This is a genomic window from Streptomyces sp. DSM 116793 (assembly GCF_057320905.1).
This window is the reverse complement of record NZ_CM170494.1, coordinates 7,248,583-7,304,420: the sequence shown is the minus strand read 5'-3', so window position 1 is coordinate 7,304,420 and position 55,838 is coordinate 7,248,583. Positions and strand designations below refer to the sequence as shown.

The following is a 55,838-nucleotide window of genomic DNA, read 5'->3' as shown; positions in this document are numbered from 1 at the left end:
GGTGACCACCTCGCCCAGAAGAAGCCCCGACAGAAATCTCGTACCCTGACGTCTGTCGCGGCGCAGCATGGGACCGGCGACCCCGGCCATGGACTGGCCTCAAGGGGCGAAGACTTGCAGTACCGCCGCGACCCCGGCGATCACGAGCCATGTCACCATCTCTCGATCACCCGTTGGTCAGTTGTACAGGCACTGGGCGGCGGACAGCGCGTTGTTCGCGGTCTCGCAGCACGCACAGTGGATGGAGCCGCTCTCGCAGTACCAGACGTACGCGGCGTGGGCCTTGCAGTAGGTATAGGTCGTGTTCTCGGGGTAGTTCGCGAGCGCGCAGCACTGGGGCGCGGCTGACGCTTCCTGCGAGGCCGCGAACACGCCGGCCGAGGCGGCCAGGCCCGTCGCCCCGATCCGGGTCAGGAGGCGGCGGCGCCCCAGCCCCGGCTTGGCGCCTGCGACGTCGGTGGTGCCCTTACGGAATCTCATTTCACTCCTTGTGGCGTGACGAGAGGGATCTTCTTCTGGACCGCGCGGAAGGTGCCGAAGGTGTATGCCTCCGTGAGCACGCCCTCCTCGAAGACCAGAGCGGCGGGGCTGCTGTTCACCCCGAGGGTTTCCGTGACCCACGTGCCGCCCTCGTCGACGTAGTGCGGCATGGTGTGCAGACGGTGGCGGGCAACGAACTCCTCACCCGCTTCACCGCTACCGGAGGACACGATCAGCCCGTATCGGGGATCGAGTTCGTCCGGAGCCAGGTGGGCCAGCTCTTCGCCGACCTTGTTGCAGGTTGTGCAGACGGGGCTGAGGACGAGAAGCACGCTCTTGGCCCGGCCGACGTGCTCCTCGATCGGGCCCGGCCAGTGAGCGGGCGCGGTACCGACACGCGCCCCGTCGAGAGGGGTGATGGAGCGTTCCTCGTCCCGTGCCGCGTCCGGGACGCGGGACGAGAGCTCTCCCAGCATCGCGAAGAGCAGGACGACAGCGGCGGTCAGGACGAGCAGCGCCACGGCGAGCAGAACGGTCATGCGGGGGACTCCGACTGGTTGAAGAGGATTCTGAGCAGCGTGCGCGCCTGCTTGCGGTACGAAACGATCAGCCAGGCGCCGGAGAGGATGACAGCGATCGGCGCGACGGCGGCCGAGGCGGCCCCGTGCGGGGAGCCCCAGCCGTGTACGCCCAGACCCCACGCTCCGGCGCCGGCGACGAACAGCCCCATCAGGACGTTGGGCATGCCCAGGGGGCGGGTGCTGTCGGCTCCGAAGCAGCCGCAGGGCTCGCTGCTGTCCTGCGCAAGGCCGAGGAACCCGGCGCCGGCGAACACCACACCGAGCAGGACGAGACACAGGTGCGCCTCGGTCTGTAGCGCAGGCACCGCCACCGCCAGCGCCACCAGGAACTCCGTGGCCGCCAACAGCCGGATGGCAAAGGCGCCAGGCGGCCGTCTGCTCCGGCGTAGTTCGCCGACGGCCGTCGCGCTGAGGGCCGGCGCGACTGCCTTCGCGGCACCCGCCCTCAGCAGCAGCGTGGCTGCGGCGGCGTCGGCGCATGCCGAAGCGGCCTCGATGAAACTCATGCTTCCCCCCTGAAGCTGCGGATGATCGGGCTCCGGTCTGTCAGCCCTGCCGGTACTCGACGTCGAGACTGTCCGTGTGGCCGGCCCAGGTCAGGGAGAACTGCCAGCACCCTGGCTTCGGCATGTCCACAAGCGAAGGACCGGGCCCACCAGCGATCGAGCGCGTCACCACCTGGTCGGTGCCCGCGAGCCTGGCCCTGATCCTCAGCTGCCCGCTCGGCCCGGGATCCGTCGCGGCCGAGTCGTCCTTGGCGACCCAGAGGATCTTGTTCTCGCGTCCCTTCGCGGCTGGAGCATGGTAGGGGTACCCGAAGAGAACCGCGGCGATCTCGCCCTTGTCACCGATGATGTGACGCGACGAGCCGCCGCTCGTGAACCCCTTGCGCGCCCATGTCGGCAACGCGCCCTGTTCGATCGCGGGGCGGCAGCCATCGCTCGGGCCCGGCGATGACGCCGCCTTGGCGGATTGGGTCTCCTTCTGCGCACCGGTGCAGCCTGCCGCAAGAAGAACCAGCGCCGCCGCAGCCAAGGCGCGACGAGGACCGTTTGCGCGTGAACGGCTCTTGCATTGAGGCATCCGCAACTCCATGACGTCGTCATGCCAGCCAGTCGACGGAGTGACGGGATGGCCCATTGAATCGTTTGAGTAGCGGATGAGTACTTTTACATGAATCCCGATCCGGGATAGCTACGCTTCCGGACAATCATTTTCGGCCCCCGGGTTGCCATACTGAAGTGAATCCTTTATTCCGCTTGCGGGCGGCCCCGCTGCCGCCCGACCGCCGCCTACCTGTGCGATGTCTTGAATCATGCAGCTCAGGTGCGTGGCACCGGGGTATTTCCCGCGCTGAAAACCCCGGTCACGATGTCGGCCGGCCCCGGTGGACCGATCGGGGGCTCGCGGACGGTGGCGGGTGACTTGAAATGAGTGGTATCCATCGGAGAGGTCCACACCAAATGAGCAGAGGTGACGTGGACTGCTTCAGTCCGCTTCCGGTGTGCCCGCCTTCGCGAACAGGTAGCCGAGCTCTGCCCGGCTACGGGCCCCGAACTGCTCGGACGCCCGCCTGATGTGGGTGCCGATGGTGCGGACGCTGAGGCCGAGCCGCTTCGCGATGGCCGCGTCGGTCATCCCTCTGACTGCCAGTTCCAGCACGGTTCGCTGCACCGGGTTCATCGGCTGCGTGGCGCGAGGCGGCCGGACCGTGGTGGACAGGGGCTCCGCGCGCTCCCACAGCCCGTCGAACTCCCTGACGAAGTGGTCGATCAGGCCCGGCTCCCGGACGGCGAGGGCACGCGCCGGAAGCCGTGCCGGAGCGGCCATGGGGATGAACGCGACGCCCCGGTCGCACACGATGATCGGCTCGAACGGCGCGTCGGTGGTCCGGACCTCACCGCCCGCACGGGCTACCCGGTTCACACGGGAGACGGTCGGACCGTGGGTCCGCGTCACGCCACCGACCAGGCTCCGCTGCCGCACCTTGTGCCGGGGTACCGCCAGGTCGTACGGCAGAAGGCGCCGCGATCCGTCACCGGCGGCGGCCTGCCTGTGCGGCTGCGCGGTTAACAGTTCCGTACCGCAGGCGGCCACGGCCGCTCGCACCGCGCTGTCGATGGCGTCCGCTCCGGTCAAGTGCTGCACATGGGCCTCTTGCTGCCGAACGGTGTGCTGGTAGACCGCCTCCAAGGGCGCGAACGCCGCGGTCAGCGACGCCAACTCCCTGCGCCGCACCTCGATGGCCGCCTCGATGGGCCGGGCCATGTGCGCCGTGGCGACGGCCGGCGGCACCGGCATATAACGGGCGGCCTCTTCCCGGGATTCGATCGCGCCGTCCACCAGTCGCTGAACCAGCCCCAGCTTCAGCAGGCATTTGGGTACATCTCCCATGATCTCCCCGGCACGCAGCGCCGAGCGGTACCGGTCAAAGCCCTTGCTGCAGATCTCGGTACAGGGTCCCTTGTCCCGATTTACTCCCATGGCTTTCCTTCGTCCCCACTTCCGGTGTCGGCACTGCAAGATCAGGATGCCTCCGAGGGTTGATGGGCCGGAAGAGGTGAGTCAGGATCATTGCGCTTTCATGAATCCGAAGTTGCCGGACATCACTGATGGTGAGAGCGGTGACCCATGAATCGCACCAACGTGGAATGCGGCTGCTTTACGGAGGGCCGCATTGGGATCTGAATCCGTTCCGCAACGACCGCTGCGCGAGGCACTCGACTTGCTGGGGCGCGCTCGTGAACTCCTGGGCGAGGAGGGCGGCGAGGGCGACCTCGTCGCGCGCAGTGCCCTGCACCTGATCGATTGCGCCATCGACGTCTCGACCCTCCTGACCACGCCGGGCGGACTGGAGGAGGCGCGGAAGGCGCTCGGCTCGGCCCGCTCCGCCGTGGTCGCCGCGACCTGCGCGGTGCGGCACACGCACGACCGCACGAGAACCAGGACTCCGTGACCCGGGCCGCCCGGGTGAAAGGACAGGCATGCTGACTGCGGGTCTCAAACTGACGCAGAGCGGAGGCGTCGCTCTGCTGGACGGCGACAAGCTCGTGTTCAACATCGAGATGCAGAAGCTGAACAACGGTCGCCGGTACAGCAACGTCGACGAGCTCGACGATGTGTCAGCGATCCTCGACCAGTACGGGTACCGCGTGGGCGACATCGGACAGTGGGTGGTCGACGGCTGGGACGGCGCGGTCAACGGCCATGTCTCCACGCTGTCGGCGGGCGCTCCGTTGGACCTGCTGGTCGCGCCCTACCGCGAGACCGGCAAGGTACCCGACCCCGCCCTGCCCGGATACTCCGGGAAGCTGTCCATCGGCGGCCGCAGTGTGGAGTACCAGAGCTATGTGCACGTGGCCAGTCACATGGCGGCGGCCTACTGCACCAGCCCGTTCGCCCGCCGCGGCGAGCCCTCGATGGTCATGGTCTGGGACGGCGGCTGCTTCCCCCGTCTGTACTGCGTGGACGCCGACGGCAGGGTCGAGCCCGGCGGCGAGGTGTTCCCGCTGATCGGTCACACCTACTCCATGGCGTCCCAGCACTGGGGCCCGTACGCGCGCAAGAACAAGTCCACGAACGTGGACGACCTCGCCGTGGCGGGCAAGATGATGGCGTACATCGCGCTCGGCACGCCGCGCCCGGAAATCGAGGCCGTCTTCCGTGAGTTGTTCCACGAGCACTTCGAGGCCGACTCGCCGCGGGTGCGCGAGTACCGCGAGAGGATCACCGGCTGCGGGTCCACCGGAGAGCCTTCTCACGGATACGTGCACGCCTTCCTCCGCGACGTCGCCCAGCGCACCGGACAACTCGGCGTCAGCGACGAGGACGTGCTGGCCAGCGTGCACACCTTCATCGAGGCGCTGCTGCTGGAGCGCGTGACCGCGAAGATCCGCTCCTGGAAGGGCGAGGGGCCCTGGAACCTGTGCTTCGCCGGTGGCTGCGCGCTCAACATCAAGTGGAACAGCGCGCTGCGCGGGCACCCGATGATCAAGGAGATGTGGGTCCCGCCGTTCCCCGACGACTCCGGGTCCGCGATCGGCACGGCCTGTCTGCGCGCCGCCGACGGGCAGGGACTGCGCGCGGTGGAATGGGGCATCCGCCAGGGCCCGTCCCTGGTCCGCACACCCCATGTGCCGCAGGGCTGGAGCATCGCACCCTGCCGCCCCGAGGAACTCGCACGGATCATCCACCGTACCGGCGAGCCGGTCGTGGTGCTCAACGGCCCTGCGGAACTCGGCCCACGGGCGCTCGGTGGACGCAGCATCATCGCTGCGGCCACCGACCCGGCGATGAAGACGCGGCTCAACGACGCCAAGAAGCGCGAGCACTTCCGCCCCGTCGCGCCGATCTGCCTCGTCGACCAGGCGCCCGGGATCTTCGATCCCGGCACCCCCGACCCCTACATGCTGTTCGAGCACCAGGTGCGTCCGGAATGGGTCGACCGGATCCCCGCGGTCATGCACCTGGACGGCACGGCGCGTCTGCAGACCGTCAGTGCCGAGGACGACCCGACGCTCCACCAGATCCTGCGCGAGTACCACAAGTGGAGCGGCATCCCGGTGCTGTGCAACACGAGCGCGAACTACAACGGGCGCAGCTTCTTCCCCGACGTGGCCTCGGCGGTCGAGTGGGGGCAGGTCGACATGGTGTGGTCCGAGGGCGTCCTGTACCGCCGGGCCCTGAACAGCGAGAAGTAGGAGAGGGAGACACACAGCCATGCCCCAGGCACCCCGCGCCATGGTGATATCCCTGCAGAAGGCCGGAACCCACCTCATGCAGGGGCTCATGGTCAAGCTCGGCTACAAGATGGCCGGCGTCCCCCGCCCCGTTCCGGACAACGTGCCGGAGTTCGACGACGCGCAGCTGCTGCAGATCGCGTCCGTGACACGATCGCGCGATGAGTACGAGGAACTGCTCGCGCTCCCCCCGGAGCAACTGCGCAAGGCGACCGAGGACGACTGGGCGGCCCTCGGCTGGCATTGGCAGCGCCGCCTCGGCCAGCGGGTCGTCAACCGCTACGGGCAGACCCGGTTCGACTTCGCGTCCGAGGTCATCAGCAACCCGCACATCTCGTACTCGAAGTTCGCCGACACCCCGCCGGGTCTGTGCTGGATCTTCCACGAGCTCGACATCGACAAGGTCGACGGCACCTTCCTGAACGAGTGGGTGGGCGACGGCACGCCGCCGCTGGTCTTCAACTACCGCGACCCGCGCGACACGATCGTCTCTATGATCAACTTCCTGGAGGGGCGCACCGCGGCCGGGTACGGGAACTTCTACGAGTTCGACATCTTCCACAAGATCCTGGCGTCCCTGCCCACATGGGAGGAGAAGATCGACTACGCGCTCCGGGACCCGTCGTTCCTCGGCCGTGACCAGTTCGAACGGTCCATGTGGCTGCTGCGGCACCCGGATGTGTGCAAGGTCCGCTTCGAGGACCTGATCGGCCCCAAGGGCGGTGGCAGCAGGGAGCGGCAAGTCGCCGCCCTGGAACGGCTGCTGGCCCACATCGGCTCGCCCGAGGACCCTGAGCAGATCGCGGACAAGATCTACAATGAGAACTCGTGGAGCTTCTTCAAGGGTCGCTCGGGAGCCTGGCGCGAGTACTTCACCGACAACAACATCAGCCGGTTCGACGAACAGTTCGGTGACCTCCTCACGCAGTACGGATACGAATGATGGACACGGTCCGCCACGGTGGGAACCGGCCGCGCGCGTTCGTCCTGCTCGGCGGCCTCAAGGTCATCCTGCGCAACTGGCGCTACCTGAGTGAACTCGACGAGCGCGGCATCGTCGCCCTGGTGGTGACCTCCGACCAGTGGCGCGACGAGTGCCTGCGGCAGATGGGCTCGGGTGTGCGCCCGGGTTCGCTCATCGGCGACGCCCGGTTCGTCACGGGCACGGTCGGGACGGAAGGCGGCTTCACGGCCGGGGTCGTCGCCGCGGTGACGGACTGGCGTGCACGCTACGACATCGTCGGGGTGTTCGCGGCGGGCGAGATGCTGGTCGAGCAGACCGGCATCGTCGCCGACCTCCTCGGGCTGCCCTCCCCCGGCCTGCGCGCCACACGGGTGTGCCGGAACAAGTATCTCCAGCGCGCCTACCTGGCTGAGTGGAGCCCGCGCGCGCTGGTGGTTCCGCCGGGCGGGCGCGATGCCGTGCCGTACGAGAGCGTCGCCTTCCCGGCCGTGCTCAAGCCGTCCGGCCGCAGGGAGAGTTCCGGGGTGCGCGTGGTCGGAAGTCGCCGGCAGGCTGAGGACCTGATCTCCTCGGACGCGTATCTGCCCGGTGAGACCCTGCTGCTGGAGGAGCTCGTTCGGGGGCAGGAGTACTCGGTGGAGGCGCTCGTCCAGGACGGCGAGATCATCTTCGAGTCGGTGACCCACAAGCGCACCAACGAGGCGTCGGGCTCCCACTTCGTGGAGGTGGCCCACACCGTGCCGGCGCCTGACTCGCCCGCCCACGACCGGTGTCTGAGCGCGGGCCGGGACATCGTGGAGCGGCTCGGGGTGGAGAACGCCATCGTCCACACGGAACTCCGCATCACCGAGCACGACCGCCCGGTGCTGATGGAAGTGGCGGTCCGCACTCCGGGTGACGGACTGTTGCCGCTGTATCACCTGGCCACGGGCAGTCCCATGGAACCGGACATCCTGCGACTGGCCCTCGGCGAGCGGATCACCCGCCCCGAGCCGGTCCGCTACGCCCGGCAGGTCTACCTGGAGACGGAACAGGGCGTGCTGCGCGGCGTCACCGTGGACCACCCGCACGTGGCGGGTGCGGTCTGGGTGGGCCACGGCGAGCCGTGGCCAGAGCTGCCGCCGGGACACGCGGGCGACCCGGCCACGTTGCGCGCCGTCCTGGTACTCAAACCCCGTGGCACCCGGATCGGTCCGCTGACCGAGTCCGGGGACCGGGCCGTCACGTTCCTCCTCGACGCGCCGTCACCGGCCGAGCTCGACCGGCTGGAAGCCGAGGTCCGGGCAGCCGTCCACGTGACGATCACCGCAGACTGAACGGACCGCGGCCCGGACGGGCCGCGGAACCGGCGGAACACTCAGCACTACCGAAAGGCACAACCACCATGTGGATCGTCGAACTCTCCTTCGGTGACGCGCCGGAGAGACTGGCCGCCCGCCCCGCCCACCGCGACAAGCTCGCGGACCTGCACGAGAGGGGACTCGTACGGATGGCCGGCCCGCTGGCCGACGACTCGGGTGCCGTCCTCGTCTTCGACGTGCCGGACCGTGCCGCACTCGACCGGCTGATCGCGGACGACCCGTACTTCAGCTCCAAGGGTGTAACGGTCGAGCTGGTCCGGGAGTGGCGTCCGTTCATCGTCTGAGGACCGGTGACCGACAGCCGACCGGTCGCCGGCGTGAGAGAGGGGTGTCCATGGGCGGGCGTCCGGCGGACGCTGACATGACGGGGGGACAGGAGCATCGCTCCTTGCTGCGTGCGGGGGTGTTCCGCCGCCTGTGGTTCGGCGACGCGCTCTCCCGACTCGGCTACCAGACGGCCCTGTTCCTGTTCCCCCTGCTCGCCGTCGTGGAACTGCACAGCAGCGGAGCACAGACCGGCCTGGTGAGCGCCACGCAGTTCCTGCCGGTGGTCGTCCTCTCCCTCGTCGCGGGGGTCTTCGCGGACCGCGCCCGCGTCCGCGTCCTCATCGTGGTGTGCGCGGTGGTGCGCGGTGCGGCCCTCGCCGTGCTGGGTGTCGGCTATGCGCTGTTCGGTCTGAGCCTGTGGATGCTGCTCGTCATCGCCTTCGTGGTCGGCTCGGCCACCGTGTTCTACGACATCGGCTATCAGTCGGCCGTACCGAGGGTGCTGCGGCCGTACGAGCTCGCCCACGGCAACGGCATCCTGCAGGCGAGCAACTCCGCGACCCAGATGGCCGGCCCGGCACTGGCCGGCGTCTTCGTTCAGCTCGCGGGTCTGCCCTTCGCCGTGACCGTGACGTTCGCCCTGTTCGCCGGCGCGGTGATCGCCTTCTGGCAGTTGCGCCTCGACGCCGGCACCGAGCCGACACCGACCAGGCGTCCAGGCGGCAGGGCGCTGCTCGACGGACTGAGGTTCACCTGGACCTGCCGCCCCATCAGGGACCTGTGTATCCACTCGGGGCTCTTCAACTTCCACGAGCAGGCCTTCCTCACGGCCTTCATGCTCTACGGTGTGCGCCTGGCAGGCATGTCCTCGGGCACTGTGGGGCTGCTCATCGGCGTGGCGAGCGTGGGCGCGCTGGTCGGCTCGATCGGCGCGGGGCGCCTCGCCACCCGGCTGTCCGCCGGCCCCATCGTGGCGGCCGGCCTGCTGATCGCGTGCACGGCCCTGCTCCTGGGACCACTGCTCGCCCTTCTGCTGCCGCCCCTCCTCGCGTACGGGCTCGCCTTCCTCGGCAACGGCCTGGCGCTCGGCGCGTACAACGTGTACGTCATGAGCCTGCGCCAGACGATCCCGCCGCGCGAGTACCTGGGCTCGGTCACCGCGAGCTACCGGCTGGTCGCCCTGGGGCCCAACCCGCTGGGCGCCCTGATCGGCGGCACGCTCGCCGACGCCTGCGGTGCCGACAACGCGTTGCTGATCATCGGGGCGTCGCTGACGGTCTCGGCGCTGCCCTTGCTGGCGTCTCCGGTCAGACGAGTGCGGCGCGTCGAGAACGCCGGCGATGACCTGCGGGCTTTCGTACCGGTGCGGCAGGAGGGCTGACGCGTGGAGACACAACTGCACGACGGCGTCTCGGGGTTGGCGCCCGCGCGCTGGGACGAGCTGTTCGCGGCCGGCCGTTGTGACCTCGGTCATGGCTATGCCCGGTTCCGTGAGCACATGGAACCGGGCACCCCGATTCTGCTGACCGCCGCGGACGGATCCGGCTGGTGCGCAGCCCTGCACGGCACGTGGACCACACCGGCGTCCGGGCTGTTCAGCCACCCTTGGAAGCTCCTCACCGCCGAACAGTTCCGGCGCCCCGAGGAAGGCGGCGCGCACCAGGCAGCCGAGGACCACACCCGGCTCCTGCGCGCGGCCATCGGCGAGCGGGGCGGCGGCGTCCCGGATGTGACCGCGCTGACCGCGGCGCTCGGAGAAGTCATCGTCTTCCGCGGCTTCGACTCGTCCGAGGCCGCGCTACGCCCCGGCCTGGACGCGGCAACCGCAGAACACGCCGTTCGCGAACTGCTGACGCATGCCCAGCGACTTGCACGAGAGGGTGCCGCCGGCGCCGTCTGCCTGCCCTATGTCAGACAGGACGACGAGATGCTGCGCGCCGCGCTCCGTCACCTCGGGTTCACGTCCGCGGTGTTGACCTCGACGACGGAGTTCCGCCTGGCGGGGGCGGTGTCGTACGAGGAGTACCTGGCGGCTCTGCCCAGCAGGCGACGCCGTATCCATCGCAAGGAGACCCGGTCCCTGGCCGACTCCCCGCTGGGCACCGACGTCTGGTCGCTGGCCGGAAGCGTGGAACGGGTCGTGGAGCTGGAAGCGAACAACCTCACCAAGCATGGCGGACGGCCGGACCGGCAGGCACTGATCGCGGCCCGCACCGCCATGGCCGATCTCCTGAACGACCGGATCCGCGTCCCCGTCGCCCTCACCGCCGGCGGCCGACTCGCAGCCTGCGGCATCCATATGGCCGACGGACACGGCTACTGCGTCCTCATGTACGGAGCGGACGAGACGGCTGCTGAGGGTGTCCCCGTGTATCCGAACCTGACCTTCTACGAGCCTCTGAGGTACGCGGCACGGCACGGCCTGACCACCGTGCGGCTCGGATTCGAGGCGTTCAGCGCCAAACTGCGGCGTGGGGCGCACCTTTCCGGCCGGGAGACCTGGCTGTGGACCCCCGACGCCGCACGGCTCGACGCCCTCCACCACGTCATGCGGTTCCTCGCCGCCCGGACCGCCACGCAACTCGAACGTCTCACCGGTGAAACGCCCTGACGGAGAGAGAGGTCGACCCGAGCATGCTGCACCACTCCCGACCATGCGACTGCGGCGTGACCGTCTGGCTCACCGGTCTGCCGAGCGCCGGCAAGACCACGATCGCGCGCCGGCTCGCCGAGCGGCTGCGCGGTGACGGCCATCGGGTGGAAGTCCTCGACGGCGACGTCCTTCGCCAGACCCTCTCGGCCGGGCTGGGCTTCAGCCGCGGGGACCGGCACGAGAACGTGCAGCGGATCGGTGTGATGGCCGAAGCGCTGGCGCGTAACGGTGTGTTCGTCCTCGTGCCGGTGATCGCACCGTTCAGGGCGAGCCGGGACGCCGTGCGCAGCCGCCACCACACGAGTGGCACCACCTTCCTCGAAGTCCACGTGGCCACGCCCGTCGACGTCTGCGCCCAGCGTGATGTGAAGGGCCTCTACGCCAAGCAGGCGGCGGGCGAGATCTCCGGTCTGACCGGCATCGACGACCCCTACGAGCCCCCGTCCCGCCCTGACCTCGTCATCCCGGCCCACACACAGTCGGTCGCCGAATCGGCGTCGATGGTGTGGAAGCTGCTCGCCGAGAAGCGATTCGTCGCATGACACCGGTCGATCCGGGACTGTCCCATGCCCGTGCGAACCATCTGGGCCACCTGGACGCTCTGGAGTCCGAGGCGGTGCACATCTTCCGCGAGGTTGCGGGCGAGTTCGAGCGGCCGGTGCTGCTCTTCTCCGGCGGCAAGGACTCGATCGTCATGCTGCACCTGGCGCTGAAGGCGTTCACGCCCGCGCCGATACCGTTCCCGCTGCTGCACGTCGACACCGGTCACAACTTCCCGGAGGTCATCGCGTACCGGGACCGCACGGTCGCCAAGCACGGCCTGCGGCTTGAGGTCGCCTCCGTGCAGGAGTACATCGACTGCGGTGTGCTGAAGGAGCGTCCGGACGGGACCCGCAATCCACTGCAGACAGTGCCGCTGACCGAGAAGATCCAGTCGGAGAGGTTCGACGCGGTCTTCGGCGGCGGTCGCCGTGACGAGGAGAAGGCGCGCGCCAAGGAGCGGGTGTTCTCGCTGCGGGACGAGTTCTCGCAGTGGGACCCGCGCCGTCAGCGTCCCGAGCTGTGGCAGCTGTACAACGGCCGCCACGCGCCCGGCGAGCACGTGCGTGTCTTCCCGCTGTCCAACTGGACCGAGCTGGACGTGTGGCAGTACGTCGCCCGTGAGGACATCGAGCTGCCGGAGATCTACTACGCGCACGAGCGGCCGGTGTTCCAGCGCAACGGCATGTGGCTGACCGCCGGCGAGTGGGGCGGCCCCAAGGACGGCGAGACGGTCGAGACACGGCTGATCCGCTACCGCACCGTCGGCGACATGTCCTGCACCGGCGCCGTCGACTCGGACGCCACGACCATCGAGAAGGTCATCGCGGAGATCGCCGCGTCCCGGCTCACCGAGCGGGGCGCCACCCGCGCCGACGACAAGCTGTCCGAGGCCGCGATGGAAGACCGTAAGCGCGAAGGGTACTTCTAGTGCCGCATCAGGCAACGTTCGCCCTGTTGTGACACCCGTCCGGATACGGGTCCGGGCGGCGCGCATCCGCCATGCCGTCGTCGTGGCTGAGCGTGTGCGAGTGCGGGAGATTCATGGTTACGAGGGGCAGTGACCGCTGTTGATCACGGGCTGGGGCACCGGGCCGTGGGACGTGGCGGCGGGGCGCCAGTCAGTTGAACGTACGGGGGCAGTTATGTGCGAGAACCTCCCCCTAGGACCGCCAATGGGGTCCACCTGCTCCGAGCCGTCATCCTTACGCCGGGAATTCCGGGGCCGGCTGGTTACGCTCGCGACATGGCCCGCACCCGGCTGTACCGCAACGGCACCCTGGTCCTGGAGAACTTTCCGACCGCCGACATCTCCGAGCACCTGACCGATCCGGCGTCGGTGGTGTGGCTGGACCTTTACCGGCCAGGCCCGGATGATTTCGCTATGATCGGTGAGGAGTTCGGTATCCACGAGCTGGCTCTGGAAGACGCCGCGCACCAGGGGCAGCGGCCGAAACTCGACCGCTACAGAACCCACGAGTTTCTCAGCGCCCATGCCGTCTCCATTGCCCCGGACAGCGCCGACCTGTCCATCAGCGAGATCTCCGGGTTCCTCACCGGCCAGGCGCTGATCACCATTCGCAAGGACGACGGGTTTCCCATCGAGGACGTCGTCGCCCGCTGGGACCAGAGCCCGGACCTGGCTGGGCACGGGGTTGGATTCCTGCTGCACGGCTTGCTGGATCACATCGTGGACGGACAGTTCGACGCGGTACGGCAACTCGACGACCGGATCGAGGAGTTGGAGGAGTTGCTCTTCGCAGAAGATCGTCGGCAGCTGCGGACCGTGAACCGTCGCTTGTACGCATTGCACAGATCCCTGGTCCGGTTGCGCCGCGTGGTGCTTCCGATGCGCGAGGTGGTCAACTCGCTTGTGAGTCCTGGCCGGGTCACCGACCCTCTTGGGCCCTACTACCAGGACGTCTACGACCACGTGCTGCGTACCATCGAATGGACCGAGTCCGTGCGGGACATGGTGGCCTCGGCCATGGAGACCAATCTGTCGGTCCAGTCCAATCGGATGAATCTGATCATGAAGAAGGTGACCAGCTGGGCTGCAATCATCGCCGTGCCCACTGCCATTACCGGCTTCTACGGTCAGAACCTTCCTTACCCGGGCTTCGACCGCGAGATGGGATTCATCTCCTCCACCACCGCCATCGTGGTCCTCTCGGTGCTGCTTTATGTCGTCTTCAAGCGCAAGGACTGGCTCTGACCCGCAGATGATCGGCGGCCGGCCTCCTCGAGCGGCCCGGCAGGCCAAGTGCGGTGCTGAAACCGATTTGCTCACGGCACCGAGTCGCTCCCGGTAATTACCAATCTTCCGGACACGCTCAGCCACGACGACAGCACGGCGGATGCGCGCCGCCCGGACCCGTATCCGGACGGGCGTCACAACAGGGCGAACGTTGCCTGATGCGGCACTAGACACGGGCACCGCCCCTGGTGAGGAGCCGGCCGGGCGCACGGCCACCACCCGGCTGCGGCTCGCCACGGCCGGCTCCGGCGACGACGGCACGTCCACGCCGGTGGGCCGGCTCGTCGTACGACATCCTCGGCTGCGGCGGCAGCACGTCGGCACGTGTTCGACGGCGACCGGCACGGCGCCGTCGAACAACGGCAGCGCGTCTTCCGCCGACTGGCCGCACACGGCCACCTGGTGCTGTCGTACCACGCGCACGGGCAAGCCGGGCGATCGCCCGCCCGAGCCCGTTGGTGCCACCGACAGCCACCAGCCCGTCCAGCAAGGAACGGTCGCGCGCTCGCGCCAGGTCCAGCAGCAGCTCGTCGCCGAGGCCCAGCGCCATGGCGCCGGATTCACCGATCGAGCGGTCACCACACCGCAGCCGGCCCTCAGCACCCGGAAGATGACGCAGATCATCGAGTCCAGCCCCACCGCCCGGCCCGCCAAGCGGTTCTGACGTCCGTCCGGTCGATGTCGGCCCGGCGTGAACGGACTGAACAGGTCATGCGGCACGGCCTTCGTGCGGCCGGTGAGGTGATCGGCGCGGACCCGGTGCCGGGCTTGGCCGCCACGAACCGGCCGCCGTAGTCACGTCGAACCAGACCTTCGGGGGCCTGGCGCTCCAGCCCGGCGGCCACCATCCGTCGGCGCGATCGCGTCGCCCGGTCCGGTCGATCGGCAGCCGGACGATGCCGACGTCGGCCCGCGCGTCCCGGAGCACCTCTGTCTGGTCATGCCACCCGGTCCGCAGCATTCGCACGTCCAGGCCGGGGTGCCGGGCCCGCAGGAGCCGGACGACCGGTGTCAGCGTGACCCCTGGCATGAACCCGATGGTGAGGCGGCGGGCGCCCTCGGCTGCGGCGCGCACCCGGCGCACCAACGCCTCCGCCGAGACCAGCAGGTCAGCGGCGCCGGCGAGCAGCTCTTCGCCGGCCTGGGTGAGCATGGTGCCGCGCCGGTCCCGGGAGAACAGCTCCGCCCGCAGCTCCCCCTCCAGAACCCGGATCTGCCGGGACAGCACCGGCTGGGCGATGTGCAGCCGGTCTGCCGCGCGGCCGAAGTGCAGTTCCTCGGCCACCGCGACGAAGTAACGCAGCTTCCGCAGATCGACGACCACGGTTCCCACCTCCTCCGGCCGGCGGCAGCACGCCGCTCAGTTCGACGCGAGAACCGCGAGCGGGTCGGTGTGGCGCGGCTTCCAGCCCAGTTCGCGGCGGGCCTTGGCCGGGGTGAGCCGCTGGTCTAGGGCGAACGCGTCCGCGACCGGACCCATCTCCGCCCGGGCCTGCTCGAGCGTGATCGAGACGGTCTTGCCGTCGAGCCCCGCACCGTGCGACAGGGCCTCGGCGACCTCCTTCGCCGTCGGGTTCACGCCACCCACCCCCAGGTAGACCGATCCGGCGTTCGCCGACAGCGCGGCGACGTAGAGCGGGGCGAGGTCGTCGATGTGCACCATCGCCCAGTGGGCGCCGCCGTCGCCGAGGTAGGGGATGGCGCCGTTCTTCACGCCCGGCTGGACGAAGAAGATGTCGATCAGGCGGTTGTCGCCGCCGTAGAGCAGTCCCGGCTGCACGATCACCGGACGGCCACCGTCGGCGGCTCGCGCCAGCACGGCGTCCTCGACAGCCTTGCGCCACGCCACCAGGGCCGGCGGGTTCCACGGCGCGGTCTCGTCCTGGACGCCGTCGGTGTCGCCGTAGACCCAGCTGCCGCCGGTGTGCACATAGGTGCCGGCGCCCACGCCGTCCTGCATCGCGGTGGCCGCGGCGAGGTCCTCCTCGCCCGTGCTCGCCTGCGCGAGGTGGATCACGGCCTCCGCGCGGGCGGCGGCGTGGTTCAAGACCTCCAAGTCCGCCAGACCGCCGCGGACCGGCGTGGCCCCGGCCGCCACGACAGCCTCCTCGGCGCGCTCGCTGCGGGCCAGCGCCTCCACCGTGTGGCCCTGCCGGCGCAGTTCCGCGATCGTGGCCCGGCCGATGTAGCCGGAGCCGCCTGTCAGGAAGACCTTCATCGTTGCTCCTTCGTTCGTGTGGTGCCCGTCCAGAGTGCGGCGCAGCCGGCCACCGCGTCCAAGACCTGTTGCGCTCGCTGTGATACCCGGAAGGCATCAGAGGCTTTCCGCGCCACACACCGTTGACAGTCACACGTGACTGTCAACCGATCGGAGGCGACGTCGGCGATGAAGAGAGACGACCAACGGCGTGAGACCCGTGGCCGCATCGTCGACGCGGCCGTGCGGTCCCTTGTCGAGAACGGCTACGCCGCAACCACCGCGCTCGGCGTCCAGCGCGACGCGGGGGGTCAGCCGCGGCGCGTTGCTGCATATGGTCGAGCTGACCGTGCAGCTGATGCGCGGGCTGACCGTCAGCCGCTCCCTCGGCCAGGACGGCCAGCAGCGCTCCGTCCGGACGTGGGCTGACGTCATGCGCGGCCTGCTCACCGACACCGCGCCCTGAACGCCGTTTCCGTTCTCAGACGACGATCACCGGAGGTGGACCGTGCCCGCCACGCACACCGTTCTCAACCAGGTGTGTGGACCGCGCCTCCCGCGGCGACACCGCCGAAGCGGCCTTCCGCCGGTTCGGACTCGCGGTGACCAAGTACTGGCTGTGCAAGCGCTGGGCGACGCACAGCGCGGAAGCACTGGAATGCCTGGGCGGCAACGGCTACATCGAGGAGTCGGGCATGCCGCGCCTGTACCGCGAAGCACCACTGGTCTCGATCTGGGAAGGCTCCGGCAACGTCGCGGCGCTCGATGCCCTGCGTGCCATGCGCCGGGAACCGGAAGCGGTGGAGGCGTTCTTCGCCGAACTCGAGCTCACCGCCGGCTGCGACAGCCGTTTACGACGAGCAGCGCGCCCTGCTCGTCAAGGACTTCTCCGACGACGCCGACCTCGAATACCGCGCCCGCCGTCTGGTCGAGCGCGCGGCGATCCTGTTGCAGGCAGCGCAACTGCTGCGGCACGGCGCCCCGGCCGTCGCCGAGGCCTTTCTCACACCGTCCGTGTCACTCGGCCACCATTGAAGTAGGCGGCCGGATCAAGGGCATTGAGCGCGATCCAGCGCTGCGGTGTCGCCTTGGCGGACGCCTGGGTGCTGTCCGCCGAAGCGCGGAAGAAGCCCTGCACATCGAGCGCGATGCGCGGGTCGTCGTCGATACGTCGCGCCATGTCGTAGTAGACGGCCAGCTCATGGATGCACCGTGCGGTGTCAGCCGGGCAGGAGCAGTCAACGCGGACGAGGACCGGCGCGGGCCGGTGGCCGGCGCCGGCGATCGCGCGATACAGGTCGTCGGTGAGGACGGGCTGGATGCCGCTCAGCTGACGGGAGATCTCGGCTATCGCCCCCTGGGACATCGGTGCGACCTCGATCGTGACCACCGCGGTGCTGCGGCCGCGGTGTACGACGGCGCGCACGGTCCGGCCGTCGATCGTGATCTGCACTTTCCCGTCGCGCGCCACACGGCGCGCGCTCGGCAGCTGCGGATCGGGGCGGGTCTGGCGCAAGGACTCGGCGAATCGAACCCAGTCCTTGCCCCACTTTGTGTAACCGAAGTCGTTGTCGGCCATGGGTCAGCTGTCTCGCTTCCGCCGCAGGACTTCGATGAGGCGGTCGTCGTCCATGCTGGTCAACTCGGCAACGCTGGACATGTCAGCGATGTCCGACAGCGCGGATTTACGGGAGTGCATGGCCGCGATGTGCTCCTCGATGGTGGTCCCCGTGGTAAGAGTGGTGACGGTGACGGTGCGGGTCTGGCCGATCCGGTGGACCCGGTCGGACGCCTGTGCTTCCACGGCCGGGTTCCACCATCGGTCGAAGTGGATGACGTCGGCCGCGCGGGTGAGAGTGAGCCCGGTGCCCCCGGCCTTCAGGCTGAGCACGAGCACGTTCGGGCCGTCGTCTGCCTGGAACCGGCGGACGATGTCGGCCCGTCGCTCCTGGTTCAGGCCGCCGTGGAAGAACGGCGTGCTTCCACCGAACTGTTCGTCGAAGTGCCGTACCAGCAGCTCACCGGTCCGCCGGTACTGGGTGAAGATGAGCGTCGGAGAGCCGCTTTCCAGGTTGTTGGCCACGATGTCGGTGCAGAGGTCGAGCTTTCCCGATCTCCCCGACAGCTCGGCGAGGTCGTCCGTGATCAGGCCCGGGTGGTTGCAGACCTGCTTGAGCGCGGTCAGGACCGCGAGCACCTTGGTCTGACGCCGGGCGCCGCTGCCGAAGCCGTCGTCGACGACCTGCTCCAGCAACCGGTCGTACACCTGCTCCTGCTCCCCGGTGAGGTCGCAGATGAGGTCGGCGTGGATCTTGGCCGGGAGCGACCCCGCGACCTGGGACTTCTTCCGCATCAGCACGACCGGCTCGATGGCCCCGCGCAGCCGGGCGGAGGCGGCCGGAGAACCGTCCGCGATCGGCTGGACGAAGCGACGACGGAACTGCGTCCGGTTCCCGAACAGGTGCGGTGCGACGAGATTGAGCAGGGCCCAGAGCTCGTCGAGGTGATTCTCGACGGGCGTGCCGGTCAGGGCGATCCGCGCGTCGGCCGCGATGGTGCGCGCGGCCTTCGACACCTGCGTACGGGGATTCTTCAGGACCTGTGCTTCGTCGAAGACCGCGGTGCTCCAGTGGTGCCCCGCCATGGCCGGGCTGTGCGTGCGCAGCGTGGGGTACCCCGTGAGCACCACCGTGCCGCTCTCCACCGCTTTCAGCGGCCCGCCGCGCCAGATCGTGGTCCGCAGGCCGGGTGCGAACCGCGCGAACTCGTGTGCCCAGTTACCGACCAACGACGTGGGACACACCACCAGTTGCGGCCCCTCCTCGGCGCGTCCTGCGACATAGCCGATGGACTGCAGCGTCTTGCCGAGTCCCATGTCGTCGGCAAGCACCGCGCCGCCGTGTGCGGCGGTGGTCTCGCGCAGCCAGCTCACACCGCGCACCTGGTACGGCCGCAGCTTGGCGGTGAGCGCCGTGCGTAGTTCGGTCCCCACCGCGGTGGTGTGACGGAAGACGGCGGCGGCATGCTCCGCCGTTGTCACGGCGACACCCGTGGCGTCGGGAACGGCATGTGCCGCGATCGGCAGGACCGGTTCGCCGCCCGCGATCCACGACCGCCAGACGTCCACCGACCGGCCGGGCGAGTCGAGGGGCGCACCGACGAGCCGGTCCGGCTCGATCAGTGCGCAGGCGACGTCGGACACCTTGAGCCTGCCGCGGTCCGGCGTCGGGACGACCAGGGGAACGGTCTCGATGTCACTCACCGGCGGGGCCGCCCCCACGGCGCCGCCGGACCAGGTCCACAGGGCGAACATGTGACGGTCGGGCAGGTACGTGGCCTGGCTGTCCGGCAGCTCTTCAGGGAGTTCTCGCCCGATTCCCATGGTTCAGTGGCTGCCCACGTCGTCGCCCTCGCGGGCGGGGCGGACTGCGGCCGTGGGCCCGGGGGGCGCCTCGTCCGCGGCCGGGCCGGCTTCCTGATCGTGGTCCGCCTCGCGCCCGGCGGCCGTGGGCTTTCGGCCCGAGCGCAGGGCGACCAGCAGCACGGCTGCTCCGAAGAGTGCGACGGTGTTGTCCAGCCAGATCAGCAGTGAACACACCATGAGAACGGCAAGAGTCAACCGCTGCCCGAACTTCGGCAATGCAGATGCAGTCATGAGTACCTTCGGCTGCGATCGAGAAAGCCTGACGAGCGGACCGTAGGCAATCATCAGGCGGGTGTCAATTCCTTAGCTTCCGCGCACAGTCGGCGATTTTCGCGCGGTGTCGAGGGCATGCTGCCAAGGTTTCTGTCAATTCTTGAGCGCAGGTACGGGCCGCTGGTTCAGCGCGGTGTCCGGGGCATGCCGCCGAACCCTTTGTCAATCTCGCATCCTGTTCTTTGACCTCGCGCGAACTCCGTCCGGGCGAACTAAGTGCCGGGCACGAACGTTCTTTCCTCCGTATCTTCCGAATGGGAGGAACGGAATTCACCCGGGTCAACGGGATCGAAAGTCGCCGGGGCATGCGCGACGAGGCGGGGGGATGACCCTACAGGGCCAATGGTGGAGCGAGAGCGACAGTTATGTCCCGGATGATCTCTCGGTGTTCCCGTTGGATTCGGATCGTCCGGCTCTCCTCCGGCGTGGTCAGGTGATCCCGGGTGGCGCACTCAACCGCTCCGTCTTCGTGAGAACTCGGCGAGCGTGCCCGGGTCCCGCCCCGCGTCCACCTGGTCCGCGACCTGGGCGAGGGCCGGCCAGGAGGGCAGGCACCTCACCACCTCCATCAGCACCGTCACCACAGCGGACGGGAGGTGCTGCTCGGCGGACACGGTGGTGGGCCGCCCCTCCGCTGGGACGGCCCACGTGACCCGCCGGCTTCCGCCGTTCGGAACTACTGCCCGGCGTCCCGGGTCGTCCGCCCGCGCATCGCCGTGATGGCGAGCGCGCAGGCGGCCAGGGCGGCGATACCGCTGATCAGGTAGCCCAGTGAGTAGCCGTGGCCCAGCGCCTCGAAAGCGAGGCGGGCCGCGGGCCCGGGCGGCGAGTGGGGCGGCACCGAGTTGACTGCGAGCGGGCCGCCCTCGCGCGCCACGGCCGCCGCCGCCTCCTTGACCTGCGCGGGCAGCGGGCCGGCCCGCAGGTGCGCGGAGAAGTCGGACGCCGCCTGACCGAGTGCCGCCGCGCTGATGACGGCGGGTCCCAGGGTGAAGCCGAAGTCACGCAGCAGGCTCGTCGCGCCGCTCGCCATGCCGGCGAGCCGCACGGGAACGCTGCCCACCGCGACGGCACTGATCGAGGTCACGGTCAGGGCGAAACCGAGGCCGGCGATCAGCAGCGGGCCGGTCAGGGACGCCAGGGACCGGTCCGTGATGGGCAGCGTCGACGCCCACAGGTCACCCACGCCGGTCAGCAGCAGGCCCGAGCCGAGGACCCATCGGGGGCTGGCCCGTTCGATCAGCCGCTCGGTGACCGGCGCGACGGCCAGCGTCACCCCGTTGAGCAGGATGAACGCGACCGCGACCCGCAGTGGGCTCTGGTGCTGGACCGGGCCGAGACGGATGCTCGTCGAGTACGCCGTGGCCACGAAGCAGAACATGCCGACGACGGTCACGCACGCCGACACCGTGAAGGCGCGGCCCAGGAAGAGGCGCAGCTTCAGCAGCGGGGAGCGCGACCGCAGTTCGGCGGCGACGAACAGCGCGAGGAACACTGCGGCCACCCCGAACGCCACCACCACCGCGGTCGAGCCCCAGCCGTCCGAGGAGCCCTGGATCACCGCGTACAGCAGAGCGAACAGCCCCACCGCGATGGTGAGCTGGCCGACGAAGTCCAGCGACCGTCCCTCGGCGGCCCGCGAGTCGCGCGCCCACACCAGGCTCACCAGCGCGCAGGCCGCGGAGAGCACGGCCACCACCACGAACGCCGCCCGCCAGGAGCCGTGGTCCGCGGAGAACCCGGAGATCACCGGGGCGACGGCGGCGCCTGAAGACAGCGACGCCGCCCACATCGTGATGGAGCGGGCCCGGCCGCGGCCGGTAGGGGTCCCCGATGCGATCATCGCGAGCGATGTCGGGAACAGCGCCGCCGCACCGATGCCCGCCACCGCCCGGCCGGTCCACAGCACATACGTGCCGTCCGCCGCGGCCGACACGACGGCCCCCACGGCGAGCAGCAGCGCGCCGCCCACCAGGAGGCGCTTGCGCCCGAACATGTCGCCCAGGGCGCCGAAGGTCAGCGCGAGGACGGTCACCGGCAGCAGCGACGCGTCGGTGATCCACGCGATCTGGCTGCCGTCGGCGTGCAGTTCCTCCTGGAACATGCCGTTGAGCACCGTCGGCATCGTGATGGTGACCTCGGCGAGGCACACCGCGAGGCAGGCCGCTATGAGGGTGCCCGGGTTCAGTGTCCGTTCCCCGGCGTCGTCCGGGTCGGCCGCTGCCGGCGCCCGGGGTGGTCTCGCGTTCCCTCCGTCGTACGTGAGCGATTCCATTCCGCGGTCCCTTCGAGGAGCGGCGAGATCAGTCGGTCGGCAGTGCGTCGAGCAGCGCGGCGAACTTCGCGGTCACCCGGGCACGCAGTTCCCCGGAGGCCTCGGCGACCGGCGGGAAGTCGGTGCCGAAGGGGCGGACCGCGCTGATGAGCGCCCGTGAGTTGGTCCGGGTGGTGCGGTCGAGGCGGGGGTCCAGGGGCCCGCTCCACGCGTGGTGCACGATGTCGATGTCGGTGGCGGGGTCGCAGCGGGTGGAGACGGCCCACAGCACGTCGAACATGTCGGTGGGATCGATGTCCTCGTCCACGACCACCGTGAAACGGCCGAGGTAGGAGCCGGACTGGCAGGAGGCGGCCAGCATCGCCGCCTGCTTGGCATGGCCCGGGTAGGCCTGCTCGATGGAGATGACATTGAACATGCGGGCCGCGCCCGCCTCGTGGGACCACACCCCCCGGACGCCCGCGAGGCCCGCGCGCTCCACCTCGTCCCAGATCATGCCAGCCTTCATCACACACTTGCTGTACGAGAAGTTGGACGGCGGCCTGATGGGCGACGCGACGGTGAGGATGGGGTTCGTGCGGTGGTACACGCGTTTGACCCGGACGAGTGGCTGGTCGCTGCGCCCGCCCGCGTAGTAGCCGGTGAACTCGCCGAACGGGCCCTCGGGAGCGGTCTCGCCGGGGTACATCTCGCCTTCCAGGACCAGTTCCGCGGTGGCGGGCATCGGCAGGCCGTGGAGTTCGGAGGCGACCACCTCGACGGGCGCGCCCCGGTGGCCGCCGGCGAAGTCGTACTCCGAGAGGCCCCAGCGCAGTTCGTTGCCCGACGCGAGGAAGAGCAGCGGGTCGTGGCCGCAGGAGATGAGGACGGGGCAGGGCTCACCGCGGGAGAAGTACTTCTCACGGATCTGCCGGCCCTGCTTGCCGGGCGAGATCCACAGGCCGACGGTGTCGGGACCCTGCACCATCGAGCGGTACGTGCCGATGTTGACCCAGCCGTCGTCCGGGTCGCGCATGATGACGAGGTCGTCGGTGCCGAGGTAGCGGCCGCCGTCGAGTTCGTGCAGGCGCGGTACGGGGAGCGCGGTGAGGTCGAACTCCCCCTCGCGCAGGACGTTCTCCAGGACGGGTCCGCGGTCGGTCTCCTTCGGCGCGATGGGGCGGTGGTGCTTCATCCGCTCGCGGTAGGCGCGTACCACGTCGAGGGGGTGCTCGGGGTCGGGCAGGCCCAGGGTGAGGGCGAGGCGCCGGGCGGAGTTGGTGGCGCCGGAGAAGGCGCGGAAGCCCTGATCGTCGCCAGTGAGGTGCTCGAACAGCAGGGCCGGGCCGCCCTCACCGCTGCGGTGTGCCACCAGTTCGACGAGGGTGCCCAGTTCGAGGTCCGGGTCGGCTTCCGGCACCCGCACCAGCTGGCCCAGGGCGTCGATCCTGGTGATCAGTTCGCGCAGGTCGGCATGGGGCCCTTCGTGATCGTGGTACACGGTGCCTCCTCAGGCGTCCCGCAGGGCGTCGACCGCGTAGCCGGCGGTCTTCTTGTACGCGGCGATGATGGACTCCAGCTCCGCTACGGGGACGACGTCCTCGATCCGGTCGAACGGCCGGTCGCCGGTGCGCTCGTAGACCTCGCGCAGGATCGCGTCCGGCGGGTTGGTGCGGTTGGCCTGGACGACGGCGGTGGTCGCGGGGCGGCGCTCGGCCTCGTACGCGGCGAACGCCTCGGTCACGTCGGTGTGCCGGGTGAGCGCCTCGGCGAGGGCGCCGGCGTCGAGGATGGCCTGCCCTGCGCCGTTGGAGCCGCGCGGCACCATCGGGTGGGCCGCGTCGCCGAGCAGGGTGACCCGGCCGTGCCCCCAGCTGGGCAGCGGGTCCTGGTCGACCATCGGGTACTCGAGGATGCTCTCGGACGAGCGGATCAGCTCGGGCACGTCGAGCCAGTCGAAGTGCCAGTCGGCGAAGCGGTCGATGAAGTCCTCGATGCGTCCGGTGCGGTTCCAGTCGCGGTCCGCGTGGTGGGGCGTCTCCACCTCCACCACCCAGTTGACCAGCTGGCGTCCCTGGTCGTCGATGTCGTTGCGGATCGGGTAGACGACGAGCTTGCCGGTGGCGAGCCAGCCGGCCCTGATCATGCCCGCACCGCCGAGGATCCTCGGCCACGGGGCGACGCCGCGCCACATGTTGTAGCCGGAGTAGACGGGCTTGCCCTCGTCCGGGTGGAACTGCTTGCGGATCACCGAGTGGATGCCGTCACAGGCGACGACCGCGTCGGCGCGTGCCGTGGAGGTGGTGCCGTCGGGGTGGCTCAGCTCGATGGTGACGCCGCTGTCGTCCTGGGCGACGGAGGTGCAGCGGTGCCCGGTGGCGAGGGCGGCGTCGCCGAGCCGCTCACGGACCGCGCGGGCGAGGATGCCCTGGAGGTCGCCGCGGTGGATGGAGAACTGCGGCCACGGGTAACCGGCTTGCACGCCGGCGGGTTCGGTGTAGATGTGCTGCCCGAAACGGTTGAAATACACCGACTCCCGCGTCGTCACGGCGACCGCGGCGAGGGCGTCCTGGAGGCCGAGGCGGCTGAGCCTGCGGGTGGCGTGCGGCAGCACGTTGATGCCGACTCCGATGGCGGACAACTCGGCGACGCCTTCGTACACCTGGCAGGGGATGCCGGCGTCGTGCAGTTCGAGCGCCAGGGTGAGGCCGCCGATGCCCGCACCGATGATCGCCACTCGGGGTTGCGCGTTCATGAGACTCCGTTCTCTCCCGCCGGCGGCGGACCCCGCCGGCGCATGGTGAGGGCCGCCGTCACAGCCAGCGCGGCAGCGCGGGCAGGGGCCCTTCGGCGGTGAGCCCGCTGCCGGTGGCGGGCAGCGGCCGGCCCGCGGTCCAGCGGAGCAGGTCGGCCGCGCGGCCGGACACGGCGCGGGCACCGGGCGCCGCACCGACCGTCCAGCCGGGGCCCGGCGCATCGGTCGCCGTCAGGACCAGGCTGGGCGCGCCCTCGCGACGGCCGAGCGTGCCGGTGATGTCGTCGAGCAGGGCTCGTACGAGATCGGCGGGCAGCGCGTCGAAGGTCTCCCCCGCGTCCAGGTCGACCAGGTGGATCCACACCTCGCGGGTCCTGAGCCACGGCACCTCGAAGACCGGGATCTCGCGCCCCTGGGCACTGCGGACGCGGGCGTCCCAGGCCCCGTCCGGGTGGCCCTCGGTGGCCGCGGCGAGCCGCAGGTCGGCGGTGCGCAGGTCCTCGCGGAGGGCCGCCGGCTGCTGCCGGGCCCCGCTCTCGATGTCCGCGTCACGCTGTCCCGGCGTGCGGTACATCGGGGTCTCGACGCCGGTGCGCCCCCAGTTGAGCAGGTTCGTCAGCGCGTCGGCGTTGCGGGCCACGTGCGCGACGAGGTGGGCGCGGCTCCAGCCGGGGAGGGCGGACGGCGCGGCGAGTTCCGCGTCGCTCAGGCCCGCCACGGCCTGCGCGAAGCGGGCGGCACCGTCCCGCTGCCACCGGATCGCCTGGGCGGGCGGGCCGCCGGGGGCGGACATCAGGCCGCTCCGGCCGCGGGCTTCTCCGCACGGCAGACGTTGCGGCACTCGCCGATGCCCTCGATGCGGGTGGTGAGAACGCTGCCGTCCGTCAGGTAGCGCTTGGGGTCGCGCGCGTGGCCGACGCCGCCGGGCGTGCCGGTGGCGATGATGTCGCCGGGCGTCAGCGGCAGCACGCTGGAGATGTAGCGGACCAGGTCGACGGGGCCGAAGACCAGGTCGGAGGTGGCCGCCGTCTGGACCTGAGCGCCGTCGACGAAGCAGCTGAGCCGCACGTCGGGTTCGGTGGCCGCCGCGGGGTCCTGCTCGTCGGGGACGACGAGGTACGGGCCGACGGGGGTGGTGTCGGCGAACGTCTTGCCCTGGAGCCACTGCAGGGTGCGGTACTGCCAGTCGCGCGCGGTCACGTCGTTGAGGACGGTGTAGCCGGCGATGGCCCGCGCGGCCTGGGCCGCGTCGGCGTGACGTACGGACTCGCCGATGACCAGGGCGAGTTCGGCCTCCCAGTCGACGGCGTCCGAGGCCGCCGGCAGTATCACGTCGTCGTACGCGCCGATCAGCGCGGGCGGGAACTTCGCGAACAGGGTGGGGTGGGCGGGCACGTCCCGGCCCATCTCTGCTATGTGGTTCCGGTAGTTGATGCCGACGCAGACGATCTTCTCGGGCCGGGGCACGACCGGGGCGAAGTCGAGCTCCCCGGCGGGCAACCGGTCCCCGTCGGCGGCGGCCCTGGCGCGCCAGTCCGGCAGGGCGAGCAGGGCGCCGAGGTCGGGCAGGCCGAGGTCGACGGCGTGGGTGTCGGCGTGGGCGTCCTCGACGCGTACGGCACGCGTGCCTTGGGGGGTACGGACAGTGGCGAGCTTCACGACGCGTCGGCTCCGATCCGGGTGCGGTACAGGTTCAGCGCCTCGTACACGGGCGCGTCACTGAAGGTGAACAGGTCGAGGTCGGTGTCCGCGGTGACGGAGAACGGCTGCCAGGACGGGACGGCGACGAGGTCGCCGGTCGTGACGGACACGCTCCTGTCGCCGATCCGGACCGTGCCGGTGCCGGAGAACACCTGCCACACGGCGGAGCCGACGACCCTGCTGACGGGCGTGGCGGCGCCGGCGCGGAGCCGGTGCATCTCGGTGCGCAGGGTGGTGAGCGCGTCCCGGCCCGAGGCGGGGTTGGTGAAGCGGACAGCCGCGTGGCCGGGCCCCGCCGTACCGGGGTGGCCCTCGCTCTCCAGCTCCAACTGGGCGGTGAGGGCCGCGTCGGTGTGCTGCCAGCGGTAGGCGGCCAGCGGCGAGTTGGCGGGGTCGGTGCCGACGGCCGAGAGCGGCCGGAGGCCGGGGTGGGCCCACAGGCGCTCGCCGCGGGAGTGCTCGGGCGTCGAGGCGTCGGCGAGGGTGTCGGGGCCGAACTCGAAGAACCCGGCGTCCAGCCCGGACACGAGCGGGATGTCGAGGCCGTCCAGCCAGGCCATCGGCCGGTCGGTCGGGTTGTGGTGCTCGTGGAAGGCCCAGCCCGGGGTGAGCAGGAGGTCCCCGCGCCGCATGGCGACGGGGTCACCGTCCACCACGGTCCACACCCCCTCGCCCTCGACGACGAAACGGAACGCGCCTTGGGAGTGCCGGTGGGAGGGGGCGACCTCGCGGGGGCCGAGGTATTGCACGGCGGCCCACAGCGTCGGGGTCGCGTACGGCTCCCCCGACAGGCCGGGGTTGGCCAGGGCGATGGCCCTGCGCTCGCCGCCGCGGCCGACGGGCACGAGCTCGCCGGCGCGCTGCGCGATCGGGTAGAGGTCCCTCCAGTGCCAGACGTGGCCGTGCGCCGCGGGCTGCGGGGTCATCGGCATCAGGTCTTCGCGCTGGGTCCACAGCGGAAGCAGGCCCGCTTCCGCGAAGTCCTCGTAGAGCTGCTTGAGCTCTGTGTCCGTCTCTGTCATGCCACGGCTCCCTGGTCCTGGGCGGGGGGTGTCCCACGGTAGGCACGACTGACCGCTGAGCAGAATCAGCGGTTCTATAATTCTTCTGTGCGAAACAATTCCTGGTACCCCGTAGAGTCCGCCGACAACGTGCTGCGCCTGCTCCTGCTGCTCGCGGAGCGGCAGGAGGTGCGGGTGAGCGAGGCGGCCGAGCACCTGGGCGTGGCCCGGTCGACCGCGCACCGGCTCCTGCGCACCCTGGGCGCCCGCGACTTCGCCACGCAGGACGCGCACCGCGCCTACCGCCCCGGCCCCGCGTTCCAGCGGATCGTGCGCACCGGGCCGACGCCGCAGGACCTGCGGACCCTGCTGCACCACCACTTGGAGCGGCTCCACAGGACGGTCGACGAGACCTGCCACCTGATGGTCCTGGAGGGCAACGGCGCCCGGTTCATCGACTGCGCGGAGTCCGCGCACGTGCTGCGCGTCGGCTCGCGGGTGGGCATGCTGCTGCCCGCGCACGTCACGTCGGGCGGCAAGGCGCTCCTGGCCGAGCTGTCCACGGAGGAGCTGGGCGACCTGTACCCGCGGAACCTGCCGGCCTCGCCGGGGGCGCCCGCGGTCGACCGGATCGCGGTGCGTCGCCAGCTGGCGACGGTCCGCCGCCGGGGGTACGCGACGAACCTGGAGGAGAGCGAGCGCGGGATCGTCGCGGTCGGCGCGTGCATCAGGGACGGCTCGGGGCGCGCGGTGGCCGGGCTCGCGGTGGCCGCGCCGAGCGCCCGCTGCCCGCGGTCCCGGGTGCCGGAACTGGCCCGCGAGGTGCTGGCGGCGGCGAAGGCGGCTTCGACGGACCTGTGAACGGCCTGCGCTGTTGCGTCCAGCAGAATTTCTCTACGATGTCGTTCCCCAGGGTGAATGCCGCGCCTACGGTGAGGCAGCCCCCAAGGCTGGACGAGCCGGTCGGGCGCACCCCCTGGAGGTCTCTGTGTCACAGGCGACGGCAGATGTGCGTGAAGAACTGGGCGGGGCCCCGCTGCGCCCGTTCCACTGGATGCTCGTCGGACTGGTCGCGCTCGCGACGATGTTCGACGGCTACGACACCCTCATTCCCTCGTACGTGATCCATTTCGTGGCGGAGCCCTGGCACCTGTCGTCGAGCTCGGCGGGGTTCCTCGTCTCGTCGGGGCTCATCGGGTTCGCGGTGGGCTCGCTGGTACACGGTGTGGTGGCAGACCGGATCGGTCGGCGGCCCACCCTGATAGCGGGTCTGCTGATCGCCGGCGTGTTCAGTGTGCTGACGGCGGTGTGGGGGACATCGTTCGCCTCCTTCATCACCCTGCGCGCGCTGACGGGCCTCGGACTCGGGGTGCTGCTGCCGCTCGGCACCGCCTACATCAACGAGTACCTGCCGGACCGGGTGCACCACCGGCTCGCGGTCCTCGGCGGCGGCGGTTTCGGCCTCGGCGGTGTGCTCGCGGCCGTCACCGGTGTGAACCTGACAGCGGGCGGCGACTGGCAGGTGCTGTTCTACCTCGGCGGCGGCGCGGCCGTGCTGGGCCTCGTCTACCTCGTGGTGTTCCCCGAGTCGGCCGAGTTCCTGGTGGCACGCGGCCGGCAGGAGGACGCGGCGCGACTGCTCGCGCGGGCCCGGCCGGACCGGGCGGAGTTCTACCGGACGGCGCGGCTCCAGGTCACGGCGCAGGAGGAGAAGGGCAGCTGGCGGCTGGTGCTGGCGCCCGCGTTCCGGGTGCGCACCGCCGCTCTGTGGGCATCGTCGTTCCTGCTCCTGTTCGGTGTGTACGGCCTGTCGTCATGGACGCCCGAACTGATGATCGACCGCGACGAAGGATTCGCGACCAGCTACATCTTCGGAGCGGTGCTCCAGGGCATGTCAATCGTGGGCGCCCTGGCCGGTGGCTTCGTGGCGGACCGGTACCTCGGGGTGCGGCGGAGCCTGATGGTGTGGTGCGGACTCGGCGCGCTGGCGACACTGGTGGTGGCGTTCACCGGGACGACGGTGGGCAACGTGACCGGCGTCGGCGCGGCAGGCCTGTTCATCATCGGCGGGCAGTTCCTGCTCAACAACGTCTGCGCAGTGACCTATCCGGTGCAGGCCCGCGGCACCGGCGCGGGCTTCATGCTCGGCTTCGGACGTGTCGGCGGCATCCTGGGCCCCTATGTCGGCGGCTGGCTGCTGGACTGGTTCGGCGGGACACGCGTCCTGTTCGTCGCCGTGGCGGTAGCGGCACTGCTCGCGGTGGCCAGCACGTCGCTGGTGACAGGCCGGGCGGACGCCATCGCACCGACAGCGCAGCCGGGCACGGTACCCATCCAGTGAGGCCGTGGAGACGGTCCCGCGCGGGGAAGTCCGCGGGCATCGCCCGTCCTGGCTGTTTGTGCCGATACGTTGATCCCCTTGCCTTGCCTTGCCTTGAGCGCCAGGGGTTACCTGCCTGTCCGGACGGGAGGCTCAGACATGCCGACGCCGGGGCTCGGCCGATCGCTGCCCCTCGGCTTGGCCGCCGGCTACAGCGTCGCCGACGAGACGGCTTGGTCGAGGCCGTGCACACGGGCGTCATCAAGGATGCCGCCGATGTCCACGAGCGGAAGCCACCGGCCCAAGTCCTGACCGCGAAGCTGCACACCGCAGGCAGCTCACTGGCGACCCGCACATCCGTGGGATCTCCGCCGGGCAGGTGACGCGCCTGTTGTCTGAGCGTAGAGACTTCGCCCGTAACACCCACGGCGCACATCACGCACACCACCTGAACAGCAGGTCAGGAGCGTTTTCCAGCAGGCTCAAGAATCGCCACGCACTCCACATGATGCGTCATCGGAAACAGATCGAACGCCCGGAGCATACGGACCCGGTACGGTCGGTCCGCCGTGCGGAAGTACGACAGGTCGCGGGCCAGGGCTGCCGGGTCGCAGGCGATGTAGGCGATGCGGCGGGCGCCGAGGGTGGTCAGGTGGGTGACCGTGGCGCGGCCGGCGCCGGTGCGGGGCGGGTCGAGGAGGATGAGGTCGGCCTCGGTGATGCCCGTGCGCGGCAGCGTCTGCTCGACCTTGCCGTGCTCGATGCGCACCCGGCTGAACTCCCTGAGGTTGTGCCGGGCGTCCTCCACCGCACGCTTCGACGACTCGATGCCGAGCACCGCGCCCTGCTCGCCGACCCGGTCGGCGAGTGCGCCCGCGAAGAGGCCCACGCCGCAGTACAGGTCCAGGGCCGTCTCGCCCTTGCGCGGCAGCAGTCCCTGCATGGCGGCCTCCACCAGCAGGTCGGCCGCCCTGGGGTGGACCTGCCAGAAGCCGCCGGCGCCGACCCGCCAGGTGCGGCCGTCGGCGCGCTCCCGTACGAAGGGGCGGCCGTGCACGCGGTGCACCGCGCCGTCGTGCTCGTCGACCCGCAGCACCGACACCGGCCGGTCGAGTTCGACGAGCGGCAGCCGGCCGCCGGGCCGCGGGGTGAGCACCACCTGCCGGTCGCCGGAACCGGAGGCGGCGATCGCCTCCACCGTGGCCATGCCCGGCCAGGTGCGACTCTCGATGCCCAGCTCGGTGACGCCCTCGGCCGCGATCAGGCAGCGGTCGATCGGCTCGACCTCGTGCGAGCGGTGCCGGCGCAGGCCCGGGCGCCCGGTCTCGTCGACGGCGTACTGCACCCGGGTGCGCCAGGCCGGCACCTGCCCGGCCGGCACCTTGTCGCCGGGCGCCGGCACGACCGTGCCGTCCCAGCCGGCCTCCTCGGGGGTGAGGTCGGCGAGCCGCCTGAGCTGCTCGGCGACCACCTCGGCCTTCAGACGGCGCTGCGCCCCCGGCTTGGCGTGCTGCCAGTCGCAGCCGCCGCAGTGGCCGGGGCGCGCATACGGGCAGGGGGCCTCGATACGGTCCTTGGACGGCTGAAGGACCTGAACGGCGTCGGCGCGCAGGAAACGCGAGTCAGTACCGCCCTCGGTGACCCGGGCCACCACCCGTTCGCCGGGCAGGGCGTGCCGGACGAAGAGCACCTGGCCCTCGGCGGTCCGGGCCACGCAGTGCCCGCCGTGGGCCACGGGGCCGATCTCGACCTCGTACTCCTCCCCCACCAGCGACGTCTTCTGTTCTGCCTGCATGGCGGGACGGCTCCAAGCACTCGGGGATTCGGGGACAACGGGGGTTCGGGGGGCAACGGGGTTCAAGGGACGACGGTGATTCGGGGACGACGGCCGTTCAGTCTACGGCCCCGGAGGACCGCCTCGGCCCGGAGGACCACCTTGACCCGGAGGGCGCCCCGGCTCGGAAGGCGTCCCGGCCCCGAGGGCGGCCCCGGCCCAGAAGGCGTCCCTGGGGACAGTGACCACCCATCGGGTTCGTCGCGACCGGCTCGCGCCCCCCGTCTCGACGGCGTGGGCGCTACTCCCGGAGCTGCCCCCAGGACACGGCCCCGTGCCCCTTCCGGGGCGCTCAGTGCCGCCCCGTCGTCTCCCTGGCCGTTTCCGTCTCCGTTGGCCGCTTCTCCACGTGCGCGGGGCCCGCCACCGGGCCCCGCCGCACCGTGCCGGGGGCGTGCCACTCCTGGCGTCTGCGGGCCCGGCGCCTGGCGGCCTCCGACGACTCCAGCTGGTACGGCACGGAGGTCACCATGATCCCTGGTGTGAACAGCAGCCGGCCCTTGAGCCGCAGGGCGCTCTGGTTGTGCAGCAGGTGCTCGTACCAGTGCCCCACCACGTACTCGGGGATGATCACGCTGACCGCGTCCCGGGGCGAGTCGCGCCGCAGGCCCTTGACGTAGTCGATGATCGGCCGGGTGATCTCCCGGTACGGAGAGTCGAGCACCTTCAGCGGGACGTCTATGCCGCGCCTGTCCCACTCGGCCTTGAGCGCCCTGGTCTCCTCCGGGTCGACGTTGACGCTCAGCGCCTCCAGGCTGTCGGTGCGCATCAGCTTGGCGTAGGCGAGCGCGCGCAGCGTGGGCCGGTGGATCTTGGAGACCAGCACGATGGAGTGCACCCGGGAAGGCCGCATGGTGTCCTCGGACGGCTCCTCGGGGGCGGCGATCTCCTCCGCGACGCTGTCGTAGTGGCGCCGGATCGCCGTCATCGTCACATAGAAGATGACCATGCCGAGCACCGCGACCCAGGCGCCGTGGGTGAACTTGGTGACCAGGACGACCACCAGGACGAGCCCGGTGAGGCAGGCGCCGAAGGTGTTGATGGCGCGCGAGCGGATCATCCTGCGGCGGGTGGCCGGGTCCTTCTCGGTGCGCAGGTGGCGGTTCCAGTGCCGCACCATGCCGGTCTGGCTGAGCGTGAAGGAGACGAAGACGCCGACGATGTAGAGCTGGATCAGCCGGGTCGAGTCGGCGCCGTAGAGCACGGTCAGCAGGGTGGCGGCGCCCGCGAGCAGCACGATGCCGTTCGAGAACGCGAGCCGGTCGCCGCGGGTGTGCAGCTGACGGGGCAGGAAGCGGTCCTGCGCCAGGATGGAGCCGAGCAGCGGGAAGCCGTTGTACGCGGTGTTGGCGGCGAGGAAGAGCACCAGCGCGGTGGCCGCGGCGAGCACCACGAAGAGGAAGCTGCCGTCTCCGAAGACGGCGGCGGCGACCTGGGAGATCACCGGGTGCTGCTCGTAGTCGGCGCCGAGCGGGACGCCGTGGTCCAGGAGGTTGTGCGCGGGGTCGTCGGCCATGTGCACACCGGTGGTCATGGCCAGCGCGATGATGCCGCAGAACATGGTGACGGCCAGCAGGCCCATCATCGCGAGGGTGGTCGCGGCGTTCCTGCTCTTGGGCTTGCGGAAGGCCGGGACGCCGTTGCTGATCGCCTCCACGCCGGTCAGCGCCGCGCAGCCCGAGGAGAACGCCCTCAGCAGCAGGAAGACCAGCGCGAAGCCCGCGAGGCCGTGGTGCTCCGCCACGATGTGGAAGTCCGCGGTCGGCGCCCGCATCGTGTCGCCGCGCACCAGCCCCCGGAACGCGCCCCAGATGATCATCACGAAGACGCCGGTGACGAACACATACGTGGGGATCGCGAAGAGCTTGCCCGACTCCCTGACCCCGCGGAGGTTCATCAGGGTCAGCAGCACGATCACGGCGACCGCGCAGAGCACCTTGTGCTCGACGATGAAGGGGACGGCCGAGCCGAGGTTCTCGATACCGGAGGAGATCGACACCGCCACGGTGAGCACGTAGTCGACCAGCAGCGCGCTGGCGACGGTCAGCCCGGCCTTGGCGCCGAGGTTGGTGGTGGCCACCTCGTAGTCGCCGCCGCCGCTCGGGTAGGCGTGCACGTTCTGGCGGTAGGAGGCCACCACCGTGAACATGAGGACGACGACCGCCAGCGCGATCCAGGGGCTGAAGTGGTACGCCGACAGACCCGCGACGGACAGGACCAGCAGCACCTCACCGGGAGCGTACGCCACTGAGGACAGCGGGTCGGACGCGAAGACGGGAAGGGCGATGCGCTTCGGGAGGAGGGTCTCCCCCAGCCTGTCGCTGCGCAGTGCGCGCCCAATGAGAATCCGTTTGGGCACGTCGGTCAGTTTGGACACGGAGAGGATCGTATGCGTTCGAACGGGCGCCCGGACACCCCTACCCCCTCCCTTCGGAGTCATCCGCCGGTCTCGTCGGATCACCCGCCGGCGGGTGCGCTCCGGTGGGAAACCGGGGCGCGCTCCCGAGAGGGGAAGGACGGGTGGGCGTGCGGTGAGAGGGAAGGGGTGAGGTATGCGTCTGCTGCTGACCGCCGACACCCACGTGCCGCAGCGCGCCCGGGAGCTGCCCGCCGCGCTGCTCGCCGAGGCGGGCCGCGCCGATGCCGTGCTGCATGCGGGCGACTGGGTGGACGTCACCGTGCTCGACCTGCTGGAGGCGGAGTCACGGCGGGTGATCGGGGTGTACGGGAACAACGACGGGCCGGCGCTGCGGGCCCGGCTGCCGGAGGTGGCGCGCGCGGAGCTGGGCGGTCTGCGGTTCGGGGTCGTGCACGAGACCGGGGGCGCGGTGGGGCGTGAGCGGCGGTGCGCGGAGCGCTTCCCCGACCTCGACGTGCTGGTCTTCGGGCACAGTCACATCCCCTGGGACAGCACCGCGCCGGGCGGGCTGCGGCTGCTGAACCCGGGCTCGCCGACCGACCGGCGCCGGCAGCCGTACTGCACGTACATGGTCGTGGAGGTGGACGGCGGCGTCATCCGTACGGCGCTGCTGCACCGCCTGCCGCGGCGCCGCTGAGGCCGTCGCCGGTGCCACCGCCGATGGCGCCGCTGACGCTTCGCCGGTGTCGTGCGTGCCGATGCGGTCCCTGTGCGGTGTCGGTGCGGCGCCGGTGCGGTGCCGATCGGTGCCGAAGCGGTGCCGACGGGTCGCGCCGCGGGGCCGACGCGCCTGTCCGCGGGTGTCCGGGGTGGCGTCCGATCCGGCTCCCACGGCCCGCCGATGACGGTGAGAGGTGTCGGCGTCATAAGCTCATCTCCCGGCAACGCCGTACGCGGTTGCCTCGTTGCGGCCTGGCAGACTTCCCAGGGAGGAGTCGGCAGGTTGTCTTCGCAGGTCAGCCGGATGAGAAGGACTGCGGGGTAGAGGTCAGGTGCACATCGTGATCATGGGCTGCGGCAGAGTGGGTTCCGCTCTCGCCCAGACCTTGGAGCAACAGGGGCACACGGTCGCCGTGGTCGACCAGGACCCCACGGCTTTCCGCCGGCTGGGCTCCGGGTTCAACGGCCGTCGTATCACCGGGGTCGGCTACGACCAGGACACCCTGCGTGAGGCCGGTATCGAGGAGGCGGGCGCCTTCGCGGCGGTGTCCTCCGGAGACAACTCCAACATCATCGCCGCGCGGGTGGCCCGGGAGATGTTCGGCATCGAGAACGTCGCGGCCCGTATCTACGACCCCCGGCGCGCGGAGGTCTACCAGCGGCTCGGCATCCCCACGGTCGCCACGGTCCGCTGGACCGCCGACCAGATGCTGCGCCGCCTGCTGCCGTCCGGCGCCGAGCCGCTGTGGCGGGACCCGACCGGCGGGGTGCAGCTCGCCGAGGTGCACACCTCCCCGGCCTGGGTGGGGCACCGGATCAGCGAGCTCCAGGAGGAGACCGGGGTGCGGGTGGCGTTCATCACCCGACTCGGCGAGGCCGTCCTGCCCACCTCGCAGACGGTGCTGCAGGAGGGTGATCTCGTCCATGTGATGATGCGCACGGAGGACGTCTCCACGGTGGAGGCGGCCTTCGCCGAGGGCCCCGAGGAAGGCGGTCACTGATGAGGGTCGCCATTGCGGGAGCCGGCGCGGTGGGCCGCTCCATCGCCGGGGAGCTGCTGGAGAACGGGCACGAGGTGCTCCTGATCGACAAGGCGCCGACGGCGATCTCCGTCGAGCGGGTGCCCCAGGCGGAGTGGCTGCTCGCCGACGCCTGCGAGATCACCTCGCTGGACGAGGCGGCGCTGCAGCGCTGCAACGTCGTGATCGCCGCGACCGGCGACGACAAGGTCAACCTCGTCGTCTCGCTGCTCGCCAAGACGGAGTACGGCGTGCCGAGGGTGGTTGCGCGCGTCAATAATCCGAAGAACGAGTGGCTCTTCAGCGAGGCGTGGGGCGTGGACGTCGCCGTGTCGACGCCGCGGCTGATGTCGGCGCTGGTGGAGGAGGCGGTGAGCGTCGGCGACCTGGTGCGGCTGCTGCGCTTCAGCCACGGCGACGCCAACCTGGTCGAGCTGACGCTGCCTCCCGAGTCAGCGCTCGCGGGCACTCAGGTCGGCGAGGTGCAGTGGCCCGAGGACACGTCCCTGGTCACCATCATCCGCGGCAACCGCGTGCTCGTCCCGTCCCGGGACGATTCGCTGGAACCCGGCGACGAGTTGCTGTTCGTGGCGGCACAGGCGCGGGAGGAGCAGCTTGAGGACCTGCTCTCCGTGCGGAGGGCGGAGGAGACGGGCGACTGACGTCCCGTCCACGCCGTCGGGACGCGGGGATGGGGGGCACCCCCACGCCCTTCAGGCAGTGACCCTTGGGGCAGTGGCCCTTGAGGCAGTGGGGAAGCGACCGGACTCGGGGCGCCCCCCGCCCTTCAGGCAGTGGGGGACGGCCGGCGGTCAAGAACCGGACCGCAAGGGGCTCGGGACAGTGGCCCGCCGCAGGCGCCTCGTGGTGGCGCGCGCGGTCCCCCGCGCCCCTACGGTGCGCGCCGGTGGCGGCCCGGTCGCTCGTCGGCGGGGGCCCGGCCCACGGCCGTCGCGCCGTCCGGGGCGCCGGGGCCACCCGGGCCACTCGGGGCGCCGACCTCGTCGATCCCCTCCGAGGCCCGGGAGCGGGCCTCGGCCCGCTCCTCCGCCTCCATCTCCGCGAAGACGTCGATCGGCGCCGGCGCCTTGACCAGGAACACCCAGGTCAGCCAGACCGCCAGCAGGAACGGCGGGATCTTCAGTGCCACCAGCACCCAGCCGAGCTGGGTGGTGTCGGCCCACCAGTAGAGCGGGAAGAGGATCGCGCACTTGGCGAGCAGGATGAGGCCCCAGGCCCAGCTGGCCTTGGTGTAGGCGCGCTTGCGGCCCGGGTTCCTGGTCCGCCAGGAGAGGTTCTCCTTGAAGACCGGGCCGAGGATCAGGCCGATCAGCGGCACCCCGGCCATCGCGGTGGCGATGTAGGCGACGGCGAGGCCCAGGGTGTAGACCATCCCGGGCAGGTAGAAGTCCTTGGCGTTGCCGGTCATCATCGCGAAGACGACGCCGAACGCGACCCCGAAGACGCCGCTGAAGGCGTGCTTCACCGTGGTGCGGCGCACCAGGCGGACGACGACCAGCAGCAGCGAGACGGCGAGCGCCGCGACGGCCGAGAGCTTCATGTTCTTGTCGACCGTGTAGATCGCCACGAACAGCAGGCCGGGCACGACGGTCTCCACCATGCCCCGCACGCCGCCGAACGCCTCGAAGAGGGCGGCCTCGGTGACGGCCCTGGCCTCCGCGGAGCCGGTGGTTCCGGCCTTGCCGGTGGCCTCGGTGGCACCTGCCGGTCCCGGTGCCTCGGTGGAGCCGGCTGACCCCGTCGCCTGCTGCGGGGCCCCGCGGTCGTCCCCCGGGGATCCGTGGTCGGTCGGCTTGTCGAGGGACGTCACCGGCTACTCCCGTCCGAGCGGTCTGAGTTCGTACTTCGGGTTGAACAGCACCCGGCGGCCCCGGCTCATCGAGACGCGGCCCGAGGCGATCAGCTTGCGGCCCGGTTCGATTCCCACGATGGAGCGCCTGCCGAGCCACACCACGTCCAGGGCGGCCGAACCGTCGAAGAGTTCCGCCTCCAGGGCCGGGACTCCGGCCCGTGGCCGCAGAGTGACCGTGCGCAAGGTACCAGTTACGGTGACCATCTGTCGGTCGTGGCTGTCACCGATACGGGTGCACCCCGTGGTCGCGCTGTCCTCGCGCAGCTCCTCCGACTCCAGGTCCTCCTGGGACGCGGAGATGTCGGCCAGCCGGTCGAGCATCCGCCGCAGCCGGCCCGTCCGCTTTCCGGAACGGGGATCACCACTCATACGGGAAAGCGTACCCGGGGCACCCGGCGCCCCACTCCCCCTCGGGGAGCTGCGACCCGGTGCGGCGTGGGGCCGTGGTCGGGCGGCTGGGCGTAGGTCATCCTGCCCGGCCGCACCCCGGCGCGGCGCGGGGCCGTGTCCTGGAGGCACCTCCCACGCCCTTCGGGCCGTGAGGGACGGCCGGTGGCCGGACGAACCCACCGCGAGGGGCTCGGCCCGGTGGCCGCCGCAGGCGGGGCGGAGCCGGGCTACCGCTCGAAGCGGTAGCCCATGCCCGGCTCCGTGATGAAGTGCCGGGGGTGTGAAGGGTTCTCCTCCAGCTTGCGGCGCAGCTGCGCCATGTAGACCCGAAGATAGTTGGTCTCGGTCTCGTACGAGGGCCCCCACACCTCCTTGAGGAGCTGCTTCTGCCCGACCAGCCGGCCCGCGTTCCTGACGAGGACCTCCAGCAGGTGCCATTCGGTCGGGGTGAGGCGGACGTCACGGCCGTCCCGGTGCACCTTCTTGGCGTTCAGGTCGACGGTGAACCCGTCCACCTCCACGATGGAGTCGCCCTCGGCCCCGGGCGGCTCGGCGCGGCGGACGGCGGCGCGGAGCCTGGCCAGCAGCTCGTCCATGCCGAACGGCTTGGTGACGTAGTCGTCGGCGCCGGCGTCCAGCGCCTGGACCTTCTCGTCGGAGCTGTGCCGGGCCGACAGCACCAGCACCGGCACCCGCGTCCAGCGCCGCAGCTCCCTGATCACGTCCACGCCGTCCATGTCGGGCAGGCCCAGGTCCAGCACGACCACGTCGGGGTGCCGGTCGGCGGCGAGCCGGAGCGCCGTGGCGCCGTCGCCGGCCGAGTCGACCTCGTACGCGCGCGCCCTGAGGTTGAGCTCGAGCGCGCGCACGATCTGCGGTTCGTCGTCGACCACGAGCACCCGGGTCATCGTCACCTACCAGTTCTGTCGGTCTGAGGTTGTGGGGGTGTGCCGCCCCGCCCGCCCGCGGTGGCCGGGGCGCGATCTGTGGCGGCACGGAGGGTGAGCACCATGGTGAGGCCGCCGCCGGGGGTGTCCTCCGCGTCGAGTGTGCCGCCCATCGCCTCGGCGAAGCCCCGCGCCACGGCGAGCCCGAGCCCGACGCCGGCGCCGCGCGGCGCGTCCCCGTACCGCTGGAAGGGGGCGAAGATCCGGTCCTTGGCGTCGTCGGGCACGCCGGGGCCGCGGTCGACGACCCGCAGCTCGACCCGCTCGCCGAGCGCGCTGGCGGAGATGTGCACCGGCTCGCCCGTGGGGCTGTATTTGACGGCGTTCTCGACGACGTTGGCGACCGCGCGTTCCAGCAGGCCCCGGTCCACGGCGACCATCGGCAGGGACTCGGGGATGTCGAGGCTGACGCTGTGCTCGGGGACGCCGCCGAGGGCCATGGGGACGACTTCGTCGAGGTCGGTGTCGCGGATGAGGGGGGTGATGGTGCGGGTCTGGAGGCGGGACATGTCGAGGAGGTTGCCGACGAGGTGGTCGAGTCGGTCGGCGCCGGCTTCGATGCCGGCGAGGAGTTCGGCCTGGTCCGCGGGTGACCAGTCGATGTCGTGGGAGCGCAGGGAGGTGACGGAGGCTTTGATGCCGGCGAGGGGGGTGCGCAGGTCGTGGCTGACGGCGGCGAGGAGGGCGGTGCGGATGCGGTTGCCCTCGGCGAGGGTGCGGGCCTGGGCGGCTTCGCCGGCCAGGCGCTGGCGGTCCAGGACCACGGCGGCCTGGGCGGCGAAGGCGGCGAGCACCCGGCGGTCCTCGGCGGGCAGCACCCGGCCGCAGAGCGCGAGCGCCATGTGGTCGCCGATGGGCAGGTCCACGTCCGCGTCCTCGGGCCGGCACAGCTGAGTGGGCCCCACCCTGCCCGCACAGGTCCACGGGGTGCGGCCGTCCGCACGCTCGAGCAGCGCCACGGAGTCCATGGCGAAGGTCTCGCGGACCCGCTCCAGCAGTGCGGCCAGGGGCGCCTCCCCGCGCAGCACGTTGCAGGCCAGGGACGACAGCACCTGCGACTCGGCACGCAGCCTGGCCGCCTGCTGGGCACGACGGGCCGCCAGGTCCACCACGGACGCGACGGCGACGGCGACCGCCACGAAGACCACGATGGCGACGATGTTCTGCGGGTCGGCGATGGTGACCCGGTGCGTCGGATAGGTGAAGAACCAGTTCAGCAGCACAGAGCCGACGGCTGCGGAGGCCAGCGCGGGAGCAAGACCGCCGAGCAGGGCGGTGGCGACCGTGAGGGCGAGGAAGAGCAGCATGTCGTTGGCGAGGCCGGGGTCGACGCCGGTGCGGGAGAGCAGCAGGGCGAGCAGCGCGGGCCCGGCCACGCCGGTGGCCCAGCCGCCCGCGGTCCGGCCGCGGCCGAGCGGCGCGCCGCGTGCGACGGGCAGGCCCCGGCCCTTGGCGACCTCGTCGTGGGTCACGATGTGCACGTCCAGGTCGGGCCCGCAGTCGCGGGCGACGGTGGCGCCCACGCCGGGCCCGAAGACGTACTGCCAGGTCTTGCGGCGGGACGAGCCGAGGACGATCTGGGTGGCGTTGTGGCCGCGGGCGAAGGCGAGCAGGGCCTCGGGCACGTCATCGCCGACGACGTGGTGGAAGGTGCCGCCCAGGTCCTCCACCAGCGCCCGCTGCACCGCCAGCTCCTTCGGCGACGCGGCCGTCAACCCGTCACTGCGCGAGACGTAGACGGCCAGGACTTCGCCGCCGGCGCCCTTCTCGGCCAGGCGTACCGCACGGCGGATGAGGGTGCGCCCCTCCGGACCCCCGGTCAGGCCCACCACGATGCGTTCGCGAGCGCCCCACGTGGAGCGGATCCCGTGCTCACCGCGGTAACGCTGGAGGTAGGCGTCGACCCGGTCGGCCACCCACAGCAGCGCCAACTCCCGCAGCGCGGTCAGGTTGCCGGGCCGGAAGTAGTGCGAGAGCGCGGCGTCGATGCTCTCCGGCCGGTAGATGTTGCCGTGCGCCATACGGCGCCGCAACGCCTGCGGATCCATGTCGACCAACTCGATCTGGTCCGCACGGCGCACCACCTCGTCGGGCACCGTCTCCTGCTGCCGCACCCCCGTGATCGACTCCACCACGTCACCCAACGACTCCAGATGCTGGATGTTGACCGTCGAGACCACGTCGATCCCCGCCCGCAGCAACTCCTCCACGTCCTGCCACCGCTTCGCGTTCCGGCACCCCGGCACATTGCCGTGCGCCAACTCGTCCACCAGCGCCACGGCCGGACGGCGGGCCAGCACCGCGTCCACGTCCAGTTCGGTGAAGGCGCAGTCGCGGTATACGAGGGTCCGGCGCGGCACGGTCTCCAGACCGTGCAGCATGACCTCGGTGCGGGGCCTGCCGTGGTGCTCCACCAGGCCCACGACGACATCGGTGCCGCGCTCCTGACGCCGGTGCGCCTCCGCGAGCATGGCATACGTCTTGCCCACACCCGGCGCAGCACCGAGGTAGATCCTGAGCCTGCCGCGTCCCATGCCCCCATTCTCTGCCGCCCTCACAAGCACCCCACGCCGAGGTCGGTTTCCGGCCCCACCGGGGACACGGAGCCCCTCAGCACCGCGGGGCCCCCAAAGGCGCGGACCCCTCAGGGGCCGCGGGGGACCTCCAGGGGCGCGGGACTGCTCAGGGGCGCGGGGAACTGCGCGACCAGCTCCCACCGCCCCGCGGCCGAAAACGAGACCGCAGGGGGGAGCCCCCCAGGGGCGCGGGGAACTGCGCGACCAGCCCCCACCGGCCGACGGCCGAAACGAGACCGCAAGGGGTTCGGGCCGTAGGCCCGACGCGGGCGCAGCCCGGCAGAGGCGACGGGGAAACACGGCAACACGGCAACGAGGCGAGGGAACGCCGCGTCACGCGGAGCGAGCCGCACGTCCCCCGCCACCCGTGAACGCGACGACCTCCCCGTCCCTGAGTTCGAGCACCCGATCGGCCAGCCCCAACAACGCAGCGTCATGCGTGGCCACCAGCACGGTCGCGCCCTCACTGCGCACCACCGCGCGCAACAGCTCCATGACGGCCTGGCCGGTCTCGGCGTCGAGCTGCCCGGTCGGCTCGTCGGCGATGATCAGGGACGGCCCGTTGGCGAGCGCACGCGCGATCGCGACGCGCTGTTGCTGGCCGCCCGACAGCTCCCCGGGCCGCTGCGCGGCGTGCTCGCCGAGACCGACCAGGTCGAGCAGCAGCGCGACGCGCTCCTCGCGGACCCGCGGCTCCGTCCTGCGCAGCCGCAGGGGAATGCCGACGTTCTCGGCCGCGGTCAGTATCGGGATCAGCCCGAAGGACTGGAAGACGAAGCCGATGCGGTCCCGGCGCAGCTCCAGCAGTTCCTTCTCGCCGAGCGCGGCGAGATCGAGCCCGTCCACGGTGACGCGGCCCGCGTCCGGGGTGTCGAGCCCGCCGACGATGTTGAGCAGGGTGGTCTTGCCGGAGCCTGAGCGGCCCCTGAGGGCGACCAGTTCCCCGCGCGGGACGGTGCAGGAGACGCCGCGCAGGGCGTGCACGGCGGTGGGGCCGCTGCCGTAGGAACGGTGCAGGCCCTCGGCACGCACCATCGGCTCCGGATCCGCCGCGACGGGGGAGCTCGCTGCTCCAGGGGAGCTCGGTGCTCCGGAGGTGCCCGGTGCTCCGGAGACCCCCGGTGCTCCGGGTGCGCCCGACCGTCCATGGGCGTGCGGTACGCCCTCGTGGGCGCCCGGGGCCCCGGGGACGCCCCGTGCCGCGGGCGTGCCGCCGTCGTCGCCCGCCATGTGTCCCCCGCTCCCCCGCCACCGGCGGGCGTCCTGTGGCCGGCCGGTCCCGTGGCAGCCGGACGGGCCGGGCGCCAGTATCGTCACGGCGCCCGGCCGGGGCAATGCTCACGCGGTGGGCGTCGGTCAGTTGGGATTGTCCCCGTGGGTGAGGGTCTCCCAGGCGACGAACAGGTTGTTGGTGCCCGCAGGGCGGTTCTGCAGGGTGAGCTTCTGGGTGTTGTCCATCGCGTTGCCGAGTCGGTTGTGCAGGGCGTTGAAGCCGACCTCGGTGACCGGGCCGAGGCCGCGGTTGACGGAGCCGCCGCACAGCCAGCTCGGCGGCGCCGCGCCCAGCTCGTACTTGGACTGGAAGCCGAGGGCGTACCGCAGGCGGGTGCCGATGTCACCGGTGTAGAGGTCGTGGCCCTGGATGCGGCTGGTCTCGGCGACGTGCGAGATGGAGGAGATGCCGTAGCCGGTGTGCGTGAAGTCGCGGCAGGTCTCCTGGGTGACGCCGTTCTCGAAGGTGCTCAGGCCCTGCCAGTAGTTGATGATCTTGTCCCGGGTGTCCAGGCCGCTGCCGGGTGCCGTCTTGGGCAGGGTGCCGTCGGAGTCCAGGTAGATGTAGGCGGGCACCCGGCCCATGAACTTGTTCATCGCCTTGTCGTACGACGTCTGGTCGTCCAGGAAGACGGAGATGCCGGTGGCGGCCTCCATCATCGTCAGCTCCCAGTTTCCGTTGGAGTTGGAGCCGTTGATGATCTCAGGCAGGTAGACGTCGCCCAGCATGGTGGCGAACCGGCTCTCGTTCGGCCAGCCGCCGTCGTACGTGTACTTGATGATCTCGGCGGCCTTGGCCCAGGACGAGCCGGCCCAGCCGGTCTGGAGCGGGGCGTTGCTGTTGGTGTGGTCCTGGATCGTGCCGGACCAGGCGTCCATCAGCTCGATGGACTTCTTGGCGTAGGCGGCGTTCCGCGTGATGTACCAGGCGAGGGCGTCGGTGTACGAGGCGATGGCGTCCTCGCGCTCGTCGGTACAGCCGTAGTTCGGGTTGGAGTAGGAGCCGCACTCGACGATGGCGCGCGGCTTGGCCTGGCGGGCCAGGTCGGCGTACTTGCTCGCTGTCATCTGGTCGTAGGCGCCCTTCCAGGGCTGCTCGCCGGCGTTGACCTTCTGGCGGGTGAAGTCCAGCTGGGCCTGGGAGACGACCACTCCGGGGTGCACGAACGCGGTGGGCGCGGCGTCGGCCCGGTCCGCGCCGGGCCAGGCGAGGAGGGTGGCCACGAGGGCGGTCGTGACGCCCGCGACGGCGAGGAGCAGCGTCCGGCGTGGTCTGCGGTGGCCGGGGGGCGGGGCGGTGGGGGGTGCGGGAGTGTCTGGCATGGTGGGGAGCCATCCGTTCTCGTATATGAACGATGCGTGGAGTTCTGAACACTCACGGTTGACGGGTGACCATAGGTATGGACCAGACGTCCGTCAAGAGGAGGGGGCGGCTCTCCTGTTGTTCATATACGTGAAAGGCTTGTCCCTGGCCCGACACACGGCCGGGCCGCACCCCCTTCAGGGAGTACGGCCCAGTTGCCGTGCTTGGCGGTGACCCCGTTCGACCGGGGCTGCTCCGTTGTGTCGCGGCCGTTCCGTTGCGTCACGGCTGCTCCGTTGCGTCGCGGCTGTTGCGTTGCGTCAGTGGCGACCCGCGGGTCGTCGCCGCCCCCGGTTCGTCGCGGCTTGGCGCGCCGTTCCCCGCGCCCCTTCGCCACCATACGCACCCGGCGCGGCACCCTTTACGGGGCGGCGTTGACGCGAGGCTCAGCGGACCTCGGTGATCTCCGGGCCGCGGGCGAGCTGGCCCATGCCGCCGGAGAACCGGGAGCCGGCCTGCTCCTCCTGCTGGACGCCTTCGGGCACCATCTGTGCGTCGTTCGGCAGCTTCAGCACGATGGGGTCGCGGGGCGCCATCGGCCCCTCGCCCCGCACCACGACCGTGTCGCGGAAGATCTGCTCCAGCAGGCCGGCCGCCTGGGGCTGCACCGCGCCCTGCCCGGAGATCACCCCGCGCAGGAACCAGCGGGGCCCGTCCACACCGACGAACCGGACCACCTGGAAGCCGCCCTTGCCGTCCGGAAGCTGCACCGGCACCTGGGCGCGCAGTTCCCAGCCCAGCGGGCCCTCGACCTCGTCGATGACGCCGCCCTGCTGGGTGATGCCGGTGGCGATCTCCTCGCGGACCTCGCTCCAGATGCCCTCGCGCTTCGGGGCGGCGAACGCCTGCAGCTGAATCGCGCTGTCCTTGAGGACGACGGTCGCGGCGACGATCGAGTCGCCGGCGACCTCCACGCGCAGCTCCATGCCGTCGACCCCGGGCACGAAGAGGCCGCCCAGGTCGACACGGCCCTCGCCCGGGTTGCTGACCTCGCTGCGGTCCCAGGGGCCGTCGGGGCGCGGCTCGGGCTCCAGCCTCACGCGCTCACGCTCGGTGTCCTCGGCTGCATCGCCTTCCGCGACGTCGTCGACCTGCTCGGCCTCGCTGGCCTCGTCCACCGTGTCCACGGCGCCGTCGGCGGGGTCCTTCTTCTTGCGACGTCCGAACACGTCACTGTCCTTCCCGGTCAGATACGACCGAAGCGTATCGATTCCCACCCACATGCCCACCGTCGTCACCGCTCAGAGCGGCGTGGCCGCCGGTGGAACCGAAGCCCCCGTCGGCCCGGGCCGAGTCGGGAAGCTCCGCGACCTCCTGGAAGCGCACCTTCTCCACCCGCTGGACGACCAGTTGGGCAACCCGGTCGAAGCGCTCGAACCGCACGGACTCGCGCGGGTCGAGATTCACCACGATCACCTTGATCTCTCCACGGTACCCGGCATCCACCGTCCCCGGGGCATTCACCATGGCGACACCGCAGCGCGCTGCGAGCCCCGAACGGGGGTGCACGAAGGCCGCGTACCCCTCGGGCAGCGCGAGGGAAACACCGGTGGGCAGCACGGCCCGCTCACCGGGGGCGAGCTCGCAGGACTCGGTGGTCCGCAGGTCGGCGCCGGCGTCCCCGGGATGCGCGTAGGACGGCAGGGGCACGTCCGGATCGACGCGCCTGACCTGCACGGGAAGCTCCTGGCGCTGGACGGGCTCCGCACCGGCAGAGGGCACCGGGCCCCTCGTACGGCTGACGGATTCGCCTCGAAGGCGCTGGCGCGCCGGATCCGGTCCACTACTCACAGGCGCAGACCTTACCCGCCGAAGCTTTGAGTGCCCCGCGCCCCGGCGCCCTGCGCGCGATCCGGCATATGCGCCATGCCAAGCTTGACGCATGCAGCCCTCCGCCATCGTCTTCGACGAACGTCTGACCGCGCCCCGCTCCTGGTGGGTGGTCTGCTTCCTGGTCGGCGTCGCGGCGGCGCTCATCGCGCTGCCCTTCGGACTGCCGCCCGCCCTTGGGGGCCTGGTCGGCGGCACGGCCGTGGCCGCCGTGGTGACCAGCTCGTACGGCTCGGTGCGGATCCGGGTGGTGGCGGGCTCCCTGGTCGCCGGCGAGGCCCGGATCCCGGTGAGCGCGCTGGGCGCCGCGGAGGTCCTCGGGCGGGAGGAGGCCCAGGCGTGGCGCACCCACAAGGCGGACCCGCGCGCGTTCATGCTCCTGCGCAGCTATGTGCCGACCGCACTCCGTGTGGAGATCACCGACCCGGATGACCCGACCCCCTACGCGTACCTGTCGACACGCTCCCCCGAACGCCTGGCAGCAGCCCTCGCCCAGGCACGAACGGCCTCCGAGTCCCGGACCGACTGACCAGCCCCGGACCGGCCCACCCCGCCGAACGGCCAAGCTCAGCCCTCAGCCCCATCGGCGCGGGGACGGGGGCGGCTCCACCCCCGTGAGGCGACGCCGCGGAGATCCATCAGAAGCCCCCTAGGAGCCCGCTCCCGGCAACGGAGGCTCGGCCTCCCCGGGAACGCTGCCGGGCGGCAGCACATCCGCCGGCTTCTCCAACGGCGGCAACGGCGGCAACGCCGCCCACGGCACCTGATCACGCCGCAGATCCGCGCGAATACGCTCGGCGAGCCTGCGGGTGTCCCGGCGGTTCATCACGGCGCCCACGGCCGCACCGACCATGAGCGGCATCAGGTTCGGAAGATTGCGCACCATGCGCTTGGTGATCTGCTGGCGCAGCTCGCGCCTCACATGGCTGCCGAGGGCACCGTTCAGCGTCCACGGCTTGCTGACGTCGATGCCGCGCTCCTCCGACCAGGAGGTCAGGTAGGCGGCGCTGCGCTGCCTGAGCCCGCCGGCCGGGCGGCGCCCGTAGACCTCGTGGAGCTCGGCGATCAGCTTCAGCTCGATCGCGGCCACGCCGGTCACCTCGGCGGCCAGTTCGGTGGGCAGCGCCGGGGGCACCGGCAGCATGGCGAAGGCGCCGATACCGGCCCCCACGGTGGAGGTGCCGTTCGCGGCGCCGGAGATGAGCTTGTCGGCGATCTCGTCAGCCGTCAGGCCCGGGAACTGCTTACGGAGGGTCGTCAGGTCGCGCACCGGGATCCGGGGGGCTATGTCGATGATCCGGTCGGTGAGGTACCCGACGGTGGCCCTGGCTCGGTCGCCGCTCCTGCGCACCCCGTCCCTGACGGCCGCGATGCGCCGCCCGATCAGGGGCGCTGTCTGGGCCGGCATGGTGTCGTCCGTCCTTTCCACGGCGCCCGGTGCGGGCGGCTTGCGGAGGTCCGCCGGTATGTCGTCCCGGCGCTGCGGGCCGGCCGGCGGGCCGGAGGTCACCGGTGTGCCCGCGGCTCCTGGTGCCCTCTGGTCTTCTGCTGAGCGGATCTCGTCCGCCCCTTCCATGGAGCGGATCCCGTCCGCCGCCTCGAGCGAGGCCTGCCGGCCTCGCTCGTCGTCCTGCGCACCCCGGGACGACCCTGGGGCCGCTTCCCGCTCACGGGGGCCACGCCCCCACAAGCGGCGCCTGTGGTGGGGGTCCTGGCCGGTCACGGCCGACCCCGCCTCAGTCGCAGTCGCGGCAGATCGGCTGGCCGTTCTTCTCGCGGGCCAGCTGGCTGCGGTGGTGGACCAGGAAGCAGCTCATGCAGGTGAACTCGTCCTGCTGCTTGGGCAGCACCCGGACCGCCAGCTCCTCGTTGGAGAGGTCGGCGCCGGGCAGCTCCAGGCCTTCCGCGGCCTCGAACTCGTCCACGTCGACGGTCGAGGTGGACTTGTCGTTCCGCCGGGCCTTCAGCTCCTCGATGCTGTCCTCGTTGAGGTCGTCATCGGTCTTGCGTGGGGTGTCGTAATCCGTTGCCATATCTGTCTCCCCCTCTGGGTGTCTGTGGTGTCTCCAGCGCACGTAACGCGTGAGAGGCCGGACTTGTGCCCGACCCGAGGCGGAGATTTTGCCTCACATCAAGGTCTGTTACTCAATCGACACCCAACCGACCCCCTCACGGGTGATCGGCTGGGATGGCGAAGGGCACCGTACACGGTCCCGGTGCCGTGGTTCACGAGCGCCACCCCGTGTACTTCCCGTGATCAGCGCCCCTGGAAACCCGGATTTTCCCGGCTTTCCAACGGTGTGGCCGACCACAGAGCGTAGGCACATCGAATGCCCCTCATGTGATCGATCACACACCACAACCTCGGAAACAGGTCTCGAATTTTCCGCGGAAAGCGAACACGTGCGCGAGAAAAGATGACGAAAAGAGCACGGCCGTCTCACATCGGGAGGGTGACGCGCATCACAAGCCCACCCCCCTCGCGGGGCTCCGCACTGATCCAGCCGCCGTGCGCACGGGCCACCGAGCGCGCGATCGACAAGCCGAGTCCGACGCCCTTGTCACTGCCCGTGCGCTCGGTGCGCAGCCGCCTGAACGGCTCGAAGAGGTTGTCGATCTCATAGGCCGGCACCACGGGTCCGGTGTTCGCCACCAGCAGCACCGCCTGTCCGTGCCGGGCCTCGGTCGTCACCTCCACCCAGCCGTCCTGGGTGACGTTGTAGCGCACCGCGTTCTGCACCAGGTTGAGTGCGATCCGCTCCAGCAGGACGCCGTTGCCCTGCACCACCACCGGCGCCCGCGTGCCCCGGATCCGCACTCCCGCCTGGTCCGCCTCCGTGCGCACCTGGTCGATCGCCCGGGAGGCGACCTCCGCCAGGTCGACCGGGCCGCGCTCCACGATCTGGTTGTCGCTGCGGGCGAGCAGCAGCAGGCCCTCGACCAGTTGCTCGCTGCGCTCGTTCGTGGCGAGCAGGGTCTTGCCGAGCTGCTGGAGCTCGGGGGGCGCGTTCGGATCGGCGAGCTGCACCTCGAGGAGGGTGCGGTTGATCGCGAGCGGTGTGCGCAGCTCGTGCGAGGCGTTCCCGACGAAGCGCTGCTGGGCGGTGAAGGCCCGCTCCAGACGGTTCAGCATGTCGTCGAAGGTGTCGGCCAGCTCCTTCAGCTCGTCGTCCGGACCGTCCAGCTCAATGCGCCGGGACAGATCGGATCCGGCCACTCTCCGAGCGGTCCTGGTGATCCGGCCGAGCGGTGACAGCACCCGGCCGGCCATGGCGTACCCGAAGGCGAACGCGATCACGGCGAGGCCCAGCAGGGCCAGCAGGGACCGGCTGAGGAGGTTGTCCAGCGCCTCGTGCCGCTGCTGGTTGACGCAGGCGTTCAGGGCGGCGTTGAGTTCGTCCGGCGAAACCGTGGAGGAGCTCAGTTGCGGGCAGGCGTCACTGGAGACCGTCACCCGGCCCGACACGATCTTGAACGGGAGTTCGTTGCCGACGTGCACCGCCTGCGCGGCCAGCAGATAGATGATCGACAGCAGCAGGATGCCGGCGATCAGGAACATGCCCCCGTACAGCAGCGTCAGGCGTATGCGAATGGTCGGACGCAGCCACGGGAACGGGTCGGGCCGTCTGGGGTCCCAGGTGGGCTTGGGAGGCGCCGTGGGCGGCGCGGGGGTTGCGGCCACCGGGATCAGATCCGGTAGCCGGAGCCGGGCACGGTGACGATGACGGCGGGCTCGCCGAGCTTGCGGCGCAGCGTCATCACGGTCACCCGCACGACATTGGTGAACGGGTCGGTGTTCTCGTCCCAGGCCTTCTCCAGGAGCTGCTCCGCGGAGACGACGGCTCCCTCGCTGCGCAGCAGCACCTCGAGGACGGCGAACTCCTTCGGGGCGAGCTGCACCTCCCTGCCGTCCCGGAAGACCTCCCGGCGGTTGGGGTCGAGCTTGATTCCGGCACGCTCCAGGACGGGCGGCAGCGGCAGGCTCGTGCGCCGCCCGAGGGCCCGCACGCGCGCGATGAGCTCGGTGAAGGCGAACGGCTTCGGCAGGTAGTCGTCCGCGCCGATCTCCAGGCCCTCCACCCGGTCACTGACGTCGCCCGATGCGGTGAGCATCAGGACCCGGGTGGGGATGCCGAGATCGACCAGCTTGCGGCAGACGTCGTCGCCGTGGACGAGCGGCAGGTCACGGTCGAGGACGACGACGTCGTAGTCGTTCACGCCGATCCGCTCCAGCGCGGCGGCGCCGTCGTACGCCACGTCGACGGCCATGGCCTCCCGGCGCAGCCCGGTGGCCACCGCGTCGGCGAGCAGTTGCTCGTCCTCGACGACGAGTACACGCACGTCGCTCCTCCTTGTGTGTGCCCGCTGATGGGCCCGCAGGGGCGCGGGCCGGGGCCGAACGGCCCCGGGACCCGGCGCCTCGCGGGCGGAAACCTGTGGGGGTGAGGCCTCCATCCTGCCTCTTTCGGTCATAAACCGGCGGTAAGACGCCCGGCCGGCCGGGGGCGCCCCGGGCTCGTGAATTTTCTCGCCGGGTGAGGTTTCCGCCGCCGCGCGCACGGGGATGACGACGGTTACACCCGAGATCACGCTTTGTATGTGGCGTGCCACGACCCGCTCCGCGGGCCGCAAGGATACGTGATCGCTTCCCTTTCCAGGGCACACCCCGTGCCACCACCGACGACCCAGGACGAGGGGGCGCAACTATGGACGCATTCACCGCAGGCCTTCTGCAGCGCATAAGGGCGACCGAGTCCGACCTGACGCGGGCGCGCGAAACCGGGGACGACTTCCTTGCCGACGTGGAGCAGGGCGAGCTGGACGACCTCCACCGCCTCGCCGCCGAGCACGGCGTGGAGGTAGGCGCGCCGGGCATCGAGGCCGGAGTCTCCGGCAGCTGACCGAACAGGCCGACAGGGCCCCGCGACCTCCACCCGGGTCGCGGGGCCCTTCCGCACGCCGAAGCCGAAGAGCCGCGCCAACCGAAGGGGCCACCCTCAGGGGCGCGGGGAGCCGCGCGGCCGGCCACCGCTCTCGCCGCACCCGAGGACCAACGGACCGGGGCACCCCGAGAAGGGGCGCGTGGACCCGCGCGGAGAACCACGGCGTACCCGCAGCGGCGCCGATCCGTCCCCGAGCCCCACGGCCGCCCCCGCCCACAGGGCCGGCACCCTAGTCGTGCCAGGCCCCCAGCTCCTCCAGCAGCCCCTGGAGCCGCGCGAACACCCCGGGCGTGGCCGCCACCGTCAGGTCGTACGAGGGCCGCTCCCCGGGCCGCCCGCCGGTCACCGCGCCCGCCTCGCGCGCGATCAGGTCGCCGGCCGCGAGGTCCCACGGGTGGAGCCCCCGCTCGAAGAACCCGTCGAGCCGCCCGGCCGCCACGTCGCACAGGTCGACGGCGGCCGACCCACCGCGCCGGATGTCCCTGAGCTGCGGGATGAGCCGCCGGGCCACCTCCGCCTGGTGGTCGCGGACGGCGGTGACGTAGTTGAAGCCGGTGGAGACCAGCGACTGGTCCAGCGGCGCGTCGGGACGGCAGCGGAGCCGCTGCCCGCCCGCGTACGCACCGCCGCCCAGCACCGCGTGGAACGTCTCCCCCCGCATCGGCACCTCGACGACGCCGACGACGGTCTCCCCGTCCCGCTCCGCCGCGATCGAGACCGCCCAGGTGGGCAGGCCGTAGAGATAGTTCACGGTGCCGTCGAGCGGGTCGATCACCCAGCGCACCCCGCTCGTGCCCGCCCGGGACGCGCCCTCCTCGCCCAGGACGCCGTCCTCGGGACGGTGCTCGGCGAGGAAGCCGGTGATGAGTTTCTCGGCGGCGATGTCCATCTCCGTGACGACGTCGATGGGGCTCGTCTTGGTGGCGGCCACCGCGAGGTCGGCGGGGCGGCCGTCACGCAGCAGCGCGCCCGCGCGGCGCGCGGCCTCCCGGGCGACCTCCAGGAGCTCGGCGGGCTCGGCCGGCCCGCCCGGGTCGGGTCGCGGGGACTTCTCGGGCTGTTCGGACTGCACGGGGTCGGTCACGGTTCTCCTCGGGGCCCGGCCGGCAGGGGGCCCGGCCGGGGATGGTACGGGAATCGGCCGGCGGGCGCCGGCGCGGACTCGGGCGGACGGCGTCGCGTCACGCGTAGGGGCTGTCGGCGCCCGCGGCCGCCGCCTTCGGGGTACGGGCCGGACAGCAGCCGACGGGGCAGACGTCGTGGCTCGGGCCCAGCTCGCCCAGGGCGCAGCGGCGCACCGTCTGGCCGCGCTCCACCGCGGCGCGCTCGACAACCAGTTCGCGCACGGCCGCGGCGAACCGCGGGTCGGCGCCGACCGTGGGCGAGCGACGCACCGTCAGGCCCAGCTCGGCGGCCTTGGCGGCGGCCTCCGTGTCCAGGTCGTACTTGACCTCCATGTGGTCGGAGACGAAGCCGATGGGCACCATCACCGCGGCCTGCGCCCCGGTGGCGTGCAGTTCCTCCAGGTGGTCGCAGATGTCCGGCTCCAGCCACGGGATGTGCGGGGCGCCCGAGCGTGACTGGTAGACGAGCCGCCAGGGGTGGTCGATGCCCGTGCGTTCCCGGACGGCGCCGGCCACCAGCCGCGCCGCCTCAAGGTGCTGCGCCACATAGGCGCCGCCGTCGCCGTGCTGCTCGACGGGGCCGGAGGTGTCGGCGGCCGTCAGCGGGATGGAGTGCGTGGTGAAGGCGAGGTGGGCGCCGTCCTGCAGGTCGGCGGGCAGCTCGGCCAGCGAGGCGATGACGCCGTCGACCACGGGCTCGATGAACCCGGGGTGGTTGAAGTAGTGCCGCAGCTTGTCGACCCGGGGGACGTCGAGCCCCGCGTCCTGCACGGCGTGCAGCGCCTCGGCGAGGTTCTCGCGGTACTGGCGGCAGCCCGAGTACGAGGCGTAGGCGCTGGTCGCCAGCGTGAGGACGCGCCGCCGGCCGTCGGCGGCCAGCTCGCGAAGGGTGTCGGTGAGGTACGGGGCCCAGTTGCGGTTGCCCCAGTAGACGGGGAGGTTCAGGCCGTTCTCGGCGAAGTCCTTGCGGAGGGCGTCGAGCAGGGCACGGTTCTGGTCGTTGATGGGGCTGACTCCGCCGAAGAGGTAGTAGTGCTGTCCCACCTCCTTCAACCGCTCCGTGGGGATGCCGCGGCCCCGGGTCACGTTCTCCAGGAACGGGATGACGTCGTCGGGGCCCTCGGGGCCGCCGAAGGAGAGCAGCAGCAGGGCGTCGTAAGGGGTGGAATCCAGCTCTTCGGGCATGTCACTGATCCTGCCACCCGTGGACGGCGGCCGGGAAACGACGGCCTTGATCGGCGCCGTCGGCCGGGGGAATGGCGGCGCGGGCGACCGTGAGTATGATCCCCCTCCACCGGTCGGCAGGCGGACTGCCCGGCCGCCGCCCGGTCGGCGGCCGCCACGGGGAGGAGCTCTCGGCAATGGCGTACGGGAACGGCACCGCGTGGCACAACTGGGCGGGCAACGTCACGGCCCGACCGGCGCGTGAGGCCCGCCCGGCCTCCGTGCCGGAGCTCGCGGCCGTGGTCCGCAAGGCGGCCGCCGACGGACTGAAGGTGAAGGCGGTGGGCACCGGTCACTCGTTCACCGCGGCCGCGGCCACCGACGGGCTGCTGATACGGCCCGGGCTGCTCTCCGGGATCCGCCGCATCGACCGCGCGGCGGGCACCGTCACGGTGGGCGCGGGCACCCCGCTCAAACGGCTGAACGCGGCGCTGGCCCGGGAGGGCCTGTCGCTCACGAACATGGGCGACATCATGGAGCAGACGGTCTCCGGCGCCATCAGCACCGGCACGCACGGCACGGGCCGTGACTCCGGCTCCATCGCGGCCCAGGTGCGCGCCCTGGAGATGGTGACCGCGGACGGCTCCGTGCTCACCTGCGCGGCGGACGGCAGTGCGGAGGAGCGGGCGGTGTTCGCCGCCGCCCGGGTCGGCCTCGGCGCGCTCGGCGTGATCAGTGCGGTGACGTTCGCGGTGGAACCGGTCTTCCTGCTCACCGCGCGCGAGGAGCCGATGCCGTTCGACCGGGTCACCGCGGAGTTCGACGCGTTGGTCGCGGAGAACGAGCACTTCGAGTTCTACTGGTTCCCGCACACGGGCAACTGCAACACCAAGCGGAACAACCGCAGTGCGGGCCCGCCCGCGCCGCTCGGCAGGGTCAGCGGCTGGGTCGACGACGAACTGCTCTCCAACGGCCTGTTCCAGGCGGTCAACGCCCTCGGCCGCGCCGTGCCGTCGACCGTCCCGGCCATCGCCAGGGTGGCCAGCCGGGCCCTGACGGCCCGTACCTACACGGACATCCCGTACAAAGTCTTCACAAGTCCGCGACGGGTGCGCTTCGTGGAGATGGAGTACGCGCTGCCTCGTCAGGCCCTGGTGGCGGCGCTGCGGGAGCTGAAGGCCATGGTGGACCGCTCGCGGCTGCGGATCAGCTTCCCCGTGGAGGTGCGGACGGCGCCCGCGGACGACATCACGCTGTCCACGGCGTCCGGCCGGGACAGCGCCTATGTGGCCGTCCATATGTACCGGGGCACGCCCTATGGGGAGTACTTCACCGCCGCCGAGCGGATCTTCGTCGCGCACGGCGGACGGCCGCACTGGGGGAAGGTGCACACGCGGGACGCCGAGTACCTCTCCGGGGTGTATCCCCGCTTCGGGGAGTTCACGACGCTGCGCGACCGCCTCGACCCGGACCGGGTGTTCGGCAACGACTACCTGCGGCGGGTGCTGGGCGACTGAGGCCGGGGGTGACGCGGCCGGCCCGGGCCGCGTCACCCGGTTGACTGAAGATCGTGCTCCTGGGCGGAGGGTCCGTCGCCGGTGTCCGGTGTGGTGCCGCCGCTCCGGGTGGGCGTCGGGGTGGGGGTGGACGAGGGCGTGGACTGGTCCCGGCCGGGGCTGGTGCCGGGGTCGGGGGTGTGGTGCTGCGTGCCGGTGCCGTCGGATCCCGAGCCGGTGCCCTGGCCGGCCGTGTCGCCGGGAGTGGGGGTGGCGTCGGGGGTGTGCGACCGGTCGGTGCTGCCGGGGGACGGGCTTCCGGTGTCCTGCCCCCGCTGTCCGGAGGGTCCGGTGTCCGACGGCTGTTCGGAGGGCGTCGGCGGGGGTGTGCCGGGGGTGTGCCGGGACGTGTGGGGGCCGCCGCCGAAGACGCTGCCGATGGTGGTGCCCGAGCCGCCGTCGCCGAGGCTGTGCCCGGACACCAGTTCGTAGCCGGTGATGCCGCCCATGGTCACCGCGAAGACCAGCCCGGCCGCGATCAGCGGCCGCTTCACACCGCGCACGCGCGCGTGGTGGACGGTCCCCTCGGTGTACTCCCCCGTGGGTGGCGGGGGCGTGGGGTACTGCGCCGCGGGCGCCGGGTACTCCCCCGGAGATCCTGGCGGCAGGTCGCCCCGCCGTCCCCCTTCCGGCGCGTGCCCCTGCTGTGCCTCCGCGTGGGCCGCGGCCCGGCGCAGCAGGCGTGTGGCGTCGTCGTGCGCGAAGGGGGCGTCCGGGGTACGGCCCGGCAGTGCCACCGTGGCGTCGTGCCCGTCGGCGGCCGTGCCGAGCACCGCCGTGGACTCCCAGGCGTCGCCTGGGGTGCCGGGGCCGCCCCGGGGGGCCCACCGGGCGGTCGCCGCTCGCGGGACCGGCCCGGCCCCGGAGGCGTCCCCGCCCGTCCGCCCGGCCCGGAAGGTGGCCGGCACCTGGAGCCCGTCCCGCCGGGTGGGCGCCGGGACCTGCCGGGCGCGCGGCTTGGCCTGGGCCGCGGCCACGCGTATCTGCTCGCCGGTGCGCCGGAAGAAGTGCTGGAAGAGCGGGCCGCCACAGGTGGCGATGGCGCTGACGACGCCGGCGCCGAGGATGGTGCCGTACACGCCGAGGTTCGAGGCGAACTTG

At 71.3% G+C, this 55,838-nt stretch carries 55 protein-coding genes and 1 pseudogene (2 of these 56 only partly in view); 21 read left to right on the top strand and 35 right to left on the bottom strand.

The genetic code is table 11. The features are described 5' to 3' along the window. The 6 genes from ACSMXW_RS28710 to ACSMXW_RS28685 form a co-directional block, all read right to left on the bottom strand. Window positions 1–90 carry the 5' portion of a hypothetical protein gene (locus ACSMXW_RS28710; protein ID WP_485800526.1) on the bottom strand. Its footprint begins 486 nt before the window's first position, so the window shows 90 of its 576 coding nt (coding positions 1–90); the start codon lies at window positions 88–90; the stop codon falls past the left edge of the window. 87 nt (window positions 91–177) lie between these two features. Beyond that, window positions 178–480 (bottom strand): hypothetical protein, encoded by a 303-nt coding sequence (locus tag ACSMXW_RS28705; RefSeq protein WP_485800524.1) that lies wholly within the window; start codon window positions 478–480, stop codon window positions 178–180. Beyond that, window positions 477–1,019: a hypothetical protein gene (locus tag ACSMXW_RS28700; RefSeq protein ID WP_485800522.1), complete on the bottom strand. Its 543-nt coding sequence runs from the start codon at window positions 1,017–1,019 to the stop codon at window positions 477–479. The genes ACSMXW_RS28705 and ACSMXW_RS28700 overlap by 4 nt, the downstream gene beginning before the upstream one ends. Then, complete coding sequence (locus ACSMXW_RS28695; RefSeq protein ID WP_485800521.1) at window positions 1,016–1,567, bottom strand: MauE/DoxX family redox-associated membrane protein; 552 nt, start codon at window positions 1,565–1,567, stop codon at window positions 1,016–1,018. The genes ACSMXW_RS28700 and ACSMXW_RS28695 overlap by 4 nt, the downstream gene beginning before the upstream one ends. A 40-nt stretch (window positions 1,568–1,607) precedes the next feature. Further along, the gene (locus ACSMXW_RS28690; protein WP_485800519.1) at window positions 1,608–1,967 is read right to left on the bottom strand and encodes a hypothetical protein; all 360 of its coding nucleotides are present in this window, start codon (window positions 1,965–1,967) and stop codon (window positions 1,608–1,610) included. Between the two features lie 582 nt (window positions 1,968–2,549). After that, a complete protein-coding gene (locus tag ACSMXW_RS28685) occupies window positions 2,550–3,545 on the bottom strand; it encodes a helix-turn-helix transcriptional regulator (RefSeq protein ID WP_485800517.1) in 996 nt (331 codons plus the stop codon). A gap of 193 nt (window positions 3,546–3,738) precedes the next feature. On the opposite strand from ACSMXW_RS28685, the gene ACSMXW_RS28680 reads away from it, so the two are divergent. From ACSMXW_RS28680 to ACSMXW_RS28630, 11 genes are all read left to right on the top strand, one after another. Then, window positions 3,739–4,017 (top strand): hypothetical protein, encoded by a 279-nt coding sequence (locus ACSMXW_RS28680; protein ID WP_485800515.1) that lies wholly within the window; start codon window positions 3,739–3,741, stop codon window positions 4,015–4,017. A 28-nt stretch (window positions 4,018–4,045) separates the two neighbouring features. Beyond that, entirely contained in the window at window positions 4,046–5,761 is a 1,716-nt protein-coding gene (locus ACSMXW_RS28675; RefSeq protein ID WP_485800514.1) for a carbamoyltransferase N-terminal domain-containing protein, read from the top strand. A 19-nt stretch (window positions 5,762–5,780) separates the two neighbouring features. Further along, window positions 5,781–6,743 carry a sulfotransferase family protein gene (locus tag ACSMXW_RS28670; RefSeq protein WP_485800513.1) on the top strand — a complete coding sequence of 321 codons (963 nt, stop codon included), beginning with the start codon at window positions 5,781–5,783 and terminating at the stop codon, window positions 6,741–6,743. After that, entirely contained in the window at window positions 6,740–8,080 is a 1,341-nt protein-coding gene (locus tag ACSMXW_RS28665) for an ATP-grasp domain-containing protein (protein WP_485800512.1), read from the top strand. Before ACSMXW_RS28670 ends, ACSMXW_RS28665 begins: the two co-directional genes overlap by 4 nt. Before the next feature lie 68 nt (window positions 8,081–8,148). After that, window positions 8,149–8,409: a YciI family protein gene (locus tag ACSMXW_RS28660; RefSeq protein WP_485800511.1), complete on the top strand. Its 261-nt coding sequence runs from the start codon at window positions 8,149–8,151 to the stop codon at window positions 8,407–8,409. A 77-nt stretch (window positions 8,410–8,486) separates the two neighbouring features. After that, window positions 8,487–9,773 carry an MFS transporter gene (locus ACSMXW_RS28655; RefSeq protein ID WP_485800510.1) on the top strand — a complete coding sequence of 429 codons (1,287 nt, stop codon included), beginning with the start codon at window positions 8,487–8,489 and terminating at the stop codon, window positions 9,771–9,773. Window positions 9,774–9,776: 3 nt separating this feature from the next. Continuing rightward, the gene (locus tag ACSMXW_RS28650; protein WP_485800508.1) at window positions 9,777–11,003 is read left to right on the top strand and encodes a GNAT family N-acetyltransferase; all 1,227 of its coding nucleotides are present in this window, start codon (window positions 9,777–9,779) and stop codon (window positions 11,001–11,003) included. A gap of 23 nt (window positions 11,004–11,026) precedes the next feature. Further along, window positions 11,027–11,587: an adenylyl-sulfate kinase gene (cysC, locus tag ACSMXW_RS28645; RefSeq protein WP_485800507.1), complete on the top strand. Its 561-nt coding sequence runs from the start codon at window positions 11,027–11,029 to the stop codon at window positions 11,585–11,587. Further along, entirely contained in the window at window positions 11,584–12,516 is a 933-nt protein-coding gene (gene cysD, locus ACSMXW_RS28640; RefSeq protein WP_485800506.1) for a sulfate adenylyltransferase subunit CysD, read from the top strand. The genes cysC and cysD overlap by 4 nt, the downstream gene beginning before the upstream one ends. Before the next feature lie 315 nt (window positions 12,517–12,831). Beyond that, on the top strand, window positions 12,832–13,800 hold the full coding sequence (locus ACSMXW_RS28635) for a magnesium transporter CorA family protein (RefSeq protein WP_485800505.1): 969 nt from the start codon (window positions 12,832–12,834) through the stop codon (window positions 13,798–13,800). A 193-nt stretch (window positions 13,801–13,993) separates the two neighbouring features. Beyond that, window positions 13,994–14,506 carry a hypothetical protein gene (locus tag ACSMXW_RS28630; protein WP_485800504.1) on the top strand — a complete coding sequence of 171 codons (513 nt, stop codon included), beginning with the start codon at window positions 13,994–13,996 and terminating at the stop codon, window positions 14,504–14,506. A gap of 45 nt (window positions 14,507–14,551) precedes the next feature. On the opposite strand, the gene ACSMXW_RS28625 is transcribed toward ACSMXW_RS28630, so the two are convergent. Both ACSMXW_RS28625 and ACSMXW_RS28620 read right to left on the bottom strand, forming a co-directional pair. Then, window positions 14,552–15,166 (bottom strand): LysR family transcriptional regulator, encoded by a 615-nt coding sequence (locus tag ACSMXW_RS28625; protein WP_485800503.1) that lies wholly within the window; start codon window positions 15,164–15,166, stop codon window positions 14,552–14,554. A gap of 36 nt (window positions 15,167–15,202) precedes the next feature. Further along, on the bottom strand, window positions 15,203–16,060 hold the full coding sequence (locus ACSMXW_RS28620; RefSeq protein ID WP_485800501.1) for an NAD-dependent epimerase/dehydratase family protein: 858 nt from the start codon (window positions 16,058–16,060) through the stop codon (window positions 15,203–15,205). 313 nt (window positions 16,061–16,373) lie between these two features. Here ACSMXW_RS28620 and ACSMXW_RS28615 point away from each other — a divergent pair, with 313 nt between their 5' ends. Beyond that, on the top strand, window positions 16,374–16,505 hold the full coding sequence (locus tag ACSMXW_RS28615) for a hypothetical protein (RefSeq protein ID WP_485800499.1): 132 nt from the start codon (window positions 16,374–16,376) through the stop codon (window positions 16,503–16,505). A 79-nt stretch (window positions 16,506–16,584) separates the two neighbouring features. Next, a pseudogene (locus ACSMXW_RS28610) lies at window positions 16,585–17,041 on the top strand (acyl-CoA dehydrogenase family protein); the annotation flags it as partial. Window position 17,042: 1 nt separating this feature from the next. Here ACSMXW_RS28610 and ACSMXW_RS28605 read toward each other — a convergent pair. The 10 genes from ACSMXW_RS28605 to ACSMXW_RS28560 form a co-directional block, all read right to left on the bottom strand. Then, on the bottom strand, window positions 17,043–17,618 hold the full coding sequence (locus ACSMXW_RS28605; RefSeq protein ID WP_485800496.1) for a hypothetical protein: 576 nt from the start codon (window positions 17,616–17,618) through the stop codon (window positions 17,043–17,045). Window positions 17,619–17,621: 3 nt separating this feature from the next. Further along, a complete protein-coding gene (locus ACSMXW_RS28600; RefSeq protein WP_485800491.1) occupies window positions 17,622–19,421 on the bottom strand; it encodes a DEAD/DEAH box helicase in 1,800 nt (599 codons plus the stop codon). A gap of 3 nt (window positions 19,422–19,424) precedes the next feature. Next, window positions 19,425–19,694 (bottom strand): hypothetical protein, encoded by a 270-nt coding sequence (locus ACSMXW_RS28595; protein WP_485800489.1) that lies wholly within the window; start codon window positions 19,692–19,694, stop codon window positions 19,425–19,427. 494 nt (window positions 19,695–20,188) lie between these two features. Beyond that, complete coding sequence (locus ACSMXW_RS28590; protein ID WP_485800487.1) at window positions 20,189–20,350, bottom strand: hypothetical protein; 162 nt, start codon at window positions 20,348–20,350, stop codon at window positions 20,189–20,191. A gap of 62 nt (window positions 20,351–20,412) precedes the next feature. Next, window positions 20,413–22,011, bottom strand: a complete 1,599-nt coding sequence (locus ACSMXW_RS28585; protein WP_485800485.1) for an MFS transporter — start codon at window positions 22,009–22,011, stop codon at window positions 20,413–20,415. A gap of 28 nt (window positions 22,012–22,039) precedes the next feature. Then, window positions 22,040–23,491, bottom strand: a complete 1,452-nt coding sequence (locus tag ACSMXW_RS28580; RefSeq protein ID WP_485800483.1) for a UbiD family decarboxylase — start codon at window positions 23,489–23,491, stop codon at window positions 22,040–22,042. Between the two features lie 9 nt (window positions 23,492–23,500). Continuing rightward, a complete protein-coding gene (locus tag ACSMXW_RS28575) occupies window positions 23,501–24,745 on the bottom strand; it encodes a flavin-dependent oxidoreductase (protein ID WP_485800481.1) in 1,245 nt (414 codons plus the stop codon). A 58-nt stretch (window positions 24,746–24,803) separates the two neighbouring features. Next, complete coding sequence (locus ACSMXW_RS28570; RefSeq protein ID WP_485800479.1) at window positions 24,804–25,538, bottom strand: maleylpyruvate isomerase family mycothiol-dependent enzyme; 735 nt, start codon at window positions 25,536–25,538, stop codon at window positions 24,804–24,806. Beyond that, window positions 25,538–26,404, bottom strand: a complete 867-nt coding sequence (locus ACSMXW_RS28565) for a fumarylacetoacetate hydrolase family protein (RefSeq protein ID WP_485800478.1) — start codon at window positions 26,402–26,404, stop codon at window positions 25,538–25,540. Before ACSMXW_RS28565 ends, ACSMXW_RS28570 begins: the two co-directional genes overlap by 1 nt. Continuing rightward, complete coding sequence (locus ACSMXW_RS28560; RefSeq protein ID WP_485800476.1) at window positions 26,401–27,468, bottom strand: cupin domain-containing protein; 1,068 nt, start codon at window positions 27,466–27,468, stop codon at window positions 26,401–26,403. Before ACSMXW_RS28560 ends, ACSMXW_RS28565 begins: the two co-directional genes overlap by 4 nt. A gap of 87 nt (window positions 27,469–27,555) precedes the next feature. On the opposite strand from ACSMXW_RS28560, the gene ACSMXW_RS28555 reads away from it, so the two are divergent. Together ACSMXW_RS28555 and ACSMXW_RS28550 are read left to right on the top strand one after the other, a co-directional pair. Continuing rightward, window positions 27,556–28,308: an IclR family transcriptional regulator gene (locus tag ACSMXW_RS28555; protein WP_485800475.1), complete on the top strand. Its 753-nt coding sequence runs from the start codon at window positions 27,556–27,558 to the stop codon at window positions 28,306–28,308. 148 nt (window positions 28,309–28,456) lie between these two features. Further along, window positions 28,457–29,788, top strand: coding sequence for an MFS transporter (locus tag ACSMXW_RS28550; protein ID WP_485800473.1), 1,332 nt, complete (start codon window positions 28,457–28,459; stop codon window positions 29,786–29,788). Window positions 29,789–30,227: 439 nt separating this feature from the next. Here the strand turns inward: ACSMXW_RS28550 and ACSMXW_RS28545 are convergent, their stop codons facing one another. After that, window positions 30,228–31,562: a class I SAM-dependent RNA methyltransferase gene (locus ACSMXW_RS28545; RefSeq protein WP_485800472.1), complete on the bottom strand. Its 1,335-nt coding sequence runs from the start codon at window positions 31,560–31,562 to the stop codon at window positions 30,228–30,230. A gap of 331 nt (window positions 31,563–31,893) precedes the next feature. Next, window positions 31,894–33,978: an APC family permease gene (locus ACSMXW_RS28540; protein ID WP_485800471.1), complete on the bottom strand. Its 2,085-nt coding sequence runs from the start codon at window positions 33,976–33,978 to the stop codon at window positions 31,894–31,896. Between the two features lie 175 nt (window positions 33,979–34,153). Here ACSMXW_RS28540 and ACSMXW_RS28535 point away from each other — a divergent pair, with 175 nt between their 5' ends. From ACSMXW_RS28535 to ACSMXW_RS28525, 3 genes are all read left to right on the top strand, one after another. Beyond that, window positions 34,154–34,657: a metallophosphoesterase family protein gene (locus tag ACSMXW_RS28535; protein ID WP_485800469.1), complete on the top strand. Its 504-nt coding sequence runs from the start codon at window positions 34,154–34,156 to the stop codon at window positions 34,655–34,657. Between the two features lie 355 nt (window positions 34,658–35,012). Beyond that, entirely contained in the window at window positions 35,013–35,681 is a 669-nt protein-coding gene (locus tag ACSMXW_RS28530; RefSeq protein ID WP_485800467.1) for a potassium channel family protein, read from the top strand. Beyond that, the gene (locus ACSMXW_RS28525; RefSeq protein WP_485800466.1) at window positions 35,681–36,361 is read left to right on the top strand and encodes a potassium channel family protein; all 681 of its coding nucleotides are present in this window, start codon (window positions 35,681–35,683) and stop codon (window positions 36,359–36,361) included. The genes ACSMXW_RS28530 and ACSMXW_RS28525 overlap by 1 nt, the downstream gene beginning before the upstream one ends. Window positions 36,362–36,591: 230 nt before the next feature. On the opposite strand, the gene ACSMXW_RS28520 is transcribed toward ACSMXW_RS28525, so the two are convergent. From ACSMXW_RS28520 to dut, 8 genes are all read right to left on the bottom strand, one after another. Beyond that, entirely contained in the window at window positions 36,592–37,530 is a 939-nt protein-coding gene (locus ACSMXW_RS28520) for a DUF3159 domain-containing protein (RefSeq protein ID WP_485800464.1), read from the bottom strand. A 3-nt stretch (window positions 37,531–37,533) separates the two neighbouring features. Continuing rightward, the gene (locus ACSMXW_RS28515; RefSeq protein WP_485800462.1) at window positions 37,534–37,941 is read right to left on the bottom strand and encodes an OB-fold nucleic acid binding domain-containing protein; all 408 of its coding nucleotides are present in this window, start codon (window positions 37,939–37,941) and stop codon (window positions 37,534–37,536) included. A 248-nt stretch (window positions 37,942–38,189) separates the two neighbouring features. After that, a complete protein-coding gene (locus ACSMXW_RS28510; protein ID WP_485808371.1) occupies window positions 38,190–38,870 on the bottom strand; it encodes a response regulator in 681 nt (226 codons plus the stop codon). A gap of 2 nt (window positions 38,871–38,872) precedes the next feature. Beyond that, on the bottom strand, window positions 38,873–41,443 hold the full coding sequence (locus tag ACSMXW_RS28505; protein WP_485800460.1) for an ATP-binding protein: 2,571 nt from the start codon (window positions 41,441–41,443) through the stop codon (window positions 38,873–38,875). A gap of 375 nt (window positions 41,444–41,818) precedes the next feature. Then, window positions 41,819–42,520 (bottom strand): ABC transporter ATP-binding protein, encoded by a 702-nt coding sequence (locus tag ACSMXW_RS28500; protein WP_485800458.1) that lies wholly within the window; start codon window positions 42,518–42,520, stop codon window positions 41,819–41,821. 321 nt (window positions 42,521–42,841) lie between these two features. Beyond that, on the bottom strand, window positions 42,842–44,080 hold the full coding sequence (locus ACSMXW_RS28495; RefSeq protein WP_485800456.1) for an alginate lyase family protein: 1,239 nt from the start codon (window positions 44,078–44,080) through the stop codon (window positions 42,842–42,844). Window positions 44,081–44,506: 426 nt separating this feature from the next. Continuing rightward, on the bottom strand, window positions 44,507–45,289 hold the full coding sequence (locus tag ACSMXW_RS28490) for a DUF3710 domain-containing protein (RefSeq protein ID WP_485800454.1): 783 nt from the start codon (window positions 45,287–45,289) through the stop codon (window positions 44,507–44,509). Window position 45,290: 1 nt separating this feature from the next. After that, window positions 45,291–45,842, bottom strand: coding sequence for a dUTP diphosphatase (dut, locus tag ACSMXW_RS28485; RefSeq protein ID WP_485800453.1), 552 nt, complete (start codon window positions 45,840–45,842; stop codon window positions 45,291–45,293). Window positions 45,843–46,002: 160 nt separating this feature from the next. Between dut and ACSMXW_RS28480 the strand changes: the two genes are divergently transcribed. Then, window positions 46,003–46,479 carry a DUF3093 domain-containing protein gene (locus ACSMXW_RS28480; RefSeq protein WP_485800451.1) on the top strand — a complete coding sequence of 159 codons (477 nt, stop codon included), beginning with the start codon at window positions 46,003–46,005 and terminating at the stop codon, window positions 46,477–46,479. A 120-nt stretch (window positions 46,480–46,599) separates the two neighbouring features. Here ACSMXW_RS28480 and ACSMXW_RS28475 read toward each other — a convergent pair whose 3' ends face one another. From ACSMXW_RS28475 to ACSMXW_RS28460, 4 genes are all read right to left on the bottom strand, one after another. After that, window positions 46,600–47,673, bottom strand: coding sequence for a hypothetical protein (locus ACSMXW_RS28475; RefSeq protein ID WP_485800450.1), 1,074 nt, complete (start codon window positions 47,671–47,673; stop codon window positions 46,600–46,602). A gap of 13 nt (window positions 47,674–47,686) precedes the next feature. Continuing rightward, complete coding sequence (locus tag ACSMXW_RS28470) at window positions 47,687–47,983, bottom strand: DUF4193 domain-containing protein (RefSeq protein WP_003951337.1); 297 nt, start codon at window positions 47,981–47,983, stop codon at window positions 47,687–47,689. Between the two features lie 407 nt (window positions 47,984–48,390). Beyond that, a complete protein-coding gene (locus tag ACSMXW_RS28465; protein WP_485800444.1) occupies window positions 48,391–49,632 on the bottom strand; it encodes a sensor histidine kinase in 1,242 nt (413 codons plus the stop codon). Between the two features lie 5 nt (window positions 49,633–49,637). Then, a complete protein-coding gene (locus ACSMXW_RS28460; protein WP_485800442.1) occupies window positions 49,638–50,291 on the bottom strand; it encodes a response regulator transcription factor in 654 nt (217 codons plus the stop codon). 365 nt (window positions 50,292–50,656) lie between these two features. Here ACSMXW_RS28460 and ACSMXW_RS28455 point away from each other — a divergent pair, with 365 nt between their 5' ends. After that, complete coding sequence (locus ACSMXW_RS28455) at window positions 50,657–50,851, top strand: hypothetical protein (RefSeq protein WP_485800441.1); 195 nt, start codon at window positions 50,657–50,659, stop codon at window positions 50,849–50,851. A 271-nt stretch (window positions 50,852–51,122) separates the two neighbouring features. Here ACSMXW_RS28455 and ACSMXW_RS28450 read toward each other — a convergent pair whose 3' ends face one another. Next, a complete protein-coding gene (locus ACSMXW_RS28450) occupies window positions 51,123–51,896 on the bottom strand; it encodes an inositol monophosphatase family protein (RefSeq protein WP_485808370.1) in 774 nt (257 codons plus the stop codon). A gap of 178 nt (window positions 51,897–52,074) precedes the next feature. After that, on the bottom strand, window positions 52,075–53,202 hold the full coding sequence (locus ACSMXW_RS28445) for a ferrochelatase (protein ID WP_485800440.1): 1,128 nt from the start codon (window positions 53,200–53,202) through the stop codon (window positions 52,075–52,077). Window positions 53,203–53,378: 176 nt separating this feature from the next. On the opposite strand from ACSMXW_RS28445, the gene ACSMXW_RS28440 reads away from it, so the two are divergent. Further along, window positions 53,379–54,698: a D-arabinono-1,4-lactone oxidase gene (locus ACSMXW_RS28440; RefSeq protein WP_485800439.1), complete on the top strand. Its 1,320-nt coding sequence runs from the start codon at window positions 53,379–53,381 to the stop codon at window positions 54,696–54,698. 32 nt (window positions 54,699–54,730) lie between these two features. On the opposite strand, the gene ACSMXW_RS28435 is transcribed toward ACSMXW_RS28440, so the two are convergent. Continuing rightward, on the bottom strand, window positions 54,731–55,838 hold the 3' portion of the coding sequence (locus ACSMXW_RS28435) for a DNA polymerase III subunit gamma/tau domain-containing protein (protein ID WP_485800437.1). It continues 140 nt past the right edge of the window; 1,108 of the gene's 1,248 nt are visible here — the last part of the coding sequence; its start codon lies off the right edge, out of view — the gene reads right to left on this strand; its stop codon occupies window positions 54,731–54,733.

What these genes read in the sequence shown, in the direction of transcription:
- ACSMXW_RS28705 (WP_485800524.1), bottom strand. Translation starts at nt 480, where the DNA reads ATGAGATTCCGTAAGGGCACCACCGACGTCGCAGGCGCCAAGCCGGGG.
- ACSMXW_RS28700 (WP_485800522.1), bottom strand. Translation starts at nt 1,019, where the DNA reads ATGACCGTTCTGCTCGCCGTGGCGCTGCTCGTCCTGACCGCCGCTGTC.
- ACSMXW_RS28695 (WP_485800521.1), bottom strand. Translation starts at nt 1,567, where the DNA reads ATGAGTTTCATCGAGGCCGCTTCGGCATGCGCCGACGCCGCCGCAGCC.
- ACSMXW_RS28685 (WP_485800517.1), bottom strand. Translation starts at nt 3,545, where the DNA reads ATGGGAGTAAATCGGGACAAGGGACCCTGTACCGAGATCTGCAGCAAG.
- ACSMXW_RS28675 (WP_485800514.1), top strand. Translation starts at nt 4,046, where the DNA reads ATGCTGACTGCGGGTCTCAAACTGACGCAGAGCGGAGGCGTCGCTCTG.
- ACSMXW_RS28670 (WP_485800513.1), top strand. Translation starts at nt 5,781, where the DNA reads ATGCCCCAGGCACCCCGCGCCATGGTGATATCCCTGCAGAAGGCCGGA.
- ACSMXW_RS28665 (WP_485800512.1), top strand. Translation starts at nt 6,740, where the DNA reads ATGATGGACACGGTCCGCCACGGTGGGAACCGGCCGCGCGCGTTCGTC.
- ACSMXW_RS28660 (WP_485800511.1), top strand. Translation starts at nt 8,149, where the DNA reads ATGTGGATCGTCGAACTCTCCTTCGGTGACGCGCCGGAGAGACTGGCC.
- ACSMXW_RS28655 (WP_485800510.1), top strand. Translation starts at nt 8,487, where the DNA reads ATGACGGGGGGACAGGAGCATCGCTCCTTGCTGCGTGCGGGGGTGTTC.
- cysC (WP_485800507.1), top strand. Translation starts at nt 11,027, where the DNA reads ATGCTGCACCACTCCCGACCATGCGACTGCGGCGTGACCGTCTGGCTC.
- cysD (WP_485800506.1), top strand. Translation starts at nt 11,584, where the DNA reads ATGACACCGGTCGATCCGGGACTGTCCCATGCCCGTGCGAACCATCTG.
- ACSMXW_RS28635 (WP_485800505.1), top strand. Translation starts at nt 12,832, where the DNA reads ATGGCCCGCACCCGGCTGTACCGCAACGGCACCCTGGTCCTGGAGAAC.
- ACSMXW_RS28620 (WP_485800501.1), bottom strand. Translation starts at nt 16,060, where the DNA reads ATGAAGGTCTTCCTGACAGGCGGCTCCGGCTACATCGGCCGGGCCACG.
- ACSMXW_RS28615 (WP_485800499.1), top strand. Translation starts at nt 16,374, where the DNA reads ATGGTCGAGCTGACCGTGCAGCTGATGCGCGGGCTGACCGTCAGCCGC.
- ACSMXW_RS28605 (WP_485800496.1), bottom strand. Translation starts at nt 17,618, where the DNA reads ATGGCCGACAACGACTTCGGTTACACAAAGTGGGGCAAGGACTGGGTT.
- ACSMXW_RS28600 (WP_485800491.1), bottom strand. Translation starts at nt 19,421, where the DNA reads ATGGGAATCGGGCGAGAACTCCCTGAAGAGCTGCCGGACAGCCAGGCC.
- ACSMXW_RS28595 (WP_485800489.1), bottom strand. Translation starts at nt 19,694, where the DNA reads ATGACTGCATCTGCATTGCCGAAGTTCGGGCAGCGGTTGACTCTTGCC.
- ACSMXW_RS28585 (WP_485800485.1), bottom strand. Translation starts at nt 22,011, where the DNA reads ATGGAATCGCTCACGTACGACGGAGGGAACGCGAGACCACCCCGGGCG.
- ACSMXW_RS28575 (WP_485800481.1), bottom strand. Translation starts at nt 24,745, where the DNA reads ATGAACGCGCAACCCCGAGTGGCGATCATCGGTGCGGGCATCGGCGGC.
- ACSMXW_RS28570 (WP_485800479.1), bottom strand. Translation starts at nt 25,538, where the DNA reads ATGTCCGCCCCCGGCGGCCCGCCCGCCCAGGCGATCCGGTGGCAGCGG.
- ACSMXW_RS28560 (WP_485800476.1), bottom strand. Translation starts at nt 27,468, where the DNA reads ATGACAGAGACGGACACAGAGCTCAAGCAGCTCTACGAGGACTTCGCG.
- ACSMXW_RS28545 (WP_485800472.1), bottom strand. Translation starts at nt 31,562, where the DNA reads ATGCAGGCAGAACAGAAGACGTCGCTGGTGGGGGAGGAGTACGAGGTC.
- ACSMXW_RS28535 (WP_485800469.1), top strand. Translation starts at nt 34,154, where the DNA reads ATGCGTCTGCTGCTGACCGCCGACACCCACGTGCCGCAGCGCGCCCGG.
- ACSMXW_RS28525 (WP_485800466.1), top strand. Translation starts at nt 35,681, where the DNA reads ATGAGGGTCGCCATTGCGGGAGCCGGCGCGGTGGGCCGCTCCATCGCC.
- ACSMXW_RS28515 (WP_485800462.1), bottom strand. Translation starts at nt 37,941, where the DNA reads ATGAGTGGTGATCCCCGTTCCGGAAAGCGGACGGGCCGGCTGCGGCGG.
- ACSMXW_RS28510 (WP_485808371.1), bottom strand. Translation starts at nt 38,870, where the DNA reads ATGACCCGGGTGCTCGTGGTCGACGACGAACCGCAGATCGTGCGCGCG.
- ACSMXW_RS28505 (WP_485800460.1), bottom strand. Translation starts at nt 41,443, where the DNA reads ATGGGACGCGGCAGGCTCAGGATCTACCTCGGTGCTGCGCCGGGTGTG.
- ACSMXW_RS28500 (WP_485800458.1), bottom strand. Translation starts at nt 42,520, where the DNA reads ATGGTGCGTGCCGAGGGCCTGCACCGTTCCTACGGCAGCGGCCCCACC.
- ACSMXW_RS28495 (WP_485800456.1), bottom strand. Translation starts at nt 44,080, where the DNA reads ATGCCAGACACTCCCGCACCCCCCACCGCCCCGCCCCCCGGCCACCGC.
- ACSMXW_RS28480 (WP_485800451.1), top strand. Translation starts at nt 46,003, where the DNA reads ATGCAGCCCTCCGCCATCGTCTTCGACGAACGTCTGACCGCGCCCCGC.
- ACSMXW_RS28470 (WP_003951337.1), bottom strand. Translation starts at nt 47,983, where the DNA reads ATGGCAACGGATTACGACACCCCACGCAAGACCGATGACGACCTCAAC.
- ACSMXW_RS28455 (WP_485800441.1), top strand. Translation starts at nt 50,657, where the DNA reads ATGGACGCATTCACCGCAGGCCTTCTGCAGCGCATAAGGGCGACCGAG.
- ACSMXW_RS28445 (WP_485800440.1), bottom strand. Translation starts at nt 53,202, where the DNA reads ATGCCCGAAGAGCTGGATTCCACCCCTTACGACGCCCTGCTGCTGCTC.
- ACSMXW_RS28440 (WP_485800439.1), top strand. Translation starts at nt 53,379, where the DNA reads ATGGCGTACGGGAACGGCACCGCGTGGCACAACTGGGCGGGCAACGTC.